The sequence below is a fragment of the Nocardia amamiensis genome (genome assembly GCF_015477605.1).
GTDB lineage: Bacteria > Actinomycetota > Actinomycetes > Mycobacteriales > Mycobacteriaceae > Nocardia > Nocardia amamiensis_A.
In genome coordinates this window covers 1-54,913 of record NZ_JADLQX010000013.1, presented here as the reverse complement: position 1 = coordinate 54,913, position 54,913 = coordinate 1, and the positions used below count along the sequence as shown (strand labels likewise).

General features: G+C 67.2%; 65 protein-coding genes and 1 tRNA gene (1 of these 66 cut by a window edge). 24 read left to right on the top strand and 42 right to left on the bottom strand.

Annotated features, from left to right (window positions below; translation table 11 throughout):
• The 17 genes from IU459_RS18465 to IU459_RS18385 form a co-directional block, all read right to left on the bottom strand.
• Positions 1 to 154: the 5' portion of a hypothetical protein gene (locus IU459_RS18465; RefSeq protein ID WP_195130792.1), read on the bottom strand. It extends 26 nt beyond the left edge of the window; the window shows 154 of its 180 coding nt (coding positions 1-154); it begins with the start codon at positions 152 to 154; its stop codon lies beyond the left edge, outside the window.
• A gap of 1 nt (position 155) precedes the next feature.
• Entirely contained in the window at positions 156 to 356 is a 201-nt protein-coding gene (locus IU459_RS18460) for a hypothetical protein (protein ID WP_195130791.1), read from the bottom strand.
• A complete protein-coding gene (locus IU459_RS18455) occupies positions 353 to 1,273 on the bottom strand; it encodes a DUF2637 domain-containing protein (RefSeq protein WP_195130790.1) in 921 nt (306 codons plus the stop codon). The genes IU459_RS18460 and IU459_RS18455 overlap by 4 nt, the downstream gene beginning before the upstream one ends.
• Positions 1,274 to 1,276: 3 nt before the next feature.
• A complete protein-coding gene (locus tag IU459_RS18450; RefSeq protein ID WP_195130789.1) occupies positions 1,277 to 1,684 on the bottom strand; it encodes a hypothetical protein in 408 nt (135 codons plus the stop codon).
• 25 nt (positions 1,685 to 1,709) lie between these two features.
• Positions 1,710 to 2,747, bottom strand: a complete 1,038-nt coding sequence (locus IU459_RS18445; RefSeq protein ID WP_195130788.1) for a toprim domain-containing protein — start codon at positions 2,745 to 2,747, stop codon at positions 1,710 to 1,712.
• Positions 2,748 to 2,749: 2 nt separating this feature from the next.
• Entirely contained in the window at positions 2,750 to 3,091 is a 342-nt protein-coding gene (locus tag IU459_RS18440; protein WP_195130787.1) for a hypothetical protein, read from the bottom strand.
• Positions 3,088 to 3,507 (bottom strand): hypothetical protein, encoded by a 420-nt coding sequence (locus IU459_RS18435; protein ID WP_195130786.1) that lies wholly within the window; start codon positions 3,505 to 3,507, stop codon positions 3,088 to 3,090. Before IU459_RS18435 ends, IU459_RS18440 begins: the two co-directional genes overlap by 4 nt.
• Entirely contained in the window at positions 3,507 to 5,018 is a 1,512-nt protein-coding gene (locus IU459_RS18430) for a hypothetical protein (protein ID WP_195130785.1), read from the bottom strand. The genes IU459_RS18435 and IU459_RS18430 overlap by 1 nt, the downstream gene beginning before the upstream one ends.
• A 39-nt stretch (positions 5,019 to 5,057) precedes the next feature.
• Positions 5,058 to 5,423 carry a hypothetical protein gene (locus IU459_RS18425; RefSeq protein WP_195130784.1) on the bottom strand — a complete coding sequence of 122 codons (366 nt, stop codon included), beginning with the start codon at positions 5,421 to 5,423 and terminating at the stop codon, positions 5,058 to 5,060.
• 23 nt (positions 5,424 to 5,446) lie between these two features.
• A complete protein-coding gene (locus tag IU459_RS18420) occupies positions 5,447 to 6,061 on the bottom strand; it encodes a hypothetical protein (RefSeq protein WP_195130783.1) in 615 nt (204 codons plus the stop codon).
• 38 nt (positions 6,062 to 6,099) lie between these two features.
• Entirely contained in the window at positions 6,100 to 8,103 is a 2,004-nt protein-coding gene (locus tag IU459_RS18415; RefSeq protein WP_195130782.1) for a hypothetical protein, read from the bottom strand.
• Positions 8,100 to 9,161, bottom strand: a complete 1,062-nt coding sequence (locus tag IU459_RS18410) for a hypothetical protein (protein ID WP_195130781.1) — start codon at positions 9,159 to 9,161, stop codon at positions 8,100 to 8,102. The genes IU459_RS18415 and IU459_RS18410 overlap by 4 nt, the downstream gene beginning before the upstream one ends.
• Positions 9,158 to 9,568, bottom strand: coding sequence for a hypothetical protein (locus IU459_RS18405; protein WP_195130780.1), 411 nt, complete (start codon positions 9,566 to 9,568; stop codon positions 9,158 to 9,160). The genes IU459_RS18410 and IU459_RS18405 overlap by 4 nt, the downstream gene beginning before the upstream one ends.
• Positions 9,565 to 9,897, bottom strand: a complete 333-nt coding sequence (locus tag IU459_RS18400) for a hypothetical protein (protein ID WP_195130779.1) — start codon at positions 9,895 to 9,897, stop codon at positions 9,565 to 9,567. The genes IU459_RS18405 and IU459_RS18400 overlap by 4 nt, the downstream gene beginning before the upstream one ends.
• Positions 9,894 to 10,235: a hypothetical protein gene (locus IU459_RS18395; RefSeq protein WP_195130778.1), complete on the bottom strand. Its 342-nt coding sequence runs from the start codon at positions 10,233 to 10,235 to the stop codon at positions 9,894 to 9,896. The genes IU459_RS18400 and IU459_RS18395 overlap by 4 nt, the downstream gene beginning before the upstream one ends.
• Before the next feature lie 145 nt (positions 10,236 to 10,380).
• Positions 10,381 to 10,653: a hypothetical protein gene (locus IU459_RS18390; RefSeq protein ID WP_228783076.1), complete on the bottom strand. Its 273-nt coding sequence runs from the start codon at positions 10,651 to 10,653 to the stop codon at positions 10,381 to 10,383.
• Positions 10,650 to 10,862, bottom strand: a complete 213-nt coding sequence (locus IU459_RS18385) for a helix-turn-helix domain-containing protein (protein WP_040776049.1) — start codon at positions 10,860 to 10,862, stop codon at positions 10,650 to 10,652. Before IU459_RS18385 ends, IU459_RS18390 begins: the two co-directional genes overlap by 4 nt.
• A gap of 33 nt (positions 10,863 to 10,895) precedes the next feature.
• On the opposite strand from IU459_RS18385, the gene IU459_RS18380 reads away from it, so the two are divergent.
• Together IU459_RS18380 and IU459_RS18375 are read left to right on the top strand one after the other, a co-directional pair.
• Entirely contained in the window at positions 10,896 to 11,753 is an 858-nt protein-coding gene (locus tag IU459_RS18380) for a helix-turn-helix domain-containing protein (RefSeq protein ID WP_228838118.1), read from the top strand.
• Positions 11,754 to 11,759: 6 nt separating this feature from the next.
• Positions 11,760 to 12,230, top strand: coding sequence for an NUDIX hydrolase (locus IU459_RS18375; protein WP_195130777.1), 471 nt, complete (start codon positions 11,760 to 11,762; stop codon positions 12,228 to 12,230).
• Positions 12,231 to 12,248: 18 nt separating this feature from the next.
• Here IU459_RS18375 and IU459_RS18370 read toward each other — a convergent pair whose 3' ends face one another.
• The 3 genes from IU459_RS18370 to IU459_RS18360 form a co-directional block, all read right to left on the bottom strand.
• Positions 12,249 to 12,779, bottom strand: a complete 531-nt coding sequence (locus IU459_RS18370; RefSeq protein WP_195130776.1) for an HD domain-containing protein — start codon at positions 12,777 to 12,779, stop codon at positions 12,249 to 12,251.
• Positions 12,780 to 12,849: 70 nt separating this feature from the next.
• Positions 12,850 to 13,782, bottom strand: a complete 933-nt coding sequence (locus tag IU459_RS18365) for a tyrosine-type recombinase/integrase (RefSeq protein ID WP_195130775.1) — start codon at positions 13,780 to 13,782, stop codon at positions 12,850 to 12,852.
• A 97-nt stretch (positions 13,783 to 13,879) separates the two neighbouring features.
• Positions 13,880 to 13,953: transfer RNA gene (locus tag IU459_RS18360), tRNA-Ile, on the bottom strand.
• Positions 13,954 to 14,065: 112 nt separating this feature from the next.
• Between IU459_RS18360 and IU459_RS18355 the strand changes: the two genes are divergently transcribed.
• Positions 14,066 to 14,515: a nitroreductase/quinone reductase family protein gene (locus IU459_RS18355; protein ID WP_195130774.1), complete on the top strand. Its 450-nt coding sequence runs from the start codon at positions 14,066 to 14,068 to the stop codon at positions 14,513 to 14,515.
• On the opposite strand, the gene IU459_RS18350 is transcribed toward IU459_RS18355, so the two are convergent.
• On the bottom strand, positions 14,500 to 14,661 hold the full coding sequence (locus IU459_RS18350; protein ID WP_195130773.1) for a hypothetical protein: 162 nt from the start codon (positions 14,659 to 14,661) through the stop codon (positions 14,500 to 14,502). The genes IU459_RS18355 and IU459_RS18350 overlap by 16 nt on opposite strands.
• A 65-nt stretch (positions 14,662 to 14,726) precedes the next feature.
• Positions 14,727 to 15,719: a zinc-binding dehydrogenase gene (locus IU459_RS18345; protein WP_195130772.1), complete on the bottom strand. Its 993-nt coding sequence runs from the start codon at positions 15,717 to 15,719 to the stop codon at positions 14,727 to 14,729.
• A 575-nt stretch (positions 15,720 to 16,294) separates the two neighbouring features.
• Between IU459_RS18345 and IU459_RS18340 the strand changes: the two genes are divergently transcribed.
• Positions 16,295 to 16,801, top strand: coding sequence for a hypothetical protein (locus IU459_RS18340; protein ID WP_195130771.1), 507 nt, complete (start codon positions 16,295 to 16,297; stop codon positions 16,799 to 16,801).
• 30 nt (positions 16,802 to 16,831) lie between these two features.
• On the opposite strand, the gene IU459_RS18335 is transcribed toward IU459_RS18340, so the two are convergent.
• Complete coding sequence (locus IU459_RS18335) at positions 16,832 to 17,938, bottom strand: PDR/VanB family oxidoreductase (RefSeq protein ID WP_195130770.1); 1,107 nt, start codon at positions 17,936 to 17,938, stop codon at positions 16,832 to 16,834.
• Positions 17,935 to 18,837: a metal-dependent hydrolase gene (locus IU459_RS18330; protein WP_195130769.1), complete on the bottom strand. Its 903-nt coding sequence runs from the start codon at positions 18,835 to 18,837 to the stop codon at positions 17,935 to 17,937. Before IU459_RS18330 ends, IU459_RS18335 begins: the two co-directional genes overlap by 4 nt.
• A gap of 177 nt (positions 18,838 to 19,014) precedes the next feature.
• On the opposite strand from IU459_RS18330, the gene IU459_RS18325 reads away from it, so the two are divergent.
• Positions 19,015 to 20,406: a WS/DGAT/MGAT family O-acyltransferase gene (locus IU459_RS18325; RefSeq protein ID WP_195130768.1), complete on the top strand. Its 1,392-nt coding sequence runs from the start codon at positions 19,015 to 19,017 to the stop codon at positions 20,404 to 20,406.
• A gap of 73 nt (positions 20,407 to 20,479) precedes the next feature.
• Here IU459_RS18325 and IU459_RS18320 read toward each other — a convergent pair whose 3' ends face one another.
• Together IU459_RS18320 and IU459_RS38560 are read right to left on the bottom strand one after the other, a co-directional pair.
• Complete coding sequence (locus IU459_RS18320) at positions 20,480 to 20,962, bottom strand: alpha/beta fold hydrolase (RefSeq protein WP_228838117.1); 483 nt, start codon at positions 20,960 to 20,962, stop codon at positions 20,480 to 20,482.
• Positions 20,959 to 21,117: a hypothetical protein gene (locus IU459_RS38560; protein ID WP_228838116.1), complete on the bottom strand. Its 159-nt coding sequence runs from the start codon at positions 21,115 to 21,117 to the stop codon at positions 20,959 to 20,961. The genes IU459_RS18320 and IU459_RS38560 overlap by 4 nt, the downstream gene beginning before the upstream one ends.
• A 337-nt stretch (positions 21,118 to 21,454) precedes the next feature.
• On the opposite strand from IU459_RS38560, the gene IU459_RS18315 reads away from it, so the two are divergent.
• On the top strand, positions 21,455 to 22,201 hold the full coding sequence (locus IU459_RS18315; protein WP_040776029.1) for a glucose 1-dehydrogenase: 747 nt from the start codon (positions 21,455 to 21,457) through the stop codon (positions 22,199 to 22,201).
• A gap of 193 nt (positions 22,202 to 22,394) precedes the next feature.
• Positions 22,395 to 23,585, top strand: coding sequence for a lipase family protein (locus IU459_RS18310; protein WP_195130767.1), 1,191 nt, complete (start codon positions 22,395 to 22,397; stop codon positions 23,583 to 23,585).
• A 123-nt stretch (positions 23,586 to 23,708) separates the two neighbouring features.
• Here IU459_RS18310 and mbp1 read toward each other — a convergent pair whose 3' ends face one another.
• On the bottom strand, positions 23,709 to 23,960 hold the full coding sequence (mbp1, locus tag IU459_RS18305; protein ID WP_195130766.1) for a microaggregate-binding protein 1: 252 nt from the start codon (positions 23,958 to 23,960) through the stop codon (positions 23,709 to 23,711).
• A gap of 178 nt (positions 23,961 to 24,138) precedes the next feature.
• Between mbp1 and IU459_RS18300 the strand changes: the two genes are divergently transcribed.
• On the top strand, positions 24,139 to 24,555 hold the full coding sequence (locus IU459_RS18300) for a DUF6010 family protein (protein ID WP_195130765.1): 417 nt from the start codon (positions 24,139 to 24,141) through the stop codon (positions 24,553 to 24,555).
• Between the two features lie 359 nt (positions 24,556 to 24,914).
• Entirely contained in the window at positions 24,915 to 25,976 is a 1,062-nt protein-coding gene (locus IU459_RS18295; protein WP_324198920.1) for an NAD-dependent epimerase/dehydratase family protein, read from the top strand.
• A 4-nt stretch (positions 25,977 to 25,980) separates the two neighbouring features.
• On the opposite strand, the gene IU459_RS18290 is transcribed toward IU459_RS18295, so the two are convergent.
• The 3 genes from IU459_RS18290 to IU459_RS18280 are packed head-to-tail and all read right to left on the bottom strand — an operon-like array spanning position 25,981 to position 29,052.
• The gene (locus IU459_RS18290) at positions 25,981 to 27,006 is read right to left on the bottom strand and encodes a sensor histidine kinase (protein WP_195130763.1); all 1,026 of its coding nucleotides are present in this window, start codon (positions 27,004 to 27,006) and stop codon (positions 25,981 to 25,983) included.
• Positions 26,999 to 27,703: a response regulator transcription factor gene (locus IU459_RS18285; RefSeq protein ID WP_195130762.1), complete on the bottom strand. Its 705-nt coding sequence runs from the start codon at positions 27,701 to 27,703 to the stop codon at positions 26,999 to 27,001. The genes IU459_RS18290 and IU459_RS18285 overlap by 8 nt, the downstream gene beginning before the upstream one ends.
• 5 nt (positions 27,704 to 27,708) lie before the next feature.
• Positions 27,709 to 29,052 carry a hypothetical protein gene (locus tag IU459_RS18280; protein WP_195130761.1) on the bottom strand — a complete coding sequence of 448 codons (1,344 nt, stop codon included), beginning with the start codon at positions 29,050 to 29,052 and terminating at the stop codon, positions 27,709 to 27,711.
• Positions 29,053 to 29,177: 125 nt separating this feature from the next.
• On the opposite strand from IU459_RS18280, the gene IU459_RS18275 reads away from it, so the two are divergent.
• From IU459_RS18275 to IU459_RS18250, 6 genes are all read left to right on the top strand, one after another.
• Positions 29,178 to 29,849, top strand: a complete 672-nt coding sequence (locus IU459_RS18275; RefSeq protein ID WP_324198919.1) for a glycosyltransferase family 2 protein — start codon at positions 29,178 to 29,180, stop codon at positions 29,847 to 29,849.
• Positions 29,846 to 30,514 (top strand): TIGR04282 family arsenosugar biosynthesis glycosyltransferase, encoded by a 669-nt coding sequence (locus IU459_RS18270; RefSeq protein ID WP_195130760.1) that lies wholly within the window; start codon positions 29,846 to 29,848, stop codon positions 30,512 to 30,514. Before IU459_RS18275 ends, IU459_RS18270 begins: the two co-directional genes overlap by 4 nt.
• Positions 30,515 to 30,591: 77 nt before the next feature.
• Positions 30,592 to 31,209: a class I SAM-dependent methyltransferase gene (locus tag IU459_RS18265; RefSeq protein ID WP_440446508.1), complete on the top strand. Its 618-nt coding sequence runs from the start codon at positions 30,592 to 30,594 to the stop codon at positions 31,207 to 31,209.
• Positions 31,209 to 32,348, top strand: a complete 1,140-nt coding sequence (locus tag IU459_RS18260; protein WP_195130758.1) for a molybdopterin-dependent oxidoreductase — start codon at positions 31,209 to 31,211, stop codon at positions 32,346 to 32,348. The genes IU459_RS18265 and IU459_RS18260 overlap by 1 nt, the downstream gene beginning before the upstream one ends.
• Positions 32,345 to 32,773, top strand: coding sequence for a hypothetical protein (locus IU459_RS18255; protein WP_324198918.1), 429 nt, complete (start codon positions 32,345 to 32,347; stop codon positions 32,771 to 32,773). Before IU459_RS18260 ends, IU459_RS18255 begins: the two co-directional genes overlap by 4 nt.
• Entirely contained in the window at positions 32,770 to 33,474 is a 705-nt protein-coding gene (locus tag IU459_RS18250; protein ID WP_195130756.1) for a flavodoxin family protein, read from the top strand. The genes IU459_RS18255 and IU459_RS18250 overlap by 4 nt, the downstream gene beginning before the upstream one ends.
• 188 nt (positions 33,475 to 33,662) lie before the next feature.
• On the opposite strand, the gene IU459_RS18245 is transcribed toward IU459_RS18250, so the two are convergent.
• Positions 33,663 to 34,319 carry a maleylpyruvate isomerase family mycothiol-dependent enzyme gene (locus IU459_RS18245; RefSeq protein ID WP_195130755.1) on the bottom strand — a complete coding sequence of 219 codons (657 nt, stop codon included), beginning with the start codon at positions 34,317 to 34,319 and terminating at the stop codon, positions 33,663 to 33,665.
• Between the two features lie 73 nt (positions 34,320 to 34,392).
• Between IU459_RS18245 and IU459_RS18240 the strand changes: the two genes are divergently transcribed.
• Positions 34,393 to 35,343 carry a MerR family transcriptional regulator gene (locus IU459_RS18240; protein WP_324198917.1) on the top strand — a complete coding sequence of 317 codons (951 nt, stop codon included), beginning with the start codon at positions 34,393 to 34,395 and terminating at the stop codon, positions 35,341 to 35,343.
• A gap of 114 nt (positions 35,344 to 35,457) precedes the next feature.
• Here the strand turns inward: IU459_RS18240 and IU459_RS18235 are convergent, their stop codons facing one another.
• The 6 genes from IU459_RS18235 to IU459_RS18215 all read right to left on the bottom strand — a co-directional run bounded on the left by IU459_RS18235 (position 35,458) and on the right by IU459_RS18215 (position 41,507).
• On the bottom strand, positions 35,458 to 36,921 hold the full coding sequence (locus IU459_RS18235; RefSeq protein ID WP_195130754.1) for an MDR family MFS transporter: 1,464 nt from the start codon (positions 36,919 to 36,921) through the stop codon (positions 35,458 to 35,460).
• Positions 36,922 to 37,248: 327 nt separating this feature from the next.
• On the bottom strand, positions 37,249 to 37,377 hold the full coding sequence (locus IU459_RS39330) for a hypothetical protein (protein ID WP_267469832.1): 129 nt from the start codon (positions 37,375 to 37,377) through the stop codon (positions 37,249 to 37,251).
• Between the two features lie 40 nt (positions 37,378 to 37,417).
• Positions 37,418 to 38,314: a glycosyltransferase family 2 protein gene (locus tag IU459_RS18230; RefSeq protein WP_195130753.1), complete on the bottom strand. Its 897-nt coding sequence runs from the start codon at positions 38,312 to 38,314 to the stop codon at positions 37,418 to 37,420.
• A 4-nt stretch (positions 38,315 to 38,318) separates the two neighbouring features.
• Positions 38,319 to 39,203, bottom strand: a complete 885-nt coding sequence (locus IU459_RS18225) for a glycosyltransferase family 2 protein (RefSeq protein ID WP_324198916.1) — start codon at positions 39,201 to 39,203, stop codon at positions 38,319 to 38,321.
• Positions 39,200 to 40,087 carry a polysaccharide pyruvyl transferase family protein gene (locus IU459_RS18220; protein ID WP_195130752.1) on the bottom strand — a complete coding sequence of 296 codons (888 nt, stop codon included), beginning with the start codon at positions 40,085 to 40,087 and terminating at the stop codon, positions 39,200 to 39,202. The genes IU459_RS18225 and IU459_RS18220 overlap by 4 nt, the downstream gene beginning before the upstream one ends.
• Positions 40,088 to 40,115: 28 nt before the next feature.
• A complete protein-coding gene (locus IU459_RS18215; RefSeq protein ID WP_195130751.1) occupies positions 40,116 to 41,507 on the bottom strand; it encodes an aldehyde dehydrogenase family protein in 1,392 nt (463 codons plus the stop codon).
• A gap of 142 nt (positions 41,508 to 41,649) precedes the next feature.
• On the opposite strand from IU459_RS18215, the gene IU459_RS18210 reads away from it, so the two are divergent.
• The 6 genes from IU459_RS18210 to IU459_RS18185 all read left to right on the top strand — a co-directional run bounded on the left by IU459_RS18210 (position 41,650) and on the right by IU459_RS18185 (position 48,625).
• The gene (locus tag IU459_RS18210; protein ID WP_195130750.1) at positions 41,650 to 42,618 is read left to right on the top strand and encodes a glycosyltransferase; all 969 of its coding nucleotides are present in this window, start codon (positions 41,650 to 41,652) and stop codon (positions 42,616 to 42,618) included.
• Positions 42,615 to 43,580, top strand: coding sequence for a UDP-glucuronic acid decarboxylase family protein (locus IU459_RS18205; protein ID WP_195130749.1), 966 nt, complete (start codon positions 42,615 to 42,617; stop codon positions 43,578 to 43,580). The genes IU459_RS18210 and IU459_RS18205 overlap by 4 nt, the downstream gene beginning before the upstream one ends.
• Before the next feature lie 97 nt (positions 43,581 to 43,677).
• Positions 43,678 to 45,300, top strand: coding sequence for a carbamoyltransferase family protein (locus IU459_RS18200; protein WP_195130748.1), 1,623 nt, complete (start codon positions 43,678 to 43,680; stop codon positions 45,298 to 45,300).
• On the top strand, positions 45,297 to 46,307 hold the full coding sequence (locus tag IU459_RS18195) for a glycosyltransferase family 2 protein (RefSeq protein WP_195130747.1): 1,011 nt from the start codon (positions 45,297 to 45,299) through the stop codon (positions 46,305 to 46,307). The genes IU459_RS18200 and IU459_RS18195 overlap by 4 nt, the downstream gene beginning before the upstream one ends.
• Before the next feature lie 49 nt (positions 46,308 to 46,356).
• Positions 46,357 to 47,307, top strand: coding sequence for a glycosyltransferase family 9 protein (locus IU459_RS18190; RefSeq protein WP_195130746.1), 951 nt, complete (start codon positions 46,357 to 46,359; stop codon positions 47,305 to 47,307).
• Entirely contained in the window at positions 47,300 to 48,625 is a 1,326-nt protein-coding gene (locus IU459_RS18185; protein ID WP_195130745.1) for a UDP-glucose dehydrogenase family protein, read from the top strand. Before IU459_RS18190 ends, IU459_RS18185 begins: the two co-directional genes overlap by 8 nt.
• 60 nt (positions 48,626 to 48,685) lie before the next feature.
• Here the strand turns inward: IU459_RS18185 and IU459_RS18180 are convergent, their stop codons facing one another.
• On the bottom strand, positions 48,686 to 49,720 hold the full coding sequence (locus tag IU459_RS18180; protein ID WP_228838132.1) for a YheC/YheD family protein: 1,035 nt from the start codon (positions 49,718 to 49,720) through the stop codon (positions 48,686 to 48,688).
• Positions 49,721 to 50,521: 801 nt separating this feature from the next.
• Here IU459_RS18180 and IU459_RS18175 point away from each other — a divergent pair.
• The gene (locus IU459_RS18175) at positions 50,522 to 50,905 is read left to right on the top strand and encodes a DUF4272 domain-containing protein (protein WP_195130743.1); all 384 of its coding nucleotides are present in this window, start codon (positions 50,522 to 50,524) and stop codon (positions 50,903 to 50,905) included.
• A 52-nt stretch (positions 50,906 to 50,957) separates the two neighbouring features.
• Positions 50,958 to 52,007, top strand: coding sequence for an FAD-dependent oxidoreductase (locus IU459_RS18170; protein ID WP_195130742.1), 1,050 nt, complete (start codon positions 50,958 to 50,960; stop codon positions 52,005 to 52,007).
• Between the two features lie 78 nt (positions 52,008 to 52,085).
• Here the strand turns inward: IU459_RS18170 and IU459_RS39700 are convergent, their stop codons facing one another.
• The 4 genes from IU459_RS39700 to IU459_RS18150 form a co-directional block, all read right to left on the bottom strand.
• A complete protein-coding gene (locus IU459_RS39700) occupies positions 52,086 to 52,742 on the bottom strand; it encodes a hypothetical protein (RefSeq protein ID WP_195130741.1) in 657 nt (218 codons plus the stop codon).
• A 140-nt stretch (positions 52,743 to 52,882) separates the two neighbouring features.
• Positions 52,883 to 53,743 (bottom strand): amidohydrolase family protein, encoded by an 861-nt coding sequence (locus tag IU459_RS18160; RefSeq protein WP_195130740.1) that lies wholly within the window; start codon positions 53,741 to 53,743, stop codon positions 52,883 to 52,885.
• Positions 53,743 to 54,552: an SDR family NAD(P)-dependent oxidoreductase gene (locus IU459_RS18155; protein WP_195130739.1), complete on the bottom strand. Its 810-nt coding sequence runs from the start codon at positions 54,550 to 54,552 to the stop codon at positions 53,743 to 53,745. Before IU459_RS18155 ends, IU459_RS18160 begins: the two co-directional genes overlap by 1 nt.
• Positions 54,549 to 54,866: an AMP-binding enzyme gene (locus IU459_RS18150; RefSeq protein WP_228838130.1), complete on the bottom strand. Its 318-nt coding sequence runs from the start codon at positions 54,864 to 54,866 to the stop codon at positions 54,549 to 54,551. The genes IU459_RS18155 and IU459_RS18150 overlap by 4 nt, the downstream gene beginning before the upstream one ends.
• Positions 54,867 to 54,913 lie beyond the last annotated feature (47 nt).

Here is a 54,913-nt window from a genome sequence, read left to right as displayed (position 1 = left end):
TGACAGTCCGAGCGCTGAGCGCCGGACGTACGCCCGACTCGATCGTGATGTCGATGAGTTCGAAACCTGCCACAACAAACCTGATGCGCGTGAACCGTGAACTGTCCGGCTCTGGCGGCGGCTCGTACGTCACCGGCTTCGAGATGATCTTCATGTCAGGGTTCCCCTCTCCCTCGAGACACTGGGACGGCGTCAGCTACGGCAATCTCACCGTATGCGCGAACGCCGAAGCTATTGCGGTCTGGGTAGATACGTTCGCCGAGCCGGGGGTCGAATCCCGCGGCGGTGAGCATCGCGGCCACCGCGGCGACGGCGTCGGCATCGCCGGACAGTCGGAGGTTGACCACGCTGGTCACTGGTGGGCTCCTTCCTGGATGTGTTCCTGGGCCGCCGTGAGAGTGCGGGTCACCGAGGACGAGCTGAGGCTGACGTGTTCGGCGATGCGCGCGTGCGACCAGTTGTGTTCGTGACGCAGGCGCAAGATCTCGGTCACCTTCTCCGGATCACGCCGACCGGATGGGTCAGCGCTGCACAGCGATTCGGCGACCCGCGCCCACCTGTCGACCCCCGCACCGGGCGCCGGTGTGTTGTGCGTAGGGGCTTCGATCGCGGGCTGTTCGGCGGTGCGCAGCTCCGGGGACGGCTGATGCGCGGTGAGTTCGGTCGAGGTCGACCGGGTCTCGGTGTGGACCTCGCGCACCGACACGGTGCGTACCGGCTCGGGCCGGTGCGCTGGTTCGGGCTCGGTGCGCACCGCCGGTTCGGTGCTGGTGCGGTCGGTGCGTGCGAGTACCAGCAGGGCGACGGTGGCCTGTCCGATGGCACCGTCGATGATGAGCGGGAACAGCCATGCCAGGTGTTCGCTCATCCCGACCTGAATCGACAGCTCTCGCAGGGCGTCGAACGACAACCGGAACGCGCCGACCGCGATAGCGGCGGTAAGTGCGACAACAGCCCAGTAGGCGAGGCGTGCCTTGTTCTGGGCGCGCACGAGCAGCCCGACGCCGTGGGTTGCTGCAAGCAACGCGATCGGCGGGAAACTGGCGACGAACGCCGCGACCGGCTGCTTGCCGTCCGGTGCGTTGATCCATGCGTGCACGAGGTTGCCCGCGATCGACATCGCGGCGACCAACAGCAATTCGCCCCAGAAGAACCGGATCGCCGACACCTGCTCGCGGGTCCGTGCACCGGCCTGTGCACTGTCTGGTGCGCTGCGGTGCGCAGCAGGCTGGCTGCTGCGCACCACGTCCGCACCGGAGCTGAGTCCGGTCACGGCTCACGCACCCTTGCTCGCGGCGGCCGGGGTGTAGACGGCGGTGAACAGGCGCGCCCGCGGGTACTCGGGGTCGGGTCCGGTGTAGGTGACCGACAGGGTCGCACCGATCTCGAAGTCCTCGCTGCCTGCGTTCTCCAGTGCCAGCCCGATGGCCTGTTCCATGCGCCAGGACACGTACAGGTTGCGCGGTCCGGCGCCGGTGTCGAGGGTTACGACGGTCTGCATGACCGGCTGGCCGTCCTCGTCGAGTTCGACCTCACCGGGCGCCCCGCCGAACTTCAGCTTGGGTTCCTCGACGGCGGCGACGATGCGGCCGTAGACGGTGGTGCCGGGCTTGCTGGTCTTGGTGAACGCCGACGCGGGGCGGGCGGCACGGCGGAAACGCTGTCCGAAAGTGTTGGTGCTCATGATTGGGTCCTTCCTGTTGTGGTGTTCAGCGGGTTCGGGTCCGGTCGGCCCGGTCGCGGCTGGTCATCGTGGGGTGCAGGTCGTGGATGCTTCGCTGGGATCGGGGCCGGTCGAGGTAGCAGACCGGTTCCAGTTCGTCGAGGTCGTGCCCGGCGTCGAGGTGGTCGCAGAGGTCCTTGCCGTCGCGGGCCTGCAACACCCGGACTTCGCCGACGCGGTCGGCGAGGGATTCGGCGACCTGGGCGGCGTGGCGGTAGCCGGGCCGGTCGCGGTCGGCGACCACGATCACCCGGCCAGCGCCACGCAGCCAGCGCGCGTGGTCGTTGGTCCACTTCCCCGCGCCCATCGCGTTGCACGTCGCGAGCTGCCCGGCCTGGCGGGCTCGCTGCACGTCCTTCTCGCCCTCGCACACGTACAACTCGCGGCCGGTGTCGAGCGCTTCGCGCACGTCGGCGAGCTGCCACGGCAGCGGAGCGAAACCGGTGTTGACCCACTCGGTTCCGGTCCAGCGCCGTTGGTAGAAGCTCTTGGCGTGCCCGTGCTCGTGCGGGGTGTGCAGCCGCACCACCGCGCCCTCGACGCGGCCGTTGGGCCACCGGTAGACGTAGGTGTCGACCGCCTCGGGCTCCCCGATCTGGGCACCCAAGTCCCGCTTGGCGGGCAGCGGGAACCGAGCCGCGAGAATGGCTTTCTCGACCGGCGAGGCGACGCTGACCGGGCGGGTGGGCCGCCCGCCGGCCGCGTACGGCCGACGGACGGAACCCTGCTGGTTGGTGCGCTCGGGCAGCCGGTCCCACAGGTCGCGTACCCGTAACCCGATGCGGTCGAGCACGTCCTGGTCGTCGCAGCGTGCCCAGCAGCGGACCATCGTTTTGCCCTGCCGGGGGTCGTAGCGGACCCCGAGGCTGGGGTTGTGGTGGTGGCCGTCGCCCTCGTGGACCGGGCACAGGTAGTTCGTCCACTGCTGCGGCTCCCGCGGCCACTTGGCCGGACCCACCCGGCGAATCAACGCCGCGGTGACGACCTCGTAGGAACGTCCCTGCTGCGAAGCCTGTTCGGTCATCGTCACCGCCCCCGCTCGATCTCCGGCCGTTGAGCGGCGGTGAGGATGCGGGCCTGCTCGATACTGCGCCGCTGCACCCCGTCCAACGAATCGGCGCCCGGCAAGGACAACATCCGCCGCACGGAACTGGGCGAGCGCGACCACAAGTCGTGCACGTCCTTCAGGTACTTCCACTCCCCCGGATGCGGCCCATTGCGCCACCCCTGGTCGATAGCTTCTTGCTGGGCGTACAGGCTGTGACTCTCCGACTCACTGGCGCTCGGCCGGTCCCGCAGCCGCGACAGCCGGTCAACTTCAGCGAACGCTTCGCGCATCGCTTCCTCGTGCTCGATGTGCATGCTCACCGCCCCCGCTCGACCTGTCCGCGGCCCGCTCGGGGGGTTGACTGCTGGGAGGTGGCGCGGTCGATGTAGCGGCGGGCGGCGTCGCGGACTTTCTCGCTGTCTCGACCGGCCAGTTGCCCGGCCTGGCGCAGACTGCGGTTCTGGAGGTCGGTGACCCCATCGCCGCTGTTGTGGTCGATGTTGTCGAGGAACCGGAACATGGTGTCCGGCGCCTGCCGCCAGTCCTCGTAGGCGTCGGTCAGGTAGCTCCAGTGCTCGGCGTGCGGCCCTTCGCCCCACCGCTGATCTGTCTCGCGGCGCTGCGCGGTGATGCGGTCGAGCTCGGCATCGGTAGTGCCCGGCTGGTACATGTCCTCACCCAGCTGGGTGAAGCGGGCGAACTCGGCGCGCATAGCTTCCTCGTGCTCGCGTTCCATCACCGGCTCCGCTCGATGCCGTTGCGGCCGTTGCCGTTCCGGTCCGGCCGTGGCCAGGACTGGGTGTCCGGACCGGCCTGCTCGCGGCCGGTCCCGGTGAGGTCGTGCAGGTAGCTGGCGCGCTTGCCCACCGGGCCGGTGTCGCCGGACTGCCGCCCCGGCTCCGCGGTCGGCGCCGCGCCGTTGCCGGTGCCGGTGCTGCGCTGGCGGTTGCCGTAGCGCTCGTGTTCGGGCGTGGACTGCACGAGTTTGCGCACCGCTTCGTCGCGTTCCTGTTTGAACTGGTCACGCTCGGCGGTGAGCTGCTCGACACCCGGACGGTCCCGCAACTCGCCGATCTCGGCAGCCAGGCGCAGATTACGGTTCTTCAGCGCCTCGATGTGTCCTTCGGCGGAGTCGAGTTTGCGGCGGATCTCGTCGCGGTCGGCGGTGACCGAGTCCAGGCCACGTTGCAGCATCCCGACCCGGTTTTCCAGCCGGTCTCTGTCGGCGGCCATGTCGTTCAACTGGCGCTCCACCTGCGCCAGCCGGTCGACGCCGGCGGTGTCGGGTGGGCGTTCGCGGTCGGTGTTCTCGCGCTGCCGGGCGGCATGTTCGGCCTGCTCGTGGTAAACCTGTCCGGACAGCGTCCGCTCCCGCAGCACGGCCTCCCGGTCGGCGAGCTGCCCGGCGACGCTCTCGGGGCGACCGTAGTCGACGTACTGCTTCGCGGCGTTGAGGGTGTCGCGGGTCTCGACCGCCAGAGTGGTGCCGTCCGCCCACGACGTGCCGCTGATGTTGCGCTGCAACCAGCTGGTGGCGCTGTGCTCGGTGGCGAACGAGCGGGATTCGGTCAGCTTCCCGCCATCAGGATCGGTCCACGTCATTTGCGCGGTGTAGCGGTGGCGATGGTCTTGGGCGGCGTCGATACGTGCGAGCAGCGACTCCTCGGCGTTGGCGCGGCGCGCGGCGTCCAGGTTTTGCGGCCAGTCCTGCTCATGCTCCACCTCGGCGCGCTGGCGGGCGTTTACCGTCTCCCGAGCGACGTGTGCGCGGTAGCGCAGTGCATCGATGCCGCGGACCTTGTGCGCTTTGGCGAAGAGGTTGCCGACCTGGAAATGCGGGAAGATCGTCGCCGAGTCCAACCCGTCGAGGGCTATGCCCTGCTCGGTGCGGGTCAGGTGCTCGTTGCCGATGAAGCCGCGGGCCAAGCGGTTGCGGTGCTCGGCCAGCGCGTGAGCGTCGCGGGCGCGCCGGTCATGGTCCACGCTCGGGTCGTTCGCGCGGGCGGCGACCGCTTGGACGTGTACGCGGTAGCGGTCGATAGCCTGGCTGGTCCAGGTCAGCTGATGCTCGCGCATCACCTCCGCCTCGCGGCGCTGCTCGCGCAGCGTCCGGCTGATCTGCTTGCGGATCTTGCGGCGCTCCAGGAAGTTGCGGGCCTGGGCGTGCAGGCGGGTCAGTTCCGGCAGCGATCGCGCGAACTTGCGGGCCTCGGCGATCATCTCGTCCTCAGGGCTACGGTCGGTCATTGCGGTGAATTCCTCTCAGTGGTGGGTGTTTTTCGGTGTTCATCGGGTGCGCTCGACGCGGTTGCGTCGGCGGTCGAGTTCGTCGGCAGCGGCGTCGGTGAGCTTGAGGCGGGTCGCGTACCGGCCGCGGGCGCGAGACAGCCAGATGTCGGCGGCGTCCAACTTCTCGTCGGCCATCGCCAGCGCGGTTTCCGCGCCGAGGGCGGCGTCGGCGGGGTCGAGCGGGTCGCCGAGGGTGTCGACCGCCAACGCGTCGGGGTGGCGGCGCAGGGCGGCGTACTCGCGCCGGATCTCGCTGATCTCGCGGCGCAGCTGGAACAGCCGGTCGTCGACGCTGTGCAGGCGCTCGTACAGATCGACCGGCGCGGTGCGGATCGGGTCATCGGGGGTTCGGTTGGTGCTCAACGGTTTTCCTTTCTTGCGGTTGGTTACTGGGCCGGGGTGGTGCGGTTGGTCTCGTGCTGGGTGCGGGCGCGGTCGATGCGCTCGACCAGGGCGCGCAGCAGCCCGACGAGGGCGGTCGCGACGGCGGCGACGGCGTGGCTGATACCGACGGTGACGGTGCTGATGGCCTGCGGCAGGGGCGGGCGGTGGGCTGCGTTCCACCACAGGTAGGCCACCCAAGCGCCGCCGTAGACGGCCAGCGGACCGGCCACCAGCGGCCCCTCACCCCATCCGGTGGTCACGGCTGCGCCGACCACAACGGCGGAAGCTGCCGCGGTGCGGCGCGCGGTCTGTGCCCGTGGCCGCGCCGGGACCGGCGCCACTACGGGGGTGGCCTGCTCGGTGGGTTCGGCGTCGATGTCGGGAACGACGGTCAGCGCGGCCCGGCGCACCGGCCCGGCGTCCGCGGCGGGTCGTTCGGTCTGTGCGGGGGTGGTGGTCGGGGTGGTGTCGAGGTCGGCAATACCGGCCAGCCAGTCCTCGACTTCGTCGGCGAACAGCTCGCCCGCGATCGCGGGATCGGTCGGTGTCGGGGCGGGTTCGGGCCGCCGCTGGCGGTCGTTGTCGTCGTTGTCATCGTGGGGTCGGATGATGCGCATGGGGTTGCCTTTCAATCGGTTTCGGAGAAATGGAAGGTTCAGGCGGTCGCGTCGGCGGTGACGGTCTCGGCCTGGGGATCGGCGCTGGTGGTGCCGGGCAGGGGGCGCACGGTGGCGGGGTCGACGGGCACCACGTGCCCGAACTGGGCGCGTCCGGCCTTGGCGTAGACGAACTGGCCGGTGTCGAACTGGCGGACGCGGTCGGGGTCGACCAGCCACTTCTCACCGACCGACACCTGACCTTCGTCGCCGGTACGCTGGCCCTTGATCAGGTGCCGCGACGGCAGCATGTGCCGGACCGACCCGAAGTGCTTGCACAGCTCTCCGGCGTTCTCGACGTAGCCGAGCAGCACCCCACCCGCACAGGACTTCAAGATCCGGTCGAGCGCCCACTGATCCCCGGCGACACCCTCGGGACTCTGGGCGGCGAACAGCACGCTCACGCCTTGGGAGCGGCCCCGCTCGCACACCTCTTCCAGCCCGATCGAGCCCTGGCCGGTGGTGAGCGCGCTCAGCTCGTCGATGATCAGGGTGACGCTGCGACGCTGGTCCTTAGCGGTGCGGGCGGCGCGCTGCATCAGCATCCGCAGGATGGCGGCGACCTGGGCGCGGGCGGCGTCCTTGTCCAGGCCGGGCACGGTCACATACAGCACGTCGAGGTCGTCGAGGTCGACGCCGCCGTCGAACACCATCCGCCCGTCCTCACCCTGAAGGCTGTCGAACAGGTTGGATGCCTTGATCAGCATGTCCGCGAGCTGGTCGACCTTCTCCGACTGGAGGGCTTCGACCATCCGCTTCACGTCCGGGGCGTTGCCCCACAGATCCAGCAGCGTCTCAGGATTCAAGCGCTGCAGGAACTCCCGGCTCGACCGGAGCGGCCCGGCCGGGGCGTCGACGACGAGTGAGACGATGCGGCGGCGCAGCTCGTCGAAATGCTGGCCTTCCGACGTCGACGCCTGTCCGGCGTTGAGCATGTCGCCGAGCACCGCACGCTGGTCGCGGGCACGCATCGCCCACACGTCCAGGCGGGCGCCGTGGGGAACCTCGGCGATGCGGTCGGCGGCGATCCCGCGGCGCTGGGCGATCTCGCGCAACTCGTGGCCCAAGACCTTGTCGTCGTTGCCGCCCTTGCATGACACGACCACCAGCAGCGGGCGCGGGTGCTTGCCCCGCATGCCCGGCACGTCCTTCCACCGCTGCCAGGCGTTCCACTCGTATTCGAGCATCCCGACCGCGTACCGCTTGAGCAGCTCCGTCTTGCCCGACCCGGTTGTGCCGAACGCGGCCATCTGGCGGCGCGCTTCCTTGTGCGGCACCACCATCCACGCCTGATGCCGCGCGGTCAGCTCCGACCACACACCGAGAGGGTTCGCCGAGCGCCGGTCCGCCAGCGGCCCCAGCACGATCCCGTCCGTTGTGGTGAACGGGGCGCCGACCGACCGCGCCGCTCGAGCGGCCCCGGCGAACTGGCGTGCGGCCAGCGCCGCCTGCACCCGCTCGGTGCGGCCCAGGTTCTTCAACCCGACGGTGTTGGTCTTGTGCACGAACGACGCCCACCAGTACGTCGCCGCCAGCGCGGCCACCGGGGCACCGAGCAGGACCATCGTGCGCAGTCCGGCCAGGTCGCCCTCGGCGACCCGCGCGGCACCTGACCACAACAGGGCAGCGGGGGTGATCCACGATCCGCCGGCCATCGCCGACGCCGCGAGCAGCAGCAGCGACCCGATCGCGAAGTTGCGCAACCGGTGCGGCGCCAACGGCCACCGCGCCGCAACGGCCACGATCATGACCAGCATCGCCACGATCACGACACCGCACACCGTCGCTGTCGAGGCCGCGTCACCCACCGCGGACAAGTCCAGCGTCGGCAGATCCCAGCCTTCGACGTGGCGGATCGGCGGCGCCTGCGGTACCAGCGGGCCGCTACCGGCGCCCGGCTCCACTGGCGGCGCGGTCTGCTCCGGCGATGCGGGCACCTGCGCGGCACCGAAGGGGCCGCAATCGTTGGGAGTGAGAATCGGCTGGCAGTTCGGATTGCTCATGATGCTTCCTGTTGGGAGAGATGAATGAGGTTGCGGCGCCGACGGTTCGGGCTCGCCGCCTTGTTGGCCTCGCGGAGCTGCGCGTACTTCTCGAGCCACGCGGTCCATTCCGCGTCGAAATCGCTGACCACCAGATGCAGTTCCAGCCGTCCGAACTCCTGGTCTGGCAACCGATCGGACGCGGCGTTGACGTTGTCGCGGACCACTCGGGACCGGCACAGGTAGAGCACGCCGACCATCGGTTCGACGTCGCTGTCACGGGCGGCGCGGATCGCGCCCCGCAACGCGATGTCCATGTGTTCCGGCTGCTTCTTGGACAGCTCGACCTCCAGCGCCCACCAACCGTGGACACCCTCCCGAACACCGAGAAACCGGCCGTCGTGGATATGGGTGCGGCCCAGACGGGGCTCGCGGCCAGTCGACACCGACACCGGTGTCCTCCACCGCGGTCCGCCCTCGGCGGACTGCACACGATGGCGCAGCACCCGCTCCGACACCCACAGCTGCGGATCGGAACCGACCAACATCACCCGCGCCTGCGCCACCGCCCGGTAGTGCTCGGCCATCGCCAACCGCGGACGCCAATCACTGGGCCGCCAACCCAAGAAGCGGGCCGCGGTCACGCGGGTGGGCACCACCCACTTCTCACCCGCCTGAACCTCTTCCGGCTCGTACACGTCGCCGTCGCGGACGAGGTCGGCGACCAGCGCGTACACGTGGTTGCGCTCCATGCCCAGGAACCAGCCCAAGGTGTCCCGCTGCATCCCGTTCATCTCCGACAACGCCGCCAACACCGATGTCTTTCGCGCTGTCGACCGCTGTGGCCGGTCGGGGATGAGAGCCTGAACGGTGGTGCGAGGCAGCCCAACTCGACGCCCGATCTCGGCTTGGCTGAGCCCGCGACCGTGCAATCGCGTGACCTCCCCGAGCGTCACCTCCACACGGCGGGCACGGATGCCCAGGGTGCGGGCGATCTTCTGGTAGCCCATTCCCGAGGCGCGCAACGCGGTGATGGACTCGTCGAGATCCGCGCCGTGACTGTCCTTGTTGTGGTTCATCGGGTTCGCTCCCTTCCCTGCCGCGAGCCGCGGCTGTGACCGGCCCCGCGGCGGCGCTCAGCGATATCGGTGCGGGCCTGCGCGATGAACTCACGCATCTCCGTCGCATCCACCCCTCGCCGCTCCGCAGCCATCGCCGAGCGCGTCCACCGCGCCAGCTGCAATGCCTCCAGCTGCGCCTCGCTCGAAACTCGTTTCGGCACCGCCGATTCCGCGTCGTACAGGTGCGCCTTCAGCGGACCGCGCGAACCACCCCGCGCCCGCAGCACCTGCGCCTCGTACTCAGCACCAGGGCTCTTGCCCTCACGGGCGAGCTGGCGACGAGTCCGCAGATTCTGCGGCGCCAAACCCCACGGCCAGGTCGGGATACCGAACCGCTTGCCATCCGGATCGTGAAAACGGCTCATCGCGAACGCTCGATCCCGCGGGAACGCTCCCGCCGCGGACGGCACGATTCAGCTGCAAGCTGGGCGCGGATCTTTGCCGCCGACGCCGGATCGTGGCGGTAGTCGAGCACTCGGTTCCACACCGCGGTCCACTCGGCGTGCACCTGCGCGCCGGTGGCCCCCACGTGCCGAATCCTCGACATCTCGAACTCGTTGTCGCGGTAGTCCTTCGCCTCCGACGCGTCATCAGCAGCGCACGCCATGTCGACCAACACCCCGTGAACGAGGTTCAACCGGGCTTCCTGCGCCTCCAACTCGGCACGCTCGCGGCGACGGTCCCGCGCGCTCACCGCGCCACCCCCTCGCCCAGCTGCGAACGCGGCACACACGACCCCGCCGGTTCCGGCGGAACCCCTGCGTCGAGCGGGCGGCAGACGTTCGGCGACGGCACATAGTGCTGCTGGTCGATCCACGCCGCAGTGCATCCGCCCATCGCGATGAGCAGCAGCGCACCGACCGCGGCGAGCCGCACCATCGGCGGCAACAACCCCAGCGGGGCGAATACCGCACCGGTGCCGGTGAACTCCGGACCGGCCATCGAATGCAACGGGTTGTGTCCGCCACGGCGGTCGAAATGGGTGACCGTGTACCCCTGAACAGGCTGGTCCTGCCGCCACGGCGCGCTCATCGCCGGACCTTCCATCGCCGCGACGTCCGCCAGAACGCGATCGCGCCCAGAGACATCACCGTGAAACCGACAACCTCAGGCGCCGTCAGCACCAGGTACCCGACCGCGATGGCGGCAACCGCCAGACCGAACGTCCGCGCCCGCATCAGCACTCACCGCCCTTGCGGCTCCGACCGCGACGGCGACGGACCTGCGCGGACTTCAACGCGAGCCGCGTGTAATGAGCCTTCCGCGCCTGGTCAGCGCGGTACGCGCGCTCCTCCGGGCTCAACAGCCCATCCGGGTCGACAATGCGGTCGAACTTGCTTGCCATCGCCGCCCGGGCCTTCGCAGTGCGTGCGGCGCGGTCGGAAGTTTTCGCCCAGGACTCATGCGCGGCGATCCGCGCCTGCAATGTCCGCTCGACGGGGGTGCTCATGCCACACCGCCGTTGATGACGGTCGCGGCGGGCCGAATCAGCGCCAGCAGCTCGTCACGCTCGACCCGCAGCAGGCGTCCGTTCACCCTGAATCCGTTGAGATCACCGGCCGCGATCCAGTTTCGAATCGTCTTCGTGTCGACGTCGACGAGCGCCGCCGCGGTCTTGAGGCTGATCAGATTCCGGGCCTCAGTAGAAGCCTTGTCCATCAATGCCCGCTCCTTCGAAAAGTGGGAAATACGTTGCAGTTCCCCACTTTTCGCGGAACTTGCGGGCGTAATCACCGCATAGGTGGACTTGTCCAGACGTCTCAGGTACCGTTGAAGAAGTCCCTAGACGTCCCTGATATTGGAGGCGAAATGGCGAACGAACGCCTTCGCAATGCAATGCAGCAGGCTGGCCTCGACATCCCGGACGTCGCGGACAAGGCCGGTGTGGAGCCGAAGACCGTCGAACGGTGGATCACGAAGGGGCGCGTGCCCTACCCGAAGCACCGGCATGCCGTCGCCGCGCTAGTCGGAGAAACCGAGAACTACTTGTGGCCGGACGCTCTCGCTCCAGAACGGAAGGTCGAGGTCGCACAATCAGAAGTCCTGACGGTCTACCCACACCGCAGTGCAATTCCAAGTGACCTATGGAAGCGGCTGCTGTCGAGCACGAGCGAACAACTCGACGTCCTCGTGCTCGCGGGCTTGTTTCTTGCCGAGGAACCCGAATTCACACGAACCCTGCGCAAGAAGACACGCGACGGGCTGAAGGTTCGACTGCTGTTCGGCCGCCCGACCGCAGCGGAAGCCGACAAGCGGAGCGCCGAGGAACGCCTGGCAGCAGGCACCGTGCCCTCGCGAATCAACAACGCACTGGCACTGATCGAGCCGCTGGCCCAGATCGACGGCGTCGAACTTCGATACCACGACACGACGCTCTACAACTCGGTGTTCCGATTCGACAACGAGATGATCGTCAACATGCACGTCTACGGGCTGCCGGGTGCACACGCCCCCGCGCTTCATCTGCGCCAGTTGCCCGCTGGCGACATGTTCGAGACGTATATGACCAGCTTCGAGCACGTATGGTCGAACGCGACCCCCGAAAGGTGATCGTTCATGGCCCGGACCGACTATTTCTACGACCCTGACGCACCCACGCCGAACAGCATCAAGGTCGCCGTTAGTGCATTTGTGCGCGATTCGCAGGGCAGAATCCTGATGATCCACCGCACCGACAATGATCACTATTCGATCCCTGGGGGCGGGCTCGAAGCGGGCGAGACGGTCACACAGGCGCTCGTACGAGAAGTCAAAGAGGAAACCGGGATCGACGTCCGGGTGACCGGCCTCATCGGAATATTCTCGAATCCGGAGCACGTCATCGCATACGACGATGGTGAAGTCCGTCAAGAGTTCTCCATCTGCTTTCGCGCCGACCCAATCGGAGGCGAACTCCGAACCAGTTCGGAGTCGAAGGAAGTCAGATGGGTTGCACCTAGCGATGTTTCGTCTCTGGACGTCCATCCATCGATCGCGCTTCGTATCGAGCGGGGCCTGACTCCTTCAGCGCGGCCGTATTACACGTGACAGACGATGAACAGCTGACTATCCACGCAACAGCTTCTCGGTACGGTCAACTGCTTCGATCAGCTCAGGCGCGGCCTCAGCCAACGACCTGGATACGACATGATCCGGGCCGTACCGTTCGCGGACCTCGGCGATGCGGCTAAGCACATCCGTCGTCTCACCGGTTGGGGTCGTCGTGATATCCGCCCACCACAGCGCGTCGCGGAGTGCTGTCTGCTCATCCGGCCAGCTGATCTCGATATTGCGGTTGCGCGCCTCGACACAAGCACACGAATGGTTGGCGACGAGAGCGCATAATCGCTCCGGCGCGCCCTCACGCCGCAGGAACTCGGCGCCATCAATTGGATGAAATCCGGTCCTACGGATCGACGGCGCGTAGCCGATGTCATGCAGCCACGCCGCAGCCAACAATAGGTCGCCGTCGTCAACCACATCGACGGCCTGCTGAGCATGCCGAGCAACGCCTTGGACGTGCTGCCACCGCCGAGGCATGCCGAAGAGATTGTCCCGTGCCAGCTGCGCAGCCCACGCAACGAAGTCATCGGTCATACAGGCAACCGTATCGCCTTGCCGCATGACCTGCCGTTGCCCCCTGAGGCTGCATCGACCGGAATCCGGCCTACAGTTTGTCGCCCAGCCGGGCCCGGCGGTGCGCTGCTTTCGCTCGACTGTCCGCGACTGCGGCGCCGTAGCGAGACAGCATCTGACGCGAACGCCATCCGGCGAGCATCATCAGGTCCTGCTCCTGGCCGCCGCTGTCGAGCCAGGTATGCGCGAAAAAGTGGCGGAGCTGATGAGGATGAAGACGTTCGATGCCGGCCGCGTCGCATCGACGCTCGAGCATCTGGCGGATACCAGAGTCGGTCATCACTCCGCGGTAACCGAGCCAGAGAGCCGGATTGTCGTTCTTCGCTCCCGGATGCTTCGCACGCACCCGGAGGTACCTCCGCAGCGCCGTCCGGGTCTTGTCGCCGAACGGGCACGTGCGCGGTCGGCCGCCCTTGCCGATCACCAGCACTGTGTTCTCGTTGAAGTCCAGCGAGTCCAACTCGAGCGGTGCGAGTTCGCCGCACCTCATGCCGGTGTCGGCGAACAGCCGGATGATGGCGTTGTCGCGTCGGTCGGCGAAATCGGTGCCGTCGCACTCTGCGAGCAGCGCCTTCACCGCATCCATGCTTGGTACGGGCACTTTTTGATCGGGGACCGCAGGCGGGCTCATCTTGTCGAACGGACTCGCGTCGATGATCTCTTCGGCTGCAAGGTATTTGAAGAACTGTTGCAGCGACCGATACTGACCCCGCGCGTACTCGGGGGACAACGGTTCACCGGTGCGCCGATTGGGCCGCGTGAGCAGATCCTCGATGTAGCCGCCGATATGGGCGCGGGTGATGTCCGGCGCCGTGGTCGGCAGCTCGCGCTCCTCGAGGTAGGCCGCGAAGTACCTGATCCGCGTGAGGTAGCCGTCGATGGTCTGCTTGCTCCGGTTCTTGCGACGCAACTCCGTCGCGAAGTCCTCCGCAAGCTCTCGGATGTCGTCAAGATCCAGCCCCATGTCCGGATTCTACCGGCAAAATACATTGCTGTCGGAGCGCTGTTCTGGATCAACTCGGCTGTCGAGTTCAGCGTTTCCGCTGGTCAAGTAGCATTTGTGGGGCGGGCGGGGCTCGAACCCGCGACCAATGGATTATGAGTCCACGGCTCTAACCGACTGAGCTACCGCCCCATGCCGCGCGGAATCCGCGAGCGTTGGGGATGCTACCGGGTCAGGCGGGGTGGGGACCAGTCGCGGTTGGTGACTTAGGGTTGGGTGTCGAAAAGCTACTGGAGGGTCAGGTATGGCCGGTCTGTTCATCAAGGTATTGAAGGCGCACCAGTGGGTGTACGAGAACTCCGGCGGGCTGGTCGGGCATCGCCTGTTGCTGGGGAATCCGACGCTGCTGCTGCGGACCTTGGGACGCAAGAGCGGCAAAGACCGGACCTCGGCGCTGACGTATGCGCGCGACGGCGAAGATTATTTGGTGACAGCGTCCAATGGCGGCTCGCCGCGGCCGCCGGGGTGGCTGGCGAACCTGAAGGCGCGACCGGAGTGTGAGATCCAGGTCGGGCGGCGCAAACTGACGGTGCGGGCGCAGGCGACACTGCCGGATGATCCCGATTACGCCCGGCGCTGGGCGATCGTCGACAAGGTGAATCAGGGTCGCTACAGCGCCTATCAAAAGCTGACCAAGCGGCCCATCGCGGTGGTGGTGCTGACCCCGGCCGAGCGGGGTCAGTCGTCGCGGTAGTTCTCGTGCCAGCTGGTCCCGTAGTCCTCGGCGTCATCGCGGTCCCACGGCTCGGCATCCTTCGGCGGACGACTGGCGAAGTGCACGACTGCGACGACGAAGCCGAGGACCACGATGACGATACCGACAATGAGCAGAGTGTTCACCCCGGCACAGTAGCGCCGTCGCCGGGCTTGTGCACTACATCACTTGTCCAGCCTGGAGTGATTGTTCACACCGTTAACAAAGTCCGCCCTACGGCAGTCCTGGACTCGATGGCGGCATGCGCCCGATCGGCCTGTTCCAGCGGAAACGTCTGACCGATGACGACCTCCAGCCGCCCGGCGGCAACCTCGGCTTGGGCGCGCTGGGCGAGTGCCTGCCAATCGGTGCCGGCGCCGGTGATGTCGAACAGTCCGTAGACGGTGACACCACGCTCCGCCGCCACCCCGTCCAACGAGGCGAATTCGCCTGCGGCAGCCCCGTATCCGAGGAATCGGCCGCCCTCCGCCGAGGCGGTGACCGCGGCCTCGCCGAGCGCGCCGCCCGCGCCGTCGAACACCACGTCGACGCCCGCCCCACCGGTCGCGGCGCGCGCCTTCGCCGCCCAATCGGGCGCGGAGTAGTCGACCACGGCGGTCGCGCCGAGCCGCCCGGCGAGTTCCAGCTTCGCGGCGCCCCGCGCGGCGGCGACGACGTTCGCGCCCGCCGCCTTGGCGAGCTGGATCAGCAAAATACCGAGACCACCGCCCGCCGCGGTGATCAAGACCCATTCCCCGGGCTGAACAGCGGCGCGGTCGAACACCGCGAGCGCGGTCCTGCCGTCGTGGGCGAGCGCGACAGCCTGCGTCATGGTCACCCCGTTGCGGATCGCGACCAAGGTCTCCGCCTTGGCCAGCGCTTTCTCGGCGTACCCGCCGATCGGCAAGCCGCCGCCGATACCGCTGGCCGCGGTCGGAGTGGACACCCGCTTGCCCACCCAGGCCGGATCGACATCAGTGCCGACCGACGCCACCACGCCGCTGACCGCGCCACCGGGCACGTACGGCGGCTCGATCGCGAAGAAGTCCGTCCCCCAGCCACCACGCAACCGCGTGTCCAGGAACATCACATCGGCGGCCGCCACGTCGACCACCACCTCACCAGGTCCGGCCACCGGGTCCGGCAACTCGTCCACCGCGAGCACTTCCGGTCCACCGAACGCACTGGCCTGCACAGCCCGCATGACACAACCTCCATCGTTCCTTGCCGTCGCGAACGAAGACAGCATGGAACCTGAAGTCAGGTTGAGGTCAAATTGCGGTCAGGACCCGCCGCCGCAGCTGCTGCCGCCACCCCCACCGCCGCAGCTGGAACTGCTTCCGCCACCACAGCTGGAGCTGCTCCCCCCACCGCAGCTACTGCTGCTTCCTCCGCCGCAACTACTACCGTGATGGCCCCCGCCGCAGCCAGTCGGATGGCCGGGGTCGTGCCCGCCGATCAGACCGGCGCCGCCCGCGGCCCAGAAGGGGTCGGTGGATCCGCCGTGGTGGTCATACCCTCCGCCCCGGGATACGCGCCACGGTCCATTCGGCGGTGGGAGGTGCCGGTTGCGTAGCGAGCGGAGGACGACAACCACCACGATGATCGGGACCGCTATGAGGAGTACCAGTATCACCAGAGCGAAAAGAAGGATGAGTACTTCCATATCGTGTCCTTTCCGGCAGCGCCGGTCCCTCCGTGGTCACGCGCCGCCTCCTCCGGGCCTGAGCGCGCATGCCAAAACGGTAGCGGTCCACCAGCCCGCACGTACAGTGAACTGTGGTGTCATTCAGTTTCCGCAGGCCTCGCGACATCGACCTGGCGACCGTCCGCTCCGCCGTCGACGCGCTGGAACTGCCCGATGCCGTGTACAAGACCTGTCCCTGGCAGCCGCGGGACCTGGTGGACAAGGGATTACGGCAGTGGCTGCTCTGCTGCGGCGCCGCCATGCGCGACGACCAGGTGATCGGCATGCCGTCGCACGCGGTCGACGAGGCGTGGCACGGTTTCATCCTGTGCACGACGCGCTACGCGGACTTCTGCACGAAAGCCTACGGCCGCTTCCTCCACCACTTCCCCGAAGGCGCCGGTCCCCCGGATAATTCGCACGGGACCATGGCCGAGCAGCTCGGCCGCACCGTGGTGGCGTGGGGGTTGGTGGCGGCTCCGGACGAGGAATGCGTGCTGTGGGATCTCGATCGCCGGGTCGGCGTCGAGCACCCGTGGGGCATCGCGGCCGAGCGAGTCGAGGCCATCGAGGCCGAACTCGCCGCGACCCGCGGTTGACGCCGAGCGCCGGTTACCTCCAGGGCGAAGTCACAGATCGAGCACGAGCCGCCCGCCCTCGGCACGGGACACGCAGACGAGCATCTCGCCCGCCTCGTGTTCGGCATCGGTGAGCACGCTGTCGCGATGGTCCGGCGCACCGGCCAGCACACGAACCTTGCAGGTCCGGCAGAAACCCTGTCTGCACGAGTACGGCCGGTCGGGCCGGGTCTGCAGGATGGTGTCGAGCGCGGAACGGTCGGCTGCCACCTCGACGACCTCTCCCGTGGAGGCGAATTGGATCTCGAACGGCGTCCCGTTCACGATCGGCGGTGGCGAGAAGCGCTCGGAATGCAGTTCCACATAGGGCATTTCGCGTACGGCGTCGGCGATCAACGTGATCATCGGTACCGGTCCGCAGCAGTAGACCGCGGTGTCGGCCCCGACTCCGGGCAGCAAGGCGGCGGCGTCGGGGAGCCCATGCTCGTCGTCGGTGCGCACGATGACGCGATCGCCGAATCCCGCGATCTCGTCGAGGAACGGCAGGGTGTCGCGGCTGCGGCCGGTGTACACCATCGACCACTCGATCCCGAGGCGGTGCGCCAGCCTGGCCATGGGCAGAATCGGCGTGATGCCGATGCCGCCCGCGACGAAATGTAAACGAGCGGCCGGGGATCCGTGGCCGGGCACGGCGAACGGGAACGCGTTGCGCGGTCCGCGCACCATGATCGGCGTCCCTACCGGGAGGCCGTCGTGCACCTCCACCGAACCACCGCCACCTTCCGGGATGCGGCGCACCGCCACCCGGTAGGCGCGGGTGTCCGCCGGGTCGCCGTACAGCGAATACTGCCGCAGCCTCCCGGAGGGCAGCTCGAGGTCCACGTGGGCGCCGGGCCGCCACGGCGGCAGCACGCGCCCGTCGGCCGCGGCCAGCCGCAGGCTCACCACGTCCTGGTCGCGCGCCTCGATCCGCCGTTCGGTCACCACCAGGGCGAGGCGGTGGTCGTCCACTTTCGGATGCGGATCGCGTCGGTTGACCAGTGTGGTCCAGCGCAGTCGCGCGGAGGCCACCGCGTCGACCACGCGCACCGTGCGGTCGCGAGCAGGCTTGCCGAACAGGTCCGCGGGCAGCTGGTCGGGGACGGGCCGCGGAGTCACGAGGCGATCGCCTGGGCGGCAGGGGATTTGGCCAGGTAAGCCACGGCCTGCGCCGTCGAACCGACCGAGTCCGGGTGGTAGCCGGGCTTGAAAGTGCTCAACGCGCTCCACAGCAGCGAAGGGACCCCGGGCAACGCACCGCGCCACATCGCGCCGAAGACCCGCGTCAGCAATCGCGGATAGCCCAGGTCGGGCAGCTCTGGGTCCTGGTGGATAAGGAATTTGGTGCCGCGCAGCACCAAGGTCAGGAAGATCGGGAACACCAGCGTCATCAGTCCGGCCCGCCGCAGGTAACCGGCGCCGAAGTACACCGCCACGTCGTGTGCGACATGGCGATGTTCGACCTCCTCGGCGCCGTGCCAGCGGAACAGGTCCGCCATGCGCGGGTCGGCGTGGAACCGCTCCAGATCGGCGTTGAGCACCCAGTCGCCGAGGTAGGCGAAGAAGTGCTCCAGGCAGGCGATGAAAGCCAGCCGCTCGATCAGCACCTGCCTGCGCGCGACGCCGTCGGCGTCCCCGGGACCGAGCGTCCGGCGGAACAGGTACTCGGCATGCCGCAGATAGCGCCCGGGATCGATGCCGTGGGCGGCGAGCACCTCGTGCAGCACCTTGTCGTGGGTCTCGGCGTGCATCGATTCCTGACCGATGAAGCCGAGCATCGCCTCGCGCAACTTGTCATCCCGCACGTAGGGCAGTGCCTCGGCGTAGGCGGCGCAGAACATGCGCTCGCCTTCGGGCAGCAGCAGGTTCAGCGAGTTGATCAGATGCGAGGCGATGGGCTCGGCGGGCATCCAGTGCAAGGGCGTGCCCGCCCAATCGAACCGCACGTTGCGGGCATGCAGCGCGACCGGTCCCGGGTCGGTATCCGGACGTCGCCCAGCCCTGCGAAGTAGCTTCATCGGTACTCCTCGATCCCTCACTCGTCCACGCAGGCGCAGGATTCCTACGCCTGCGTAGCAAGGATCATACACATATATAGGACTCTCAGTAACACACAAAATACCCTACCGCGAGGCAACCTCGCGGCATTCCGGTTTGCGCCGCAAATCTAGAACGCGTTCTAGTAGGCTTTCGCTATGGAACGATTGACCGGATTGGATGCCAGCTTCCTCTACCTGGAAACCGGGACCCAGCACCTCCACGTCTGCGCGCTGCTGATCCTCGACCCGACGTCGGCGGACTACTCATTCGACAGCTTCAAAGCCGAACTGGGCAGGCGACTGCCGCTGATCCCGCAGATGCGCCGCCGGGTGTACGAGGTGCCGTTCAACCTCGACCATCCCGTCTGGGTGGAGGACGAGAATTTCGACCTCGACTACCACGTGCGCAGGATCGCGATCGCCGCGCCGGCCGGACACCGCGAACTCGCCGAGCTGGTCGGCGACATCGCCGGCCGCCCCATGGACCGCGACCGCCCGCTCTGGGAGTTATCCGTGGTGGAGGGCCTCGACGGTGGCAAGGTGGCGGTGATCTGCAAATACCACCACGCCGCCGTGGACGGCATCACGGGAAGCAATCTGATGATGCATCTGTGCGATCTGGAACCGGGCGCCACTAAGCCGGTGCCCGACCAGGAGTGGCATCCCGAATCGAAGCCGAGCGACTGGCGTCTGCTGGCGGAGGCGGTGGTGAAATTCCCGACCAAAGCGGGCATGCTCGGCCTGGTGCCGAAAACGGTCGGCGTGGTAGCCGGTTTCGCGCAGCGCCGCCGACAGAACAAGACCGGCATGGCCATACCGTTCTCCGCTCCGCGCACGCCGTTCAACCTAGCCATCACCCCGCATCGCACCGTCGCGTTCGCCGATGCCGAGCTCGACGCCGTCAAGGAGATCCGCTCCGCGTTCGGGGTCAAGGTGAACGACGTCCTGCTGACCGTCGTCGCCGGGGCACTGCGCGTCTATCTGGAGCGGCACGAGGAATTGCCGGATCGCTCACTGATCGCGTCCGTGCCGGTGTCCGTGCACGACTCGACACGGCATACCGCGGGCATCAACAAGGTGTCCACGCTGTTCGCACGGCTCGGCACCGATATCGCCGATCCGGTGGAACGCTTGCACGAGGTGGCCGAAAGCAATCGCGGCGCCAAAGAAGAACACGAACTGCTCGGCGCGGACTTCCTGCAGGACTGGTCGAAATACGCTCCCCCGAACGCGTTCCGGCTCGCCGCACGCATGTACTCGTCGCTGAAGCTGGCCGAGATGCACCCGGTGGTGCACAACCTGGTGGTGTCCAACGTGCCAGGTCCCCCGATGCCGCTGTACTTCCTCGGCGTACGCGTGGACGCGATGTACCCGTTCGGACCGGTGTTCCACGGCGCCGGGCTGACCGTGACCGTGCTGTCGAACAACGACAAGCTCAACTTCGGCTTCATCGCCTGCAAGGAACTGGTGCCCGACATCGCGGAGCTGGCCGACGCCGTACCGGGCGTGGTCGCCGAATTGCTGTCGGCGGCACGGGCGTCCGCCTGATCGCCAGGCCCGCCCGCCCTGTTCGCCACCGCCGCCGGACAGGGCCGCTTCAGCCGAACACCCTCTGGCTGGGTCAGATCTTCGCGGCGACCGCCGCGCAGGCTTCGAGCAACACCGGCACGAATCGGTCGGCCGCCGGCACGCAGGACGCGTGCCCGGCCCCGACCACGTGCGTGCTCGCCGCGGGAATCATGGTCGCCAGCTCCGCCTGCCGGCAGACCGGGATCGCCCGGTCACGCGTGGTGATCACCACGGCCGTCGGCATCGTCAAACTGGGCAACCACGCGGTCGCGTCGAAGCGACCTACCGCTGCCACCACCTGCGCGAGCGCCCAGCCGCTGGTGCTGCGGAATTCACCGAGCGCCCAACGATCGAGTCGTCCAGGGGGCCAGGTGATCTCCGGAAGTTCCGGCAGGCGGCCCGCGAGCTTCTCGGCGCGCCGGTAGGAGTACGGGCCGACCGTGGCGGCGATGACACCGAAGGATCGATGAAAAGCCTTCTCTCGCAGTGTTTCCTGAAACCGATAGGGAGTCGCGCAGAGAACGAGACCGCTCACCCGGTCCGGATGGCGATGTCCCGCCCCGGGATGTCCACCACGTAGGTCCGGCCGCGCCCCGCCAGCTCGACCAGACGGCCACCGGGCACCTCGGCGATGTCCGGCACCCGGAGTCGTCCGCCGAACCGCGCGACATGCCGGGGAGAGTACGTCATGGACACCTCCCGGGACGGAAATTAGAACGCGTTCCATACCAGCATGGCACAGCGGTGGCCAGCGTGGCCGGATCGCGCTACCGCGCAGCGGTCACGCCAGGACGCGCACTACCGTTTCCGCGACACAGACCGGCTCGTCGGAACCCGCGCACTCGACGATGACGGCGAGGGGCCACCTGCAGACCGACGGAACACCCTCGACACTCGCGATCCGCGCCCGGCGCACCCGCGGCAAATTCTCCGGCAGCGGACTCGATTACTGTCGCCGGATGCGCCGGGCACGCCACGCAATCTGTAACGTGTTTCAGACTGGTTTCGAGAGACGGAGGTACCGCGAATGGGTCGATTGACCGGCAAAGTGGCGTTGATCAGCGGCGCGGCGCGCGGCATGGGCGCTGCGCACGCCAGGGCGCTGGTCGCCGAGGACGCGCGCGTGGTGCTGGGCGACGTGCTCGACGACGAAGGCGCCGCGGTCGCCGAGGAACTGGGCGACAAAGCGGTCTACGTCCACCTCGACGTGCGCGAACCCGACGACTGGCGCAAAGCCGTCGCCGAGGCAGTAGGCCGGTTCGGATCGCTGAGCGTGCTGGTGAACAACGCGGGCATCGCGAACGGCAACCTGCTCGTCGCGTTCGAGCTGGCCGAGTGGCAGCGGATCATCGACATCAACCTGACCGGCACGTTCCTCGGCATGCAGGCCGCGACACCGGCCATGATCGAGGCGGGCGGCGGCTCGATCATCAACATCTCCTCCGTCGAGGGCATGCGCGGCAGCCCAGGCCTGCACGGCTACACGGCCACCAAGTTCGCCGTGCGGGGACTCACCAAGTCGACCGCACTCGAGTTGGCGCAGTACAAGATTCGGGTGAACTCGGTGCATCCCGGCCTGATCCGGACGCCGATGACCGAGAACATCCCCGCGGACTTCCTGCAGATCCCGCTGGGCCGCGCCGCCGAACCGGCCGAGGTCTCCGCGCTGGTGACGTTCCTGGCCAGCGACGAGTCGTCGTACTCGACCGGGGCGGAGTTCGTCATCGACGGCGGTCTGACCGTGGGGATTCCGCACAAGAGCTTCGACAGCTGAATTCGGGCGCCGGCGGCGAGCGGCGGAGCGAAACCGCGCTTCCGGTGCGGTGCGGCGAACTCGGCTTCTTCCGCTCGTCCCCTACAGTGACCAGGTCCGGGCACCGGTCGCAGGCGATCGGTATTCGGAGCATCCGACTTCAGCACCACCGTTCCGGAACGCATGCAGTGATGAAGGGGAGTCGACGAACGCCATGCTTCGATCAGGTATCGCCATCGCCGCGGCCGTGCTTTTCGCAATTGCCCCGTCGGCTGCCGCCGAGCCGATCTATCCGGCACCGGATCCTGATCCGTTCTATGCCGCACCGGCGGACCTGCACCGCGCCGCGCCCGGCGAGGTCCTCGCCGTCCGGCCGATGCCGGGACTGCTCGTGTTCCCCGGCGCGACGGTGACGATGATCAAGTTCCGCTCCAGCAACTCCGCGGGCAGGCCGATCGCGGCCACCACCACGGTGCTGACACCGCCGAATCACGTTCCAGGCGGGCCGCTGCTGTCCTATCAGCACATCATCAACGGCCTCGGAACCCAGTGCGCGGTGTCCCGCGTGCTCTACACCAACGACCCCAACCTGATGGTGCGCGAAGCGCCCGCGCTGAACGCCGTGCTGCTGCGCGGCTGGTCGGTGGCTCTCCCCGACCACCTGGGCCCGACCAGTGCCTATGGTGCGGCGAAACTCGGCGGCATGATCACCCTCGACGGCATCCGCGCCGCGCGCCGGGTCGCGGAATTGGGGCTGGCCGACAGTCCGGTCGCCATGCTCGGCTATTCCGGCGGCGGCATGGCGACCAGTTGGGCGGCCGCGCTCGCGCCGACCTACGCGCCGGGACTGCCTCTCGTCGGCGCCGCCGCCGGCGGGGTGCCGATGAACCTCGTCAAGATGATCCATGGCCTCGGATACACGCGGCATGCGGCGTTCGGTCTCGCCTTCGCGGCGGCGATCGGCCTGGAACGGGAGTATCCGGACCAATTGCCGATCAGCGATCACCTGAACTCGTTCGGCATGGCGGTCCGGGATCGCATAGCCAACAGTTGCACCAACGACATCCTGCTGGCGGGCGCTGGTCGCAGCGTCATGGACGTGGCTACCTCGGTATCGCTGGCCAAGGACGACTCCGCGCTCGCCGTGCTCGAGCGGAACAGCCTGGAACTTTACGACGGCATCCCCACCACGCCGATCTTCCAATGGCGCGCAGTAGAGGACGGACTGGTCCCGGTGGCGTCGGTCGACAACACGATTCGACGGTATTGCTCGGCGGGAGTCCGGCTCCAGTACGAGATGCTGCCCAGCCCAGATCACTTGTCCACCGCGATATTGGGGGTGCCGTCGGCACTCGGCTGGCTCGATGACCGCTTCCGCGGTGTGCCCGCGCCGAGCAATTGCTGATCATACGAAACCGCGGGAAGCGGTTCCGCGCTATGGATTTCATGACGGCCCGGTGGCAGCAGATCGCCACCACCGGGAACGGGCCGTTCCGCCCTACCGCCGCATCGGATCTCGCAGCGGACGCTAGGCGTCTTTACCGCTCTGGAACGCGCCCTGCCGCGCCTCGTCGACATCGGCTTCGGCACGGGCCTTTTCGGCCTCGGCTTCCTTGCGCGCCGCATCCCGCTGGGAATCGGCCTTGTCCTGCTGCGCTCGACCCTCTTTCTTCAGGTCCGCGTCGCCGGTGACGACGCCCGCAGCTTCCTTCGTCTTGCCCTTGATGTCCTCGACGACACCTTCGACAGCTTCCCGAGGTCCGCTCTGATGCTCCGGCATCACATACCTCCCATTCACTTATCTGCTGACACCGGCCGCATACCCGCGCCCGTCCCCCTCAATCACCGTGTGACCGCCGCCACCACGGTGCGCCCACGCAGTTCGGTTGGCGAGTTCCCGTTGCACCATGGCATTAATGCCACTGGGAGTCCATAAGGAGGCCGGATAGCTTTCGACAATGAGTTACCTCGCGCCGGTACTGATCGGCATCCTGTACGCGCTGGTGATGTCGGCGATCCGCGAACCGCACCGGCGGCGTTTCAACGCCATCATGGTGGCCGGTGCTGGTGCCGCCTACCTCAGCGGCGGCGGATTCGGCGGTTGGGAATTTCTGTTCACCGCCGTAGTCACCTACTGCGCCTACCGCGGACTGGAGTCCTGGACCTTCATCGGCATCGCCTGGCTCCTGCACACCACCTGGGACCTGCTGCACCATTTCAAAGGCAGCCCCATCATCCCCTTCGCCCACGACTCGTCCCTCGGCTGCGCGATCTGCGACCCGGTCATCGCCCTGTGGTGCTTCCGCGGCGGTCCATCGCTTTTCTCGTTCCGCGGCAATGCAGCAGTGCCTGAGCTCGAACAAGCTGAGCGCTGACAGACACTGGGCGTCAGCGGCCGCTGACCCGGCGGAGTTCCGCGACCGCCATGACGAAAGTATGACGCCGCGGCGTGGATGGTGTTGCTCGGAGATTCGGTCCGGCACGATCGGGGCATGCCCAGAGCTTCTTTCGTGATCAGTCGCTGCGACGCGCGGATGCAGTCGTGAGCGAGCGTCAGCGAGCGAACAATGGACACAGCGCGCAACGGCGCACGACGGAGCCGAGCGTCAGCGAGGCGCAGTCGTGAGCGAGCGTCAGCGAGCGAACAATGGACACAGCGCGCAACGGCGCACGACGGAGCCGAGCGTCAGCGAGGCGCAGTCACGACGGAGCCGAGCGTCAGCGAGGCGCAGTCGTGAGCCGCGTCCTGTTGACCGGCGCCGCCGGGTTCATCGGGTCCCATGTTCACCGCGCGCTGACCACCGCCGGCCACGAGGTCGTCGGTGTGGATCTGATGCTGCCCGCCGCCCACGGGCACGAGGCGCGGACTCCCGAGGACGTGCGGCGACTGGATGTCCGCGACGGTGATGCATTGGACGGGGTGCTCCGCGGTATCGACGTCGTGTGTCATCAAGCGGCGGTTGTCGGTGCGGGTGTGAGCGCGCAGGACGCGCCTGCCTACGCCAGTCACAACGATTACGGGACCGCCGTGCTGCTGGCCGCTATGGCTCGTGCCGGGTGCAGGCGGCTGGTGCTGGCGTCGTCCATGGTCGTGTACGGCGAAGGCCGCTATCACGCCGGACCTCGCGGCTCAGTCGATGTCGGCGTTCGGCGCGTCGACGACCTCGATAACGGCATATTCGAGCACCGCGATCCGGACACCGGCGAAATCCTGTCGTGGGTTCCGGTCGGCGAGGATTCCCCGTTGCGTCCGCGAAGCCTGTATGCGGCCAGCAAACTGGCCCAGGAGAACTTCGCGGCCGCGTGGGCATCGGCGACCGGATCCAGCGTGACCGCGCTGCGCTACCACAATGTCTACGGCGACGATATGCCGAAGGACACGCCCTATTCGGGGGTCGCGGCGATCTTTCGTTCGGCTTTGGAGGCCGGGCAGCCGCCGCAGGTGTTCGAAGACGGCAGGCAAGCACGGGATTTCGTGCACGTCACCGATATCGCCGCCGCGAACATCGCCGCGGTCGAACATCCGCTGGCCGGATACACGCCGTTGAACATCTCCTCTGGGCAGCCGATCACCATCGGCGAGGTCGCCGCGACGCTGGCCGCCGCGCGGGGCGGACCGCAGCCGGTGGTGACCGGACGTTATCGCTTCGGAGACGTGCGGCACATCGTCGCGAACCCGAACCGCGCCAGGCACGCCATAGGTTTCGCGGCACAGGTGGATCCGATCAGTGGCCTGACCGAGTTCGCATTCGCGCCGCTCCGGTCCACCGCCGGGGTCGGCGCGCCGACGGTGTAGTGCCTCAGTTGCCGGGGAGCGGCAACCGAACCTCGAACCGGCAACCTCGCTCTCGGTTCTGGGCGGTGATGTCCCCATGATGAGCCTCGACCAGTCCAGCCGCGATCGCCAGCCCCATGCCGCTGCCAATCGGCACTCCGCCCTCCGCCACCGGCGAACGAGCGGCCGTCCCTCGGTAAGCGACCTCGAAGATGCGGGGCAGATCCGCCGGATCGATTCCCGGGCCGCTGTCGTCGACCCGAGCCCATGCCCGCCCCTCGGAGATACCCGCCGAGATCGCGACCTCACCGCCTGGCGGCGTATGCGCGATGGCGTTGGAGACCAGATTCGTCAGCACCCGTCCGAGCGCCTGATCACTGGCGGTGACCACGATTCGATCGGCCGGCTGCTCGGCGCGCAACGCTACCTGCGCCCGCTCGGCGGTGGGGTGGTTGGCGGCCAGCACCTCATCGATCACCTCGCGCAGATCCACCGGCTCCAGCTCCAGCCGCAGCGCTCCCGCGTTGATCTTCGACATCTCGAACAGATCGTCCACCATCCGCGAGAGCCGATCGGTTTCGCAGCCGATTTGGTCGGCATAGCGAGTCACATCGGCCTCGCCGGTCACGACACCGTCCGACAGCGCTTCGGCCATTGCTCGGATACCGGCCAGCGGCGTCCGCAGATCGTGGCTGACCCAGGCAACGAGCTCACGGCGAGAACGCTCCGCGGCTCGCTCCTGCTCGCGGACTTCCTTCTCCCAGACGGTCTTTCGCGCCTGCTCACGCCCGAGCAGGACAGCGGCCGGAACCGTTACCGCCGCGACCACCGCCAAGACGAGGGCGTTTCGCTGGAATTCATGGGTGAACATCAGCCCGCTGACTCCGACTATGCCCGCCAGCGTCGCGAGCGTGGGAATCAAGACCAGTACCGCCATGCTCGTGGTCAGCGAGCGATTGCTGGTCGCGCGCAGAGCGATCGCACCGATCAGCACCACCGGTATCGAGCAGGCCAGCGCGTAGCCGACGATCTGCAGGCTGTCCTCAGGCATCGCTGCCTCCGTTCCCGGCTTCGCTGCGCGCCCAGGCATACCCGCGCCCCCACACCGTTTCGATGCGGTGCCGGTCGCCGAGCTTGCCGCGCAGCCGTTTGATGTGCACGGTGACCGTGGACAGGTCACCGAAATCCCAGCCCCAGACCCGGGCCAGGAGTTCCTCCCGGCTGAACACCTCGTGTGGATGCTGCAAAAGGAAGACCAGCAGGTCGAATTCCCGCGGCGTCAGTTCCACCGGCGACCCGTGCACAAGTGCCAGGCGATTGGCCGGACGCACTTCGACGGCTCCGTCCCGCAACACCGGATGGCTGTTGTCGCGCACCACCTGTGCGCGCCGCAGCACCGACGCGACACGCAGCGCGAGCTCGCGTGGACTGAACGGCTTGGTGACGTAGTCGTCGGCCCCCGCCTCCAGCCCGAGCACCCGGTCGTCCTCGTCTCCGAGCGCCGTCAACAGGATGACCGGCAGGTCCGGCTGCGGGCCCGACCTGATGGCCCGGCAGATTTCGATGCCGTCCGGAGCGGGCATCATGACGTCGAGCACCGCCAGTTGCACTGGATCGCCCGGATCGGCGAGCGCGGCCAAAGTCTCGGGACCGCCGGAGGTTTCCCGCACGGTCAGACCATCACGCTCGAGATAGCGCCGCACCACCTCCCGCACCACAGGGTCGTCGTCCGCGATGAGAATGCTCATGGATATCACCAATTGGTCAGGATCAGATGGGCCACCAGCAGGGTGCCGAGAGCCTGCACACCTAGCCAGGCTCGCGCCGTGAACCGGGGCAGAAAAGCCGTCGCGACCAGCAGCCACATATCGAACGGTAGCCAGATGCGCTCGGTCTCCGCTTTGCTCAGCCCGCTGATATCGGCGGCGAGAACGGCGCACAGTCCCGCGCCTACCAGCAACGACGCCGGTTCGAGTGCGCGCAGCCGCGTCCATGCCAGCGCACGCCGGGCAGCGGCGCACGTCGCCAAGCCGACCGCGCAGACGGTCGCGGCGAGATTACCCCACCACCAGTAGGCGTAGGACCGCTCGGCGGCGATGCCCTGGTAGTACCGCTCGACCACCAAGTGATAGCCGTCGAGCCACCAGAATCCGGCGAGGGTGAAGCCCGCCGCGACCGCGAGCGCACCCGCGGCGGCGAGTAGCAGCGGCTTGGCCGTGCGGCTCGAAAGCAATACAGCCGCAGCGGGTATGGCCATCAGCACAAGTCCGTAGCTGAGATAGATACCGAAGCCGAACAATACCCCTGCGCTCACACCCGCGACCGGACTGCCGCCTGGCCGGCAGGCGATCGCGAGCAACGCGACCGCCCACGCGGTGACGCCGGCGAACATCGCGTCCGCCGAGACCGCGATCCACAACGCCGCGGGCGCGAGCACCAGGAACGGCAACGCCGCCCGCGCCCGATGCTCGGCGCCCAGTGCCCGCAGCGCGACCGCGACGGCCACGACCGCACTGCAGCCGATGACCATGCAGACCAGCCCCGCCCAGGTACCACCGCCGAGACCGAGCCGGTCCAGCACCACGAAGAACAGCAGCGCACCCGGCGGATGCCCGGAAACATGCGTGGTCCATGAATCCGGCTGGAAGTCGAGAATGCGGCCGGAAAACGCACGCAGCATGACCGGGATGTCGGTAACGCCACCGACTTCGTGCAGGTATTCGTTCGGGTCGGTGAGTCGCCCCGCGAAGCCGCGTTGCCAGCCGTCGACCATGGCCAACGAGAATGCCCAGGCGACCGCGGCGCTCCCGGCCGTCACCAGCAGCCGCCGCCACGGCAGGCGCTGCGCCAGAGCCGGGCCCCAGGTGACCACGAGCGTCGCGACGGCAGCGGCCGGCACGGTGCCCCATCCGGCATGCGGCAACCAGTCGCCGAAAATCGGCGCCGTACCGGCATAGAGCTTCGCACGCCATTGTTCGCTGGCAATACGCGGGACCACGAACGCGGTGGCGACCAGTACTGCGGCGACACCGGCTCCAACTATGTCGCTCCGCGGCGGGGCAGGGAGTCTGCGCGCGGATTCGGCGAGGTCTTGCACGCGAATCACGATAGGTCAACAGTTTGGCCGTTACCCCTGTTCCATTGGCATTTTCGAAGGCCGTCACCGTTTCGTCACAGGTTTTTCGGCGCAATCGGCCACCCCGGCGGCTTAGCGTTTGAACTGTGACAGAAACCCATGCTGACCCGGACGGTGTGACCGCGGTGATCCCGTGCCGGGATGAAGCTGAAGCGTTGCCAGCGGTACTGGCGGCCATTCCCATCGGGTATCACGCGGTCGTGGTCGACAACGGCTCCACCGATGACACCGCGGCAGTGGCCCGAGTGCGGGGCGCGACCGTGGTACGTGAGGACCGACCCGGGTACGGCGCGGCCGTTCAGGCAGGCATCCGGGCGGCCCGCACCGAATTGGTCGCTGTGCTCGACGGCGACGGGTCGATGGATCCAGCCGAATTGCCGGGACTGGTCGCCTTGGTCCGTGACGGTGCTGATCTCGCCGTCGGCAGGCGCCGCCCCGTGCACGCGCGGGTCTGGCCATGGCACGCACGACTGGGGAATCGCGTCGTCGCTTCGCGGCTGCGTCGCAAATACGGCCTGCCCGTGCACGATATCGCCGCGATGCGGGTGGCCCGACGCCGAGCCATGCTGTCACTCGGCCCGCTGCACGACCGGTCCGGTTATCCGCTGGAACTTCTCGTGGCGGCCTCGCGGGCCGGATGGCGTGTTGTCGAGCGCGATATCACCTACGGTCCACGCGCAGGTGGCGTATCGAAGGTTTCCGGCTCGATGCTCGGAACATTACGCGCCACAGTGGATTTTCTGGCGGTGTTGCGATGACCTCCGCCACCACCCTGCTGGTGCTGGCGAAAGCCCCGATCGCCGGGTTCGCCAAGACCAGATTGACCCCACCGCTCACACCACGGGAAGCGGCTCTGGTCGCGGCGGCTTCGCTGCTCGACACGCTGGAATCGGTGCTGGCCAGCCAGGTGACCCACCGCGTCGTCGCGTTCACCGGGAACCTCGGTGCGGCCGAACACGGGACCGAAATAGCCCGAATGCTGCACCGATTCAGCGTGATCCCGCAGCGCGGCGCGAACTTCGGCGCGCGCCTGGCCAACGCGCACGCCGACGCCGCGTGTTTCGGTGCGCCGGTTCTCCAGATCGGCATGGACACCCCGCAGATCGGTCCCGACGTTCTCACCTGCGCCGCGACCGCGTTAGCCGCCGGTGAGGCCGCCGTACTCGGTCCCGCCGCGGACGGCGGCTGGTGGGCGCTCGGCCTGCCTTCGCCACAGCCGGCGCGCTTGCTCGCCGAGATTCCGATGTCCACCAATCGCACCGGCGAGCTGACCCGCGCTGCCCTGCTGTCCTGCGGATTACCGGTCCACAATCTGCCCCTGTTCAGCGACGTAGACAGCTTCGACGACGCCGTCCGGGTAGCCGCTCACTCCGGTGGGCGATTCGCCGACACCATCCACCGCATGAGTCGGGTATCACGATGAGGCTCGATATCTTTCGACGACCGGTCCACCCGGACGCACGGCAACCGGACTGCGCCCTCGGTCTCTTCGACCAGGCGATGACCGGTGCGGAATGTTGGATGCGCACGGCGGATGGAGCCCGTCATCGGCTGCCCACCCGCCGCTGGCTAGGACGTCCGAATACCGCCGACCGCCGCGCGGACGCAGCGGTGACCCACTGCTGCGACGGACCGACTCTGGATTTGGGCTGCGGACCGGGCCGTCTCGTCGCGGCCTTGCTGCGACGAGGTGTGCTGGCTCTCGGTGTCGACATTTCCCCGATGGCGGTGGCGGTCACGCGCTTCCGCGGCGCCCCCGCTTTGCGCCGAGATCTGTTCGAGCACTTGCCCGGTACCGGACGCTGGTCGTACGCGATTCTCGCGGACGGCAATATCGGGATCGGCGGCGACCCGCGACGACTGCTGGCTCGCTCGGCGGAACTGCTCTCCGGCGGCGGCGTGGCGATCGTCGAATTCGATCCACCTCGTACCGGTGTCGACCTCCGGCCGGTTCGCCTGGAAACCCGGACGCGAGTGGGCGCCTGGATGCCGTGGGCCCGTGTCGGTATCGACCATGCGCACGAGTTGTCCGCCACCGCCGGATTTCAGGTCATCACGACAGCTACCGTGTCCGGCCGGCATTTCGCCTGGTTGCGCCGCCTTTCGGAGGCCGGGTGATGATAGTGCGCAAGCCCGCGCCGGAAGTGTCGAGCGCCCGCGGGCCGGAAGTGGCGAGCCGGGTGGGTCTCGCACTGGGCGCGGCCATCACGATCTGCTTCGTGACGGGCCTGCTCAGCCATTGGATCCAACATCCACCCGGCTGGTTCTGGTGGCCGGCCGACCCGGTCTGGCTGTACCGGGTGACCCAAGGCGCCCACGTCATCTGCGGGGTCGCCGCGATACCGCTACTGCTGGTCAAACTCTGGGCGGTGTACCCGAAGCTGTTCCAGCGCCCGGTGATCGGATCGCCGCTACGGATACTGGAACGTGGATCCATCGCCCTGCTGGTCGGGGCGACGATATTCGAGCTGTCCACCGGATTGTTCAATATCGCGCAGTACTATCCGTGGAAATTCTTCTTCCCCACCGCCCACTATGCCATGGCGTATATCGTGCTCGGCGCGCTCGTGGTGCACCTTGCGGTGAAACTGCCGGTCATTCGGGAAGCGCTGAGCCGCCCACTCGATGAAGCGGAGCCGGACCAGGAACCGGTAGACCACAGACATGTTTCGCGGCGTGGGGTGCTGAAGGCTGCCTGGTTGGCAGCGGGCGTGGCCGCCGTAGCCGTTGCCGGACAGACGGTGCCATTCCTGCGCTGGGTATCCCTGCTGGCACCACGCAGCGGGGAGGGACCCCAGGGTGTACCCGTCAACCGATCGGCCGCCGCGGCCGGGACCAGCACAGCGGCGCTCGATCCCGGCTACCGGTTGACGGTGTCGATCGGCGGACGCAGTCAGCACTTCACGCGAGCCGAATTGCTCGCACTGCCACAGACCTCCGCCCGGCTTCCGATCGCCTGTGTCGAAGGCTGGAGCGCATCAGCCGAATGGTCGGGCGTCCGGATGCGGGACCTGCTGGCCGCGGTCGGGTCCTACCAAGGCGGAGATATCCGGCTGCGGTCCCTGGAAGTCGGTGGCATCTACAACAGCTCCGTTCTTCCGCAACGCCATGCCCTCGACCGGAACACCCTGGTCGCCCTCGAAATCAACGGTGAAACTCTCGACCTCGATCACGGCTACCCGTGCCGATTGATCGCCCCGAACCGGCCCGGCGTGTTGCAGACGAAGTGGTTGTCCACGATCGAGGTGCTGTCGTGATCATCGTACGAACCCTGCTGGCTGTGGCCGGTGTATCGCTCCTGTACTACGCGATCACCCTGCTGCTCGATGTCGCCACCGACGACCTGCTGTCGATCGCGCTGTGGTTCGCGGCCGGGATCCTGCTGCACGACGCGGTTTTCGCACCCCTGAGCGCGATAGTCGGCCTGGGCGCCCGGCGGATCCTGCCACGGTCCCGGTGGGCGGCCGCCGCCTGCGGCGCCGTATGCACCGTCGCCTTGGTTCTCATCGCCGTGCCCGTGCTCGGCCGCGGTAACGCGGTACCGGGCAATCCGACCGTTCTCGACCGAAACTACCCCGTCGGCCTCGCGATACTTCTGACCGTCATCTGGCTGCTGGTCCTGGCCGCCACCGCACAGCAGCGACGGAAATCCACCACTAACCCGTCCAGGAGGCAATCATGACCGGCTTCGGCGACCTGCGTGCCCTGTTCATCAATTGCACACTCAAGCGCTCACCGGAACGAAGCAATACCCAGGGACTGATCGACCTCAGCGCGCACATCATGGAAAAGAACGGCGTGCAGGTCTCCCATATCCGCGCCGTCGACCACGACATCGCCCCCGGCGTCTGGCCGGATATGACCGAGCACGGCTGGGCCACCGACGAGTGGCCCGCCCTGCAACGCCAGGTCATGGATGCCGACATCCTCGTACTGGCGGGACCGATATGGTTGGGCGACAACAGTTCGGTCACCAAGAAGGTCATCGAGCGGCTCTACGGCAATTCGTCCATCCTCAACGAACGCGGCCAATACGCCTACTACGGACGGGTCGGCGGTTGCATCATCACCGGCAACGAGGACGGCGTGAAGCACTGCGCGATGAACATCCTCTACAGCCTCCAGCACCTCGGTTACACCATTCCGCCACAGGCCGACGCGGGCTGGATCGGTGAGGCGGGACCGGGACCGTCCTACCTGGATCCCGGTTCCGGTGGGCCGGAGAACGATTTCACCAACCGCAACACCACATTCATGACCTGGAACCTGCTGCACCTGGCCCGAATGCTCAGAGACAACAACGGAATACCAGCACACGGCAACCAGCGTTCCGAATGGGACGCAGGCTGCCGCTTCGACTTCGAGAATCCCGAACACCGGTAGCAGTCGCATCGCTCGGCGTACCGGAGCGTGATCGCGTTCGATGAGGAACGCCCGGGCCACAGGTAGCGCCTCGAAAGCGAAGGGATCACCACTTCGGCGCGCCGGGTCAGGGCGGAGGTGCGCGCTCGGGGCCGGCGGAGTGCGGCGATACCGCTGCGGATCGCCGCTGAAGCCGAATGTTCGCCGAACTACCGCGCCTTTCCGTCCGTGATCAGTCGCTCGGCTCCCTCGCCCGTGAGGCGTTCTTGCCCGGCACGGCGACCGGTGAGCAGCAGGAGCAGCGACGCGACCGGACCTTCGACAGCAAGTCCGGCACCGGTGTCCCACCCGGCATCGGTTGCCACGAGGTGATATCCGGCGAACTTCTCGCGGGATCGAAACGTATCGGTTGTCCAGACTCGCTCGAGAGCCGCTCGGGCCGCGTCGATAGGCATTTCCCGGGTGATGCCAAGTGGCACCGCGATGTCCTGCCCGTGCACCAGCAGATCCATCAGCCGATCGGCAGCATTGGTGCCGATCGGCGTCGACCGCACGCCGATACTGTCGCGCAACGCGGCGAGCAACTGCGATGTCGTCGTACGGTCGGCGAGACGGATGGCGGTGTCCCGGATCGCACGGTCCAAGCTGCCGCGGGCGCGGATCACATTGACCAGAATCCAGCCGAGGCTGGGACGTGCGGACAGCACTATGTGGGCGATGACATCACGCACCCGCCAGCCCTCGCACAGCGAGCCGTGGTTCCAGTCGGCTTCGGAGAAAGTCTCCAGTAGTTCGACCAGGCTTGCCCGTTCGGCGGCGACCGCCCGCCACATCTCGTCGGTCGTCATCGGTGTGCTACGGGTCATTTCGCGTTGCTCCATCTCTCCTGGGGTGTTCCAGTACGGTAGGAACTCCACCGGGGTGGAGGTTCCAGCGATAGTGACCGACAACACACAAAACACCGGCTCGGTGAGCATCGGGGAGCTGTCCCGACTGACCGGCGTGCCGGTCCGCACCATCCGCTTCTATTGCGACCAAGGGCTTCTGGAGTCCCACCGCACATCCGGCGGGCACCGGACCTTCGATCCGGTCACCGCCGTCGATCGGCTCTTGCTGGTGCGCCGATTGCGTGCGCTCGGTGTGTCCTTGACCGCCATAGTGGATGTCCTCGCCGGAACTGTTTCCCTCGCCGACGCGGTCGCCGCCGAACGTCGCGAGCTCGACGCCGAACTGGCCGTGCTGACGTGGCGGCGAGCCTCGCTGCGGGCCGTCGAAGACGCCTCCCCAGCCGAGCGGGCCGCTCGCTTGGAATTGCTGGCCGCGGTCCAGGACCGGCACCGCACACATGACGCGATCGTGGCCTTCTGGCGACGCGTACTCACGCCCATCCCCCCGGACGTGCTCGACGATTTCGTCGCTATGAACGTGCCCGGCCTACCGCACGACCCGGCGCCGCACCACATCGCGGCCTACGCCGAACTCGCCGCTCTCGTCACCGATCCCGCACTCCACGCCATCACCGCACACCAGCTCTGGCGGTCGGACCGGACCGCGATCCGCCACAAACGTGAACTCCTGACCGGAGTCGCTCGGGCATGCCAGTCCGCCATGCACCGCCTGATCACCCAGCAGCGACCCGGGCCCGGGCCCGAACTGGACCAGTTCGTCGACGCACACGCCGCCGCCCGCGGCACCCGCGACACGCCGCAGTTCCGCCACGAGCTCCTGATCGGTGCAACCGACACAGACCCCCGCATCCACCGATACTGGCGCCTCACCGACGAGGTCACCGGTGTGCCCACGCTAGGCGCCGCTCACCACTGGCTCTACGACGCGCTCACCCGATCCGTCGATCCGGCAGCCGCGCCCACGATCGCGAACCCGAGGTAGCCAACCGGATCACCTGGTCAGCTGACGGCCGCGATCGCTCCGGGGCGGGCCGATCCATGCGACGAAGCCCCTGGCTTTCGATGCGGCCAGGGGCTTCGTCGTACCGAATCCCGTTCAGCCCTTGACCAGTTCGGGGGTCGTGGCCTCGGACCCCTCGCCTGCTTCCGGAGTGACGGATCGGCCCGGCAACAGCACTGCCATCACGATCACGATCAGCGCCAAGGCAGCGGAGACCAGGAAGGCCAGGCGCATGCCGTCGAGGGTGGCGGTGACGATGTCGTTGCCCTCGGCGACGAGCGTGGTGCTGCGGGCCGACATCACCGTTACCACCAGGGCGGTGCCGAACGCCGCGGCCACCTGCTGCAGGGTGCCGAGCATGGAACTGCCGTGCGAGTACAGCTGGTGCGGCAGCGCACCGAGGCCGAGGGTGAAGACCGGGGTGAAGGCCGCGGCCAGCGAAACCATCAGCAGAATGTGCAGGATCAGCATCTGCCAGTACGGCATGGTCATCGAGATCTGGGTGAACCCGGCCAGCGACGCGGCGATCCCGATCGAGCCGGGAATCACCAGCAAGCGTCCACCGAATCGGTCGAACAGGCGCCCGACGGTCGGTCCGAGCAGACCCATCGCCAGCCCGCCCGGCATCACCAGCAAACCGGTGGCCAACGGGCTCAGGCCACGCAGGTTCTGCAGGTACAACGGCAGCAGGATCATCGACCCGAGCATCGCCATGAACGCCACCGACATCAGGATCAGCGCCTTGGTGTAGGTGCCGGACCGCAGGACCCGCAGGTCGAGCAGCGGAGCGCCGGTGCGCTGCAGGCGCAACTGCCGGAACACGAACGCGGCGATCAGGGCCGAGCCCGCGGCGACGATCAGCGCCGGGCTCGCGAGATTACCGCTCTCGAACCGGCTGAGCCCGAACACCAGCCCGCCGAAGCCGAGCGCGGCCAGTGCCACGCTGGCCACATCGATCTGCCCGGCCTGCGGTTCACCGACGTTCTCCAGCCGGCGCAGGCCCAGCCAGGTGATCACCCCCGCGATCGGCAGCACCAGCAGGAAAAGCCAACGCCACGAGGCGATCTGCAGCACCGCTCCGGAGATCACCGGACCCATCGCGGGGGCCACCGAGATGGCCAGGGTGACATTGCCCATCACCCTGCCGCGGTCCTGCTCGGGCACGACGGTCATCAAGGTGGTCATCAGCAGCGGCATCATCACCGCGGTGCCACCGGCCTGGATGATGCGTCCGAGCAGCAGCACCGCGAACGACGGCGCGACGGCCGACAGCGCGGTTCCGGCCAGGAAGACACCCATCGCCGCGGCGTAGGCATGCCTGGTCGACACCCGCTGCAGGAACCAGCCGGTGGTCGGGATGACCGCCGCCATCGTCAGCATGAACGCGGTGGACACCCATTGCGCCAACCGGTCGGTGATCGCGAGGTCCTCCATCAGCCGCGGGATCGCGTTGATCATGATGGTCTCGTTCAGGATCACCACGAATGTCGCGAGGACCAGCACTCTGATGACGGTCGGTGTCCGCCCTCCCGAGGCGGGAGCGGATGGTTGGGCGGACATCGGATACCTCCGGAACATGGACAGGGTCAGGAAATATGTGGCCCGTTGCCGAGTCACCGGATCGCGTCCCGGCGCCACAGTCGTTGAGACGGGATCGGCTGCTCGAACTCATCGGGCGCGCGCCAGTATTCCGGTCGGCACCGACACAAACCAGCAGATTTTCCACCAACTCGCCGCGCACCCTACGTGAAGTTGCTGGTCAGCAAGTTTCCCAGGATCCGCCGATACCGGATCGTGAGCCTCGTCACCCATCTCCCGACGCCATCTCCGCCGGACGGCATCTCCAGCGCGACCACGATCATCGACACCGGAACGGCTGTATCGCGGCTACTTCGCGGCCAGGCCACGTAGCGCGAGTTCTACATGGTGCCCGATCGCGCTCGGTTCCGATTCCGGGATCAGCTGCGCGATGCGGATGAGTCCGAGAAGTTGATAAGCGATGTCGCGAGCGGTCACATCAGCGGCGAGGGTGTGATCGGTGCGGGAGCGGCGAACCTCAGCCCACGTAGCGACGCGCGAGCGAACGGCGCTGGGATTCTTCCAACAGAACGAGGCCGGACTCCACGCGCGGCGGCAAGACTTTTCGTTCGCGCAGCACCCAGGGTAGTCCACGCAGTGTCTCGACGACAGCCGCGGCCGTTGTCCGGTCGGCCGGGGCCGACCTGAGCACCGCGGCCGTCCGCCGGGCGGCGCTTCGGGCCGGGCGGCGCAACCACAGCGTCCACAGGGTGTTCCGGATACCGAGTCGACGGCGATGGGTCGGATCGCGCGTGGTTGACGGCTCGTGATGGATCAGCATGTCCTCTACCCAGCACATCCACCAGCCATGCGCCGCGAGGTCGAGGGCCAGCAATTCCTCTTCGCCGCCGAACCACAATCGTCGGGAGAAACCGCCGACCCGCCGGAACGCGCTGACCCGGAAGGCGGACAGCGCTGCCATCACGCCGAGCAGAGCGGGACCCGGCAGCCAATCGGGCCCGGGAACCGGTGAATAGCGCAGTTCCGGCGTGATCGGATCCTCGCGCAGGTCCGGCGCGACCAGGCATCGTCCGGTCACCGAACCCAGGCCGGGGTACCGGTCGAGCAGATCGGCGGCGCGGGTCAAGGCGCCCGGCTGCCACCGGGTGTCGTCATCACAGAACGCCACATAAGGCGTGGCCACCCGCTCGACCGCGATGTTCCTGGCCACCGCACCCAGATTCTCCGGCGAGCGGATGAGCTCTACGGCGGGGAACGCCGCGGCGACCGCGTCGGCAGTGCCGTCCGTGGATCCGTTGTCGACGAGGATGACCGGCGCCGCGTCGGCAAGCGCGGTCATGTGCGCCAGCGTCTCCAGCAGTTGTTCGCGCCGGTCGCGGGTGATCATGACGACCGTCATTCGTTGCGGAGCCATCCGGTCACTTCCTTCCCTCGGCGAGTTCCAGCGTCCTGGCCAGGCGTTCTATCTCCGGCGGCAGGCGACGCCGCTGTGCCAATGCCCTCGGCAGGCGGCGAATGATCCCCCCGATCGCCAGCAACGTGCCAGGATCACGCACCGCACGACACAGCAGGCCGGCGGACTCGGCCGCGCACCGCCGCAGCGGCCGTCGCATCCAGGCGATCAACGCGTTGTTGCGCTGTTCGACCCGCGTGCGCCAGGCCTGCGGTGGTCGCCGCTTCGACGGGTGGTGGTGGGCGCGCACGTCCGCCACGTAACAGAGGTGCCAGCCAGAGGCCGCCAGGTCTAGTGACAGCAACCGTTCTTCGGCACCGAAATGCAGCAGCGGACTGAACCCGGCGGCCTGCAGGTACGCCTCCCTCCGGACGATCGCCGCACAGGCGAGGAAGCCGAGAACCGATGGACCCGGCAGGTCAGGCTGGTGCCCGAGCGGGCTGGTCGCCATCAGTTCGTTGACCGGGTCGTCACGGTGGTCGGCCCCGACGAGCGTGCGTCCCGCTACCAGGCCCAGCTGTGGATAGGCGTCCAGCACCCGCTCTGCTTCGGGGAGCGCGTCACCGGCCCACCATGAATCGTCATCGCTGAAAGCGACGTAGGGTGTCCGGGCGATCGCGACGCCGAGGTTGCGCGCAGCCGCGCCGAGATTGCGGGACAGGCGGACAACTCGCACATCAGGGAATTTCTCCGCCGCGCCGACGGTGTCGTCGACGGAAGCGTTGTCCAGCACCACAATCGCGGGACGCGGACGAAGCGCGCGTAACTCGGTCAAGGTACGGGCCAACTCGGAAGCGCGGTTGCGGGTGGCGATGACGACAGTCGTCTTCGCCAGGCTCCGAGTACTCACGCCGACCGGCCGATGAGCAGCTCGTCGAGCAGGTCCCGGGTCAAGGCGTCGGCCGCGGGGAACTCCCGTCGCCGCGCACGTTCGCGCCCCGCCGGGGACAGACACCAGCGCCACCAACGGTCGAACGCGCCGGGGTCGACGGTTTGCTCTGCGGAGACCAGCGCGGGCCAGTTCAGTGCCCCTGCCTGCGCGGTGACCTTCCCTCCGCCCGCGATGGGATCCACCGCGAGAACCGGGACACCGGCCCGCAGGCCAAGCACCAAGCCGTGCAGGCGAGTGGTGATCACCGCGTCGAGGCGGGAGAACACCGACGTGAGCTGGTCGGGTGTACGGCATTGGCGCCAGTCATCGGGGGCCAGCCGGGTATCGATCGGTAGTCGCGCGCAGTCGAGATCGCGGAGCCAGCGCATCAACGCCCGATGCACCGACCGATGACGACGGGCCGCGCCGTATTCGGCCTGACCGGGCGCGAATACGACGCCCACCACCGGAACGGGCACCGTGGACGCCGCGACGGCCATGTCCGGTCGCGCGGTGGACGGACCGTCGCGCGCCAAGACGCGGTGGAACCCGGTGACCGCCGCGTCGGCCGGATCGAGAACGGAAACCCCCACCGCGATGCGCCGGCAGTTCGCATACCGTCTGTGCAGGAAGCGCACCTGCTCCCCGCGGGCAGGTCCGCACACGAACACCAGGTGCGAATAGCGTCCCGGGTCGGCGTCGTCCAGATGCAACGCATCGGAACGGAAGCCGGGACTCCACGCCGTGTCATGGGGTATTTCGGCGGATGCGAGAGCGTCGCACACCCGGCTCATGCTCAAGACATCCCCGGCCGTCGCTTCCCCGTGCACAAAGCTGGGCCACCCGGTGACAAGTACCCGCATGTCCGGCGGATACCCGGTGCACCGCAAGTCAATCGGCCGCCACCGGACGCAGGTGCACGACCTTCGTCTGGGTCATCTCATCGAGCAATTCGGGTCCATAACCGAAGCCGGTTCCGCTGGCCCGCCGTGGGTGAGCCGCTCCGCCGGGCGCCCCACCGAATACCGCGTTGATCTTCACCGTGCCGACCGGCAATTCCCGCCAGGCGTGCTGGGCATTGGCCATCGATGGAGTGAGTACGGTCGCCGCGAGCCCGTAGTCGTCGTTCGCGGCCTCGGCGATGCCCTCTTCGAAGGTATCCACCACCCGTACCGGCGCGACCGGACCGAATGTCTCTTCCCGCATGATCCGCATATTCGGGTCGCAGCGCGCCAGCACGGTGGCCGGATAGTGCGCACCGGCCCCGTCCGGCACGACACCACCCGTCAGCAATTCGGCCCCGTGGTCCATCGCATCGCGTACGTGGGCGTGGACCTGATCGCGATGGCGCCGGTCGACCAACGGCGCCAACGTCCGGGACTCGGCTTCGGCGACCAGCGCCGCCAGAAAGGCCTCCGCGGCGTCCCGGTGCACGAAGATCCGTTCGACGGACACGCAGACCTGGCCGGAGTTCGCGAACGCGCCCAGCGCCGCCTGTCCGGCGGCCCACACGGGATCCACACCGGCGTCGACGACGAGGGCGTCATTGCCGCCGTTTTCCAGCAATGCCTTGGCGCCGGTCGCCGCAACGCTTTTCGCGATCGACCGTCCCGTGGCGGTGCTGCCGACGTGTGCGACGACGTCCACATCCCCGCGTGCGGCGAGCAGTGCGCCGATCCTCCCATCGCCTTGCATCGTCTGCAGAACACCCTCCGGCAGCCCACGGGCGAGCAGATCGCCCAGCAGACCGCCGGTATGCGGCGCGCGTTCGCTCGGCTTGTACACGACCGTGTTCCCGGTGGCCAGCGCCGCGCCGAGCAAACCGCAGGACACCGCGACGGGATCGTTCCAGGGCGTCAGCGCGACGACGACGCCGCGCGGCTCCCACACCATGAGGTCGAACGCTTCGAAAGCTCCCTGCAGGCTCTTTCCCCGGTGCACCGGTCCGAGCTCGGCGTATTGCTCCAATGTCGCGGCGCCGACCAACACCCCCTCCTTGCTTTCGGACCGCGGGCGTCCGGTTTCGACGTGGTTGAGCTCGGCGAGTTCATCGGCATGCTCGCGAAGCAAGGCGGCGCCCGCACGGAGCGCAGCGGCCCGCTCAGGCGCCGGGGTGCGCGCCCACATGGACTGAACCCGATTGGCCAGCTCTACTTTCGGATCGATGTCCGCGATACCGGTCATGGGCACCTTGCCGACAGTGGCACCGGTAGCGGGATCGAGGATCTCGATCGTCTCGGTCGCCTGTTCGATGGGAAGCGTGGCAGCGTTCGGTCCGCTCATATCGCGGGCGATTGCCTGCCGCCGACGGTTCAAACACGTTGGTCGCGACAGGCGCGGCGCTGCTGTGGGGCAAATGCCGGGCACGCGGCGATACCCGACGACGCCAGGTTTGATCGAGCGGCAAGAGGCAAGAGCTACCGACATGGCCGAACGGCTCGACGTGCTGCTGTGGCACGTGCACGGCTCCTGGACGACGTCGTTCGTCCAGGGACCGCACCGTTACCTGATCCCGGTGCTGGGCGGCGGCGGGCCGTGGGGCCGCGGGCGGTGCGGCCGCGACTGGCCGTCCGCCGAGGAGGTGCCCGCGGGTGCGTTGCGCGAAACCGAGCCGGACGTGGTCGTTCTCCAGCGCCCGGAGGAAATCGACCTCACCGAGCGCTGGCTCGGTCGTCGTCCTGGCGCCGACATTCCGGCCGTCTATGTCGAGCACAACGCTCCGCGTCCCAGTGCCGCGACCACCAGGCATCCCCTCGCGGATCGCGCCGCCATCCCGATCGTGCACGTAACCCATTTCAATGACCTGATGTGGGACAACGGAAGCGCGCCCACCCGCGTGGTGCCACACGGCATTGTGGATCCCGGCGCGCTGTACACCGGCGAGCTGCCGCACGGCGTAGCGCTGATCAACGAACCCATGCGGCGCGGAAGGATCACGGGAACTGATCTGTTGCCCGACTTCGCGATGGCGGGGCCTGTCGATGTGTACGGCATCGGAACGGACGGCTACACGGCCGCCAGACCGACCGGACACCCTATTCGCGGAATCGGCGACTTCGAACAGTCGGCATTGCATCCAGAAATGGCGCGCAGAAGGGTGTATCTGCACACCGCGCGGTGGACTTCGCTCGGACTGTCTCTCCTCGAAGCCATGCACCTTGCGATGCCCGTAGTGGCCCTCGCCACCACCGAGGCCGTGAACGCGGTGCCGCCGGAAGCCGGTGCCATCTCTACCGACGTCGCGTCGCTCACCGCGAAGTTCCATGAACTACTCCACGAACCCGACCTGGCGGTGCTCGCGGGCAAGGCGGGACGGCAGTTCGCGCTGGAGCATTACGGCCTCGACGACTTCCTGCGCCGATGGGATCGCATACTTGGGGAGGTCACCGCATGACGGCAGAACGCGCGTTGGTCACCGGCGGTTGCGGGTTCGTCGGATCGCATCTGTGTGAGCAGTTGCTCGACGCGGGCACAGCCGTGGTCGCGCTCGACAACTTCGCAACCTCCACACCGGACAATGTCACCCGGCTCCTGGACCGGCCCGAGTTCGACCTCATCCAGCACGACGTCACCGAGCCGTTGCCCGCGTGGGGCAGCTTCGACGTCGTCTTCCATCTCGCGTCGGCCGCATCGCCTCCGGACTACCTACGGCTGCCGATCGAGACGCTACGAGCCGGTTCACTCGGGACCGCCAACGCCCTCGACCTGGCCGAGCGGAATCGAGCTCGATTCGTGCTCGCGTCGACGAGCGAGGTATACGGCGACCCGGCTGTCCACCCGCAGCCCGAGAATTACTGGGGCCACGTCAATCCGATTGGTCCGCGCAGCGTCTACGACGAGGCGAAACGGTATGCCGAGGCTTTGACGATGGCGTTTCGCCGGGAACGAGGTGTGAATACCGGAATCGCCCGGATTTTCAACACCTACGGTCCGCGAATGCGTACCGACGACGGCCGAATGGTGCCCACATTCATCGCTCAGGCGCTGTCGGACGCACCACTCACCATCGCGGGAACCGGCGAGCAGACCCGCTCGCTGTGTTACGTCGACGACACGGTGCGCGGCCTGCTCGCCCTGGCGTCCAGCGACCATCCGGGACCGGTCAACATCGGCAATCCGCATGAGGTCTCCGTGCGGCGCCTCGCCGAGGAAATCCGAACGGTGACCGGCAGCCGGTCCACTGTGCGGTATGTCGACGGCGCGATCGATGATCCGAAGCGGCGCTGCCCGGACATCTCGCTGGCCAGGCGGGAACTGGGCTGGTGGCCATTGGTCGACCGGGCCGAAGGGCTGCGCCGCACGATCGACTGGTTCGCCGGGAGCGCGGCCGTGTCGGCGGAACAGTCGCTGCGCTGATCAGCACGTCGGTTTAGTGGTGCCCGCGGCGGGTAGCGCCCCCCTATACGTCAGCGGGCAGACCGAGAGGTCCCGCGTCTCGACAGAAAGGCGGCCCGTGCGCATTCTCGGAATCAACGCGATATTCCACGATCCTGCTGCTGCCCTGATCGTGGACGGCGAAATCGTCGCTGCCGCCGAGGAAGAGCGGTTCACCCGACGCAAGCACGGCAAGCGGCCGGTGCCGTTCTCCGCGTGGGAATTGCCCGAGCACGCGGCCGCATGGTGCCTGGACCGAGCGGGACTACGTCCCGATCAGCTCGACGCGGTGGGCTACTCCTACGACCCGAGGCTGGTCGATCATTCGCTCGGCGGTTTGGACCGGAAAAGCGAAGGGACCCGCACGGACTACGCATTCCGAGCGCCTGCTTTTCTCCAGGCCGCACTGCCCGGTCTCGATCCCACGATCGTGCGATTCGTACGACATCACCTGGCGCATGCCGCGTCCGCGGCGCTCGCGGCCCCGTTCGGTGACTCGGCGGTCCTGGTGGCCGATGGACGCGGCGAAAGCCATTCCTATCTCGCCGGAGAATACCGAGACGGCAAGTTCGTGGAATTGGCGTCCCAGCAGCTGCCGCACTCACTCGGGCTGATGTACGAGGACCTCACCGCACATCTCGGATTCGCCCGGTCGAGCGACGAATACAAGGTGATGGCCATCGCCTCCTATGGCATGCCCCGGTTCCTCGACCGGTTCCGGGAATTCGTGTATGCCACCGGTGACGGTGGCTTCCGCACCGAACCCGTGGACTGGGAACGCTTCGTACCCGCCGTTACCGGCGGTGAGCTCGGCCCGGACCATGCCGACCTCGCCGCGAGCGTTCAGCGACGGCTCGAAGAGGTGTTGTTGGAGTTGACTTCCTGGCTGCATCGGCAGACCGGACAGCGGAACCTCACGCTGGCCGGTGGCACCGCGCTGAACTGCGTGGCCAACACCCGGCTGCACGCCGAAGGCCCCTACGAACGGATCTGGGTGCAGCCTGCGGCGGGTGACGCGGGCACCGCGCTGGGTGCCGCGCTCCAATTGGCGGCCGAGTTGGGTGAGCGTGTCGCCCCGATGCGGGGCGCCGACCTCGGCCGCGAGTGGACCGACTCGGAGCTGGAAACCGTTCTCCGCACGGCGAAGCTGAGGTACATCAGGTCCGACGACATCGCGGCCGACGTGGCGCAAGCGCTCGCGGAGGACCGAGTCGTGGCCTGGTTCCAGGGCCGCGCCGAATTCGGCCCGCGCGCACTCGGGCATCGCTCGCTACTCGCGCATCCCGGCCGGTCGGAGAATCTCGAACGCCTCAACGATGTGAAGGGGCGAGAACAGTTCCGGCCGCTCGCACCGATGGTGCTCGCCGACCGGGCGTCCGAGATTTTCGGACGCGGACCGTTGCCGAGCCCGTACATGCTGTTCGTCCACGATGTCGCCCCGGCGTGGCGCGCACGGATCCCCGCCGTGACGCATGTGGACGGCACCGCGCGGGTGCAAACCGTCGATCCCGTGGCCAAGCCTGTCGTGGCAAGAATGTTGTCGGAGTTCGACCGGCGCACGGGTCTGCCCGTGGTGATCAACACGAGCCTGAACACCGCGGGCAGGCCGATGGTCGATTCGCCCCGCGACGCCCTCGAGTGCTTCGGTTCCGCCCCGATCGATCTGCTGGCCATCGGCCCATTCCTGGTTCGCCGCGGATGAACGGCCACCACACCGTGGACTACAGCATCGTGATCCCGACCACCGGCCGGGAAAGCCTTCGGTCGCTGCTCGAGTCGCTCGACACCGCGGCGGGTCCCAAGCCACGGGAGATCATCGTGGTAGACGATCGGCCCGGAGACGGGGAATTACCGCTGCCCGGCACGGTGCCTCCGGTGCGGGTCATCCGCTCAGGTGGCCGGGGACCCGCCGCAGCGAGGAACGCGGGCTGGCGGCAGGCCTCCGGCACGTGGATCGCTTTCCTGGACGACGATGTGCTCACCGCGCCGGACTGGCCTGCCCGCTTGGCCGACGACCTGCACGGTCTGGATGAGCAAACGGCGGCCTCCACGGCCCGTATCGAGGTTCCGCTGCCGAAGCATCGCCGGCCGACCGACGACGAACGAGGAACCGCACGACTGGCCACCGCGCGGTGGATCACAGCGGACATGGCTTACCGCCGGTCCGCGCTGGCCGCGGTCGGCGGCTTCGATGAGCGGTTTCCGAGGGCATTCCGCGAGGACGCCGATCTGGCGATGCGGGTCTGCCTCGCCGGGTACGTCATCGCGTCCGGCCAGCGGCTCACTCGCCACCCGGTCCGCGGATCGGGGCCCATGGCCAGTGTGCGAGCACAACGCGGGAACGCCGACAACGCGTTGCTGCGGCGGAAGTACGGCCGTCGGTGGCGTCAGCGCATCGGCGAAGGCCGCGGACTCCTCCCTCGCCACACGCTCACCACGGCTGCGGGGACGGTGGCCATGGCGCTCGGCGCCGTGGGCCGCAAACGCTCCGCCCTGGCGTTCGCGGCGATCTGGACGACGCTGACCGGCGAATTCGCGGCGCGCCGGATCGCGCCCGGGCCCCGCACGCCTGGCGAAATCGGCCGAATGGTGCTGAGCAGTGCGCTGATTCCACCGGCAGCGTGCTGGCACCGCCTGCGCGGCGAGCTGCGCCACCGGCACGCGACCGCGGCCGATGCGGGATCGCCGGCGATCACGGATCCGCCGTGACCGGCCGGGCGCTGGTGGCACACGTGGTGTGCGCATCGGAAGCGGGACCGTGGCCTTGACCCAATCCATTCTCGTGCTCCGCGCGCTCGGGCTCGGCGACCTGCTGACCAGCGTGCCCGCCCTGCGCGGGCTGAAGAACGCCTACCCGGACGAGCGTGTGGTACTCGCCGCGCCGGAAGCGCTCCGCGCTCTGGTCGACCTCATCGACGCGGTCGACGAACTGCTGCCGACCGCGGGACTGGGTGCGCTGCAATGGCAGGAGGCACCGCCGAGGCTGGCGGTCAACTTGCACGGCAGAGGCCCGGAAAGCATCCGTGATCTGCTGGCGGTACGGCCGGAGACACTGCTGACCCATCACCACCCGGCTTACCCTGAGGTGCCCGGCCTCGACTGGCGCGACGAGATGCACGAGGTGGATCGCTGGTGCCGATTGCTGGAGTACGGACGGATCGACGCCGATCGAACCGCGCTGCTGCTACCCGCGCCACCGCAGTCCGCCCCTGAGTCGAACGTGGTCGTGCTTCATCCCGGAGCGGCCTATCCCGCACGGCGCTGGCCATCCGAACGTTTCGCTCGAGTGGCACGGGAACTCAGCGCCAACGGCCACCGGGTGGTCATCACCGGTGCGCGCGGCGAAATGCCGTTGGCGAACGCGGTCGCCGAGAGAGCGGGCCTGCCGCCCTCAGCGGTGTACGCGGGACGCACCGACCTGACCGAACTCGCCGCGCTGGTGGCCGAAGCGGCGCTGGTCGTGTGCGGCGATACCGGCGTTGGGCATCTCGCCACCGCCTTCGGCACATCGTCGATATTGCTGTTCGGCCCCACGCCTCCACACCGGTGGGGGCCGCCCGCTGCCGCGAAACACCACGTAACGCTGTGGGCAGGGCAGGTCGGCGATCCACATAGCGCCTATCCCGATCCCGGGCTGCTCCTGCTGCATCCAGAACATGTGCTGAGGGTCGCGACCGGGTTGCTCGCGGAGAAGGTGCGCCATGGGTAGTCGCGTCGGCGTGGTAGGTGCCGGGTATGTAGGGCTTACCAGCGCCGCTTGCCTGGCCCACCTAGGACATCATGTGGTCTGTGTCGACAATGACGAGTCCAAGGTAGCGGCCCTTCGCGCGGGTACGGTCGCGATCGTCGAGCCCGGCCTGCCGCAACTGGTTCGAGAAGGGCTCGCGGAGAACCGACTCGTCTTCACGGGGGACCCGAGAGCGCTGCACGAATGCGAAGTGGTCCTGTTGTGCCTCCCGACGCCCATGGGCACCGCTGGCACGGCCGACCTGGGCGTGCTCGAAGACGCGCTGCGGACGTTGGCCACTGTCCTGCCGCCGGATTGCGTGCTCGTCACCAAATCCACCGTTCCGGTGGGGACGGCGGCGCGGATCGCCGCACTGTCCGGGCGCGCGAACACGGCGGTCATCAGCAACCCGGAATTTCTCCGGGAGGGCCACGCGGTGCACGACTTCCTGCACCCCGACCGCGTCCTTGTGGGCGCGGCGGAGCAGGATCGGGAATCGGCCGACCGTGTCGCGGCGCTGTACGCCGCAACAGGCGCGCCGGTCCTCCGATTGGACTCGGCCAGCGCGGAACTCGCCAAGTACGCCAGCAACGCGTTTCTCGCGGTCAAGCTCTCGTTCGTGAACACGCTGGCCGAACTGTGCGAACGGGTCGGCGCCGATATCACGAAGGTCACCACCGCGATGGGAATGGACGACCGGATCGGTCCGGCTTTCCTCGCACCCGGCCCCGGCTGGGGCGGTTCGTGTCTGCCCAAGGACACGCGCGCGCTCTTGCGGGCCGCGGAGGAATCAGGGGTGGACTTCGCTATCGTCCGTGATGCCCTGCGAGCCAACGACCATCAGCACGCGATGGTGATGCGCAAGATCCGCCGCGCGGTCACCGGTGCGGTCGACGGCTCGCTGTCGGGCACGCGGATCGGCGTGCTCGGCCTCACGTTCAAGGCCGGGACGGGGGACCTGCGCGACTCCCCCGCCGTCGCGGTCGCGCGGCAGCTTTCCCATCATGACGCCACCGTCACCGCTTACGACCCGTGTGTCCCGGAGTCCGGCGCTCCCGGCCTCGACGGCATCCGGGTGGTAGATGACCCTTACCTGGTGGCGCGGGACGCCGGCGCGATCGTGATCCTCACCGAATGGCCCGAGTTCCGTGCGCTCGACTGGGCGCGACTCGCGACCGATGTCGACCGGGCCGTCATCGTGGACACCCGGAACCTGCTCGACGAGCACCTGCTGAGCGGCACCGGCTTCAGCTTGCTGGGCACCGGCACCGCTTGGTCGTTCGGCGGCGGACCAGCCTGAACAGAGCATCAGTGGCAGCGGTCTGCGATGCCTCAGCGCACGTACACGGCTCAGTGCCGGTTATTCCGCCGAGCCGGAAATACGCAGGCCGTATTGGATAATATTCCACAGCGACTTCTGGCGCATAGCGCGATATCTATCCCTTTCCGTCGCAAGCCCGGAGTATTTGGCGACCAGCGACAGCCCGAAACGCCCAGGCCTTCCGTTGATCTCAATGATCCAGCATCTGCCACTGTCATCCACTATTTGATCCACACCGGCCTCGAACAGGCGATTGTCCGAACTGGCGGTACGAACCGCCTCCACCGCGGCGACCGCATTGTTTTCGATAGTGTCGATTGTTTTCGCGTCCAGCGCCGGGTGAACCTCCCGAGGCGAGCGCGCCCGTGCACCTCTGGAAAGATTCGCAACCGATCGCGCCGGCGAATCCTTGACGTAGGAGGCGACGGCGTTGTAACCATTTCCCTCGAATTGAACCAGCGTTCTCACTTCGAAGCCACTTGCCGGTCGTACGTTTTGTTGCACGATATGATTCGGAAACAGTGTGGGCAGATCTTCGATAGCGTAGCACTCATCACCGGCCATGAGCTGGTTTCCTTCGCGCTCGACAAATTGAATCCCCTCCCCCTGCATGCCCGATCGCGGTTTCAACACCAAGCTGTCTCCGAAATCCACCAGACGGTCGAGCCGGCCATTGATCTCCGAGGTGAACATGGACATAGGCACCGGAATCCCACTGGAATCGAACAGCAGGCTGCAATAATACTTGTCCTGCATCGCCTCTACCGAGGCAATCCCATTGAATAATATTGCGGAACCGAGTACACCCGCATATTGCCCGACCTGCCGGTTCATAGCGTCCGACGAAATCGCTCGATTGTAATACGCGCGACCGACGGAACGAGCGGTGAACTCACTGTTGGCAGCATAGACATCCAACGTCGTATCGAACGCCCTCAGGCTACTGACATCACCGATACCGAGACGGTACCCACTCTCAGTTGCCATCTTTTCCAAATCAGCAAAGAAGTTGGTCTGCTTTCCAAACGGCCTGCCGGAACCGGCCAACTCCGTCAGGACAATGAGATCGAACATCTGCACCCGTTTCAGTCCGCCTTTCTGACGATGAAGTCGAATTCTCTGAGGTCAGCTTCCCGAGGCGTGTCGCCCGAACCGAATCGCTCCCTCAGCATACTGGAGGAGATGAATATAGAATTGAGGGAGTCGTCATGTTCGATCGCAACACGCATGTCTTGGGCATCGATTGGAAGGGCAGCTTCGAGACGCCGGCCTCTGGCGGACCCCCGTCGGTCGGTCCAGGACGACCGATGCGGTCCCGCCACCAGGTGGATGTCCGGATCATGCAGGCGCCCCGAATGTTTCGCGGACTCGGCCGGATCTGGCAGAGCACGCCGGTGTGCGCGTTCGTCAACCAGGTGCATCGATCACAACCTCGGCTACCACGCCTCTAGTCGCGGCTACAGTCGTTGACGCGCAACGACTTCCGCGTCCTCCACCAGCCAGTCGCCGAGGGTCGGCCCGAGCGTCCATGTGGGCGTTTGCATTCGAGCGCGGGGCGCGAAATACTGAGCAGTTCGAACCGATGCGCCGAGGCGTAATGGAAGGTGTGCAATGATACCATCGACACAAACTCGATTGAAACAGCACGGATTGGAAGTGGAATTCCTACCCGAAATAGAGGATGTTTTTCCTATCCAATTCCGCGATCCCACAGAGTTGGCCCGGCGAGCACTTGCCCTGCATGCACTGCTCGGCGTCATATACCACCCGAATCCAAGAGCAGTCTCGGAATGGATGCGGGCGGAGCATTTTCTGCCCGAATTGACCGAGCGGTAAAAGAGGGTATTCTCACTGACCGAGTTACCCGAAGAAGAGATGCTGTGGAAGCAAGCAGCGATGCAATCGAATCTACTGACCTGGCGAGCGGAGTCCCTGTACGTCCTGCTATGGGCTTCAGGAGAAATTTCGAGCCTGCTCGAACCCGATGAACGAATGGACGGTGCACTGGTCATCGACCATTTGCCGACATTGGGCGAACCATTGCAACCATTCATCCGACAAGCCGGATTGCGCCCCACGCAGGAGATACTCGCGGAACTGCACTACTACTTCTTTCTCAATCATTTTTCGCAGGATATCTATGAGCAATGTGGAGAAAGCATCGGCGGCTTGGATCCCATGGTGGTAGCTGAACGATGCCATGCGTTGCATTGGATTGCATGTGCCGACCAGTCGGAATGGGATGCCGGCGAAGAATAGAAGATGCAACGTACTTTCGGATGCTCAGTCCCTACCCGAGTAGGAGATTCGAATGGTGACGATCATCGGCGGAGGCATCGCCGGGACCATCCTCGGCGGCGCCCTCGCCCGCAGAGGTGAACAGGTCACTCTGTACGAGCAGCAACCGCGCAACGCCGCCGGCGGAGCGTTCCTGTTCATCGACGAGCGCGGCCACTCGGTATTACACGACCTCGGCGTCGACGACGACGCGGTGAACCAGGCCTCTTACCCGGTCAGCGCCCTCGAATACGTCGGCAGCAACGGCCGCCGCGCCGCGATGAGCCGCGGTCACCGGTTCTGGCTGCGCAGCTCGCTGGTAAAGGTGCTCAACGACTTCGTCGGCACCTCGGGCGCCGATCTCCGGTACGACTGCGGCATCACCGACGTGACCGTCGACGAGCCCGGACGATGCCGGATCCAGCACAGCGACGGCTCATCGAGCACCACCGGCGACATCGTGATCGCCGCCGACGGCATCGACTCCGTCGTCCGGGCCCGCCTCGAACCCGAGCGCACCCCGGTCTACGCCGGAGACGTCGTGCTGTACGGGATGACCTCCACCCCAACAGAACTGGACACCGAACCCCAGACACTGCACTTCTTCGCCGAGCTCGACGCCACCGGCGCAGCCGCCAGCACGTTCGGCCACATCTGGCGGCCCGGACACACCGCCCACTGGTTCATCCGGATAGCCCGCGCTCCTCTGGACGGCGCAGACGACTCCGGCGTGCGACCCACCAGCGAGTGGACCGACACGGTCCTTCAGACCACGCCGTCGATCAACGATCTGGTCGGCACCCTGCTCGACAAGACCGACTCCGTCCACGTCAGCAACGCGCGCAACGTGCCCCTCGACGCCGCTGCCGAGCCGACGCTGCCGGTCCTGCTCATCGGCGACGCCGACCACGCGATCACTCCCGCGGCCGGCGTCGGCGCGCGCGACGCACTCGAAGACGCACACGCCGTCTACCGCGCGCTCACCACCGGCAGTTGTCCCGCTGAGGCAATGGCCCTGCGCCGCACCAAAATCATCGACGACCGGCAACGCGCCGTCCGCGGTCGCGCCAGCGTTTCCCGGTAGCTCGACGAGAGGAGTTCACCCTGGCATCGAAGCCGCTGGCCGCGGCGCCTGATCGGAACTGTCGTCGAGCCGAAGGTGTCACCATAGGTGGTCGGCGGTCCATATCCGGAGAGTGTTGTCACCTAGTGCGGCGGCGAGGAAGGTGCTGTCGGGGCTGAAAGCAACGTCGATGACACTTCTCGAACGACCGGCCAGGGGCTTGCCGAATGGTTGTCCGGTGTGCGGATCCCACAAGCGAACAGTTCCGTCGAAGCTCGCCGATGCCAGCAACGTGCCAACCACCTCGGCGCGAACCTCGCGCAGCGCCCTCACCTCCCACATCCGTCCGTGCTTCGGGTCGTCTTGCAACCGCTTCAACATGTCGACGACGAACCCGGGCAGCGTGACAGTTCGGTGCCCCGCGTCTGTCTTCGTCCATTCCTGCCGGAACAGTCCCTTACCTTTCAGTCTGACCACCGTTGCATTGACGGTGAACGTCGCCGGTTCCGCTTCAAGGTCGAACTGATCCCAGGATGCAGCCAGGGCCTCTCCCGGGCGCACCCCCGAACCGAGGATCAGATCGGCCACATCCACGACGAACTGATCACGCTTCGGACCGTGCGTATATGCGGGAGTCCCCGGAATCTCTTCGCCTGCCAACCATTGCCGAAGTTGCTCACGCAGGCCGACCAGGCGTTCCCGTTCGATGATCTGAGGCTTGGTCTTGCGTCTACGCAGGCGGGAGGTGTCGCGCACGGGGTTCTCGGAGAGAGCGCCGTATCGTACTGCCAGACCCATGATTCCGGTGAGAATCACCTTGTGCAGGCGTGCCTTCGACTTCATCCCTGCCCCCGCGACGGATTGGATATGCTCATCGAGTCGGCCAGCATCCAACTCTAGAGTCGGTAGATGCGTTCGGCGTTGGCAGCGAAGAACTTCTCGAGCTGGACTTCGTCGTCGGGCCTGAGCACCTCGTCGAAGACGCGAATCAAGTCCCCGTAGGAGCCGGCGAGCCCATCGACGGGGAAATTACTGGCGAACACCACGCGGTCCCAACCGAATCGGTCGACGCAGCACTCGATCCAGGGCCTCATCCTTGCTTCGCTCACTTCGAAGGTAACCATGGCGAGTCCGGAGACCTTCACAGCGGCGTCGGTGTTGGAGGCGAAGCGAGTCAGCGACTGCTCCCAAGCCTGATAGGACGCGTCATCAGCCCCGAGAGGCCATCCGGAGTGCTCCAGGACCACCCGGAGACGCGGACGGTCGGCAATGAAGCGGGTCCATCGTTCGAGCGTGTCCGGTCGAGCGACCAGGTCGAGGACGAGATCACGCTGGATCAGCCAGTCGGCGAGTGTGCAGGCGGCGTCACCGTCCGGGTCGAGGCCTTCGAGGACTCGGATGCCGCGCAGCCGGCCGGTGTCGAATTGGGCGTCGAGGTGTGCGCGAAGCTCGACGCTGTCCAGGACCGGGTCCACGGATCCGACGCAGCCGACTTCGAAGCCCGAGCCGGCGGCAACGCTGTCCACCCAACGTAGTTCGTCGACGTAGTGCTGGGTTCCGACCACGGCGGAGACGTGGATAACCTTCGACACCCCGACGTCACCGATGCTGCGACGGTAGTCGGCGGGGAGGTAGTTGCTGTGCAGGTTCGTACCGGTCATCTCGCCGACGTTGCGGATGTACTCGTACCAGGGGTTCGCCTCGACGTCCCACCAGTGAACGTGGGCGTCGACGATCCGGTTGATTTGCGCAGTCATCAGTTGAACACCGACCCTCCGCAGACGTTGATCGCCTGCCCGGTGATGCCGCGCGCCCGGTCGGACGCGAGGTAGAGCACCATGTCCGCGACCTCTTGCGGGTCCAGGAGGCGGTGCTGCAACGACTGGGTGAGGATGTACTTCTCCATCACCACCTCGTGGCTCTCGCCGGTGAGCGCCGAGACGCCATCCAGGAGTCCGTCCTCCCCATGTACCAGTGGCGTGTCGACCACGCCGGGGCAGACCGCGTTGGCGGTGAGCTCACCGAGGCCCAGGATGCCGAACTCCTGCGCGAGCGTGCGGGTCAGGCCGACGACCCCATGCTTGGACGCGCTGTACGCGGAGTTCCCGATGCTGCCCTGCTTCCCGGAGATCGAAGCGATGTTGATGACGCGTCCGGCTCGTGCCTGGACCATCTGCGGAACGACGGCCTTGGTGACGCGGTAGGTCCCGACCAGGTTGATGTCGACGGTCGCTCGCCACACATCCTCGTCGCCCGTCCAGGAGAACGCCCTGGTGCCGACAACTCCGGCATTGTTGATCAGGATGTCGATCCGGCCCAGACGCCGGTTGGCCTCCGCGACCGCGGCACCGATCTCCTCACTCGAGGTGACGTCGGCCCGCACCGCAATGACCTCGCATCCCGGCGTACGCCGACTGATCTCGGCCGCCACGTCCGCCACGGATGGGTCGACATCGACGACCGCGACGCTCGCGCCGGCGCCGGCGAGCGTCTCGACCACGGCTTTTCCGATCCCTTGTCGTCCGCCAGTGACGAAAGCGACTTTCCGGCTCAGCGAGGTACTCATCGGACCAGCTCCCCGAGCTCCTTGCGGTTGATCTTGCCGACTACGGTCTTGGGCAGCCCGTTGCGGAAGGTCACCTTCTTGGGGCACTTGTAGCCGGCCAGGTGGTCACGGCAGTGCTCGATGATCTCCTCGGCGCTGACCTGTGCGCCGTCGCGGACGACGACGACCGCATGGACGAGCTCCCCCCAGCGTTCGTCCGGGGTGCCGAGCACGGAGCATTCGAGGACGGCGGGGCAATGCCGTTGCTTGACAAGGCAAGTGGTTCGTCGCGGTCGTGGTGACACATGTTGGTGATGTGATCTTGTATCGGGCATGCATCCTTGGACCGGGTTGTCGGATCGCGTGGAGTTGGGGGCGGTGA

Coding starts and splice junctions, on each gene's coding strand:
- IU459_RS18450 (WP_195130789.1), bottom strand. CDS start 1,684: ATGAGCACCAACACTTTCGGACAGCGTTTCCGCCGTGCCGCCCGCCCC.
- IU459_RS18445 (WP_195130788.1), bottom strand. CDS start 2,747: ATGACCGAACAGGCTTCGCAGCAGGGACGTTCCTACGAGGTCGTCACC.
- IU459_RS18435 (WP_195130786.1), bottom strand. CDS start 3,507: ATGGAACGCGAGCACGAGGAAGCTATGCGCGCCGAGTTCGCCCGCTTC.
- IU459_RS18430 (WP_195130785.1), bottom strand. CDS start 5,018: ATGACCGACCGTAGCCCTGAGGACGAGATGATCGCCGAGGCCCGCAAG.
- IU459_RS18420 (WP_195130783.1), bottom strand. CDS start 6,061: ATGCGCATCATCCGACCCCACGATGACAACGACGACAACGACCGCCAG.
- IU459_RS18415 (WP_195130782.1), bottom strand. CDS start 8,103: ATGAGCAATCCGAACTGCCAGCCGATTCTCACTCCCAACGATTGCGGC.
- IU459_RS18410 (WP_195130781.1), bottom strand. CDS start 9,161: ATGAACCACAACAAGGACAGTCACGGCGCGGATCTCGACGAGTCCATC.
- IU459_RS18405 (WP_195130780.1), bottom strand. CDS start 9,568: ATGAGCCGTTTTCACGATCCGGATGGCAAGCGGTTCGGTATCCCGACC.
- IU459_RS18395 (WP_195130778.1), bottom strand. CDS start 10,235: ATGAGCGCGCCGTGGCGGCAGGACCAGCCTGTTCAGGGGTACACGGTC.
- IU459_RS18390 (WP_228783076.1), bottom strand. CDS start 10,653: ATGAGCACCCCCGTCGAGCGGACATTGCAGGCGCGGATCGCCGCGCAT.
- IU459_RS18385 (WP_040776049.1), bottom strand. CDS start 10,862: ATGGACAAGGCTTCTACTGAGGCCCGGAATCTGATCAGCCTCAAGACC.
- IU459_RS18375 (WP_195130777.1), top strand. CDS start 11,760: ATGGCCCGGACCGACTATTTCTACGACCCTGACGCACCCACGCCGAAC.
- IU459_RS18370 (WP_195130776.1), bottom strand. CDS start 12,779: ATGACCGATGACTTCGTTGCGTGGGCTGCGCAGCTGGCACGGGACAAT.
- IU459_RS18365 (WP_195130775.1), bottom strand. CDS start 13,782: ATGGGGCTGGATCTTGACGACATCCGAGAGCTTGCGGAGGACTTCGCG.
- IU459_RS18355 (WP_195130774.1), top strand. CDS start 14,066: ATGGCCGGTCTGTTCATCAAGGTATTGAAGGCGCACCAGTGGGTGTAC.
- IU459_RS18345 (WP_195130772.1), bottom strand. CDS start 15,719: ATGCGGGCTGTGCAGGCCAGTGCGTTCGGTGGACCGGAAGTGCTCGCG.
- IU459_RS18330 (WP_195130769.1), bottom strand. CDS start 18,837: ATGAAGCTACTTCGCAGGGCTGGGCGACGTCCGGATACCGACCCGGGA.
- IU459_RS18325 (WP_195130768.1), top strand. CDS start 19,015: ATGGAACGATTGACCGGATTGGATGCCAGCTTCCTCTACCTGGAAACC.
- IU459_RS38560 (WP_228838116.1), bottom strand. CDS start 21,117: ATGACGTACTCTCCCCGGCATGTCGCGCGGTTCGGCGGACGACTCCGG.
- IU459_RS18315 (WP_040776029.1), top strand. CDS start 21,455: ATGGGTCGATTGACCGGCAAAGTGGCGTTGATCAGCGGCGCGGCGCGC.
- IU459_RS18310 (WP_195130767.1), top strand. CDS start 22,395: ATGCTTCGATCAGGTATCGCCATCGCCGCGGCCGTGCTTTTCGCAATT.
- mbp1 (WP_195130766.1), bottom strand. CDS start 23,960: ATGCCGGAGCATCAGAGCGGACCTCGGGAAGCTGTCGAAGGTGTCGTC.
- IU459_RS18300 (WP_195130765.1), top strand. CDS start 24,139: ATGAGTTACCTCGCGCCGGTACTGATCGGCATCCTGTACGCGCTGGTG.
- IU459_RS18290 (WP_195130763.1), bottom strand. CDS start 27,006: ATGCCTGAGGACAGCCTGCAGATCGTCGGCTACGCGCTGGCCTGCTCG.
- IU459_RS18285 (WP_195130762.1), bottom strand. CDS start 27,703: ATGAGCATTCTCATCGCGGACGACGACCCTGTGGTGCGGGAGGTGGTG.
- IU459_RS18270 (WP_195130760.1), top strand. CDS start 29,846: ATGACCTCCGCCACCACCCTGCTGGTGCTGGCGAAAGCCCCGATCGCC.
- IU459_RS18265 (WP_440446508.1), top strand. CDS start 30,592: ATGACCGGTGCGGAATGTTGGATGCGCACGGCGGATGGAGCCCGTCAT.
- IU459_RS18260 (WP_195130758.1), top strand. CDS start 31,209: ATGATAGTGCGCAAGCCCGCGCCGGAAGTGTCGAGCGCCCGCGGGCCG.
- IU459_RS18250 (WP_195130756.1), top strand. CDS start 32,770: ATGACCGGCTTCGGCGACCTGCGTGCCCTGTTCATCAATTGCACACTC.
- IU459_RS18245 (WP_195130755.1), bottom strand. CDS start 34,319: ATGACCCGTAGCACACCGATGACGACCGACGAGATGTGGCGGGCGGTC.
- IU459_RS18235 (WP_195130754.1), bottom strand. CDS start 36,921: ATGTCCGCCCAACCATCCGCTCCCGCCTCGGGAGGGCGGACACCGACC.
- IU459_RS18230 (WP_195130753.1), bottom strand. CDS start 38,314: ATGGCTCCGCAACGAATGACGGTCGTCATGATCACCCGCGACCGGCGC.
- IU459_RS18220 (WP_195130752.1), bottom strand. CDS start 40,087: ATGCGGGTACTTGTCACCGGGTGGCCCAGCTTTGTGCACGGGGAAGCG.
- IU459_RS18215 (WP_195130751.1), bottom strand. CDS start 41,507: ATGAGCGGACCGAACGCTGCCACGCTTCCCATCGAACAGGCGACCGAG.
- IU459_RS18210 (WP_195130750.1), top strand. CDS start 41,650: ATGGCCGAACGGCTCGACGTGCTGCTGTGGCACGTGCACGGCTCCTGG.
- IU459_RS18205 (WP_195130749.1), top strand. CDS start 42,615: ATGACGGCAGAACGCGCGTTGGTCACCGGCGGTTGCGGGTTCGTCGGA.
- IU459_RS18195 (WP_195130747.1), top strand. CDS start 45,297: ATGAACGGCCACCACACCGTGGACTACAGCATCGTGATCCCGACCACC.
- IU459_RS18185 (WP_195130745.1), top strand. CDS start 47,300: ATGGGTAGTCGCGTCGGCGTGGTAGGTGCCGGGTATGTAGGGCTTACC.
- IU459_RS18180 (WP_228838132.1), bottom strand. CDS start 49,720: ATGTTCGATCTCATTGTCCTGACGGAGTTGGCCGGTTCCGGCAGGCCG.
- IU459_RS18175 (WP_195130743.1), top strand. CDS start 50,522: ATGCTGTGGAAGCAAGCAGCGATGCAATCGAATCTACTGACCTGGCGA.
- IU459_RS18170 (WP_195130742.1), top strand. CDS start 50,958: ATGGTGACGATCATCGGCGGAGGCATCGCCGGGACCATCCTCGGCGGC.
- IU459_RS18160 (WP_195130740.1), bottom strand. CDS start 53,743: ATGACTGCGCAAATCAACCGGATCGTCGACGCCCACGTTCACTGGTGG.
- IU459_RS18155 (WP_195130739.1), bottom strand. CDS start 54,552: ATGAGTACCTCGCTGAGCCGGAAAGTCGCTTTCGTCACTGGCGGACGA.
- IU459_RS18150 (WP_228838130.1), bottom strand. CDS start 54,866: ATGCCCGATACAAGATCACATCACCAACATGTGTCACCACGACCGCGA.